This window comes from Moritella viscosa, from assembly GCF_900120065.1.
GTDB lineage: Bacteria > Pseudomonadota > Gammaproteobacteria > Enterobacterales > Moritellaceae > Moritella > Moritella viscosa.
The window spans coordinates 1-57,671 of the sequence record NZ_FPLG01000033.1 but is presented as its reverse complement, the minus strand read 5'-3'; the positions used below and the strand labels follow the sequence as shown (position 1 = coordinate 57,671).

Genomic DNA, 57,671 nt, shown 5'->3' with positions numbered 1-57,671 from the left:
TAACCCTAAAGCGATTAAATGCACAATCACTGCAACCGGACTTTGTAATGACGTCATCCACGCATTAAAAGCGACTTCACCTTGGCTTAATCTCAATAGGCCCCACGCAAGTATCAAACTATAAATAGTAATGAACACACTACTGCCTTCGCGGATCATGTATTTAGTATAGAAAAGTTGTTTCATCCACCAGTCAGTAGGCAGTTCTCTTGTATATGGTTTACGTTTACTCATTGCTACTCCTCACTATGTATTGCTCATTGCTGTACAGCTACAATTTACGACTTGCTACTCAGGTTTAAACATACCAATAAGATAGTCTTTACTGCTTTCAACTTTTAACAATTGAATTGCCCCCGCAGGATCAACCCCTTTTGGGCAAACCACGGAACAATAACCAACAAACGTACAACCCCAAACGCCCTCTTCTTGATTGACTATTTTCATGCGTTCAGCTGTGCCAGCATCGCGACTGTCGCGGTTATAACGCGCGAGTAATGCAAGAGCAGCAGGCCCGGTAAATTGAGTGTCTAACGCATATTGCGGACAAGCAGCGTAACAAAGCCCGCAATTGATACACATTGAGAACTTTTTATATTTTTCCATTTGCTCAGGCGTTTGCTTATAAGTTCCCTCGGATAAACATTTCTTTTCTTTAGACCCGTTTTTATCAGGAATAATGTAAGGTTTTATTTCTTCTAATTTTTGAATAAAGTCATCCATCACCACCACTAGATCACGCTCAATCGGAAAGTTAGCTAGTGGTTCCAAACTGATCGTTTTAGGATAATAATCACGTAGAAATACTTTACAGCCCAGTTTTGGTACACCATTAACCATAAGGCCACAACTCCCGCAAATAGCCATGCGACAAGACCAGCGGAAACTAAGCGTGCTATCAAGGTTATCCTTAATATATTGCAACGCTTCTAACACAGACATATCGGCTCTATAAGGCAGTTCAAACGTTTGGGTAAAAGGCTTATCATCCATCTCTGGGCGATAACGCATAATGTCTATTTTGATACTTTCCAAGCTCATTACTTTGCCTCCTGCGCTAATTGATCACCAGCTGCACCATAAGCACGGACTGCGGGCTGACTCTTGGTGATCTTTACACCGCTATAATCAATTTTAGGCGCTTTATCACCTTGATAATAAGCCAGAGAATGTTTCAAGAATTTCTCATCATCACGCTGCTCAAAACCATCAATACGTTGATGTGAACCACGAGACTCTTCACGTAAAATCGCACTGTGCGCCATGGCTTCAGCAGTATCGAGTAGATAACCCAGTTCAATTGTGTATAGGAAGTCAGTATTGAACACACTGGATTTGTCTTCGACCTTGACATTTTTGTAACGCTGTTTTAGCTCGGCTAATTTATCAATGGTCTTTTGCATCGATGTTTGAGTACGGTAAATACCAACCCCCTTTTCCATACAATCACCCATCTCTTGACGAATCACAGCCACCTTCTCGGTACCATCACTGTGCAACAGGTCATCCATACGTTTAATCACCACTTCCACTTGCACTTTAAGTGGCGCAATATCTTGATGTTGATTACTACTGGCATAATTAGCGGCCTCTTGACCAGCAAGCTGACCAAATACGGCTAGCTCTGTTAGCGAGTTAGAGCCTAAACGATTCGCGCCATGTAAACCGACCGAAGCACACTCACCAATGGCATATAAGCCTGCCAATGACGTTGCAGTTTTAGCATCAGTGGCAATCCCCCCCATGGTGTAATGTACGGTTGGGCGTACTGGAATTGGCTCATGCACAGGGTCAACACCGACATAGGCTTTTGCTAATTCGCGAATAAATGGTAAACGCTCATTAATTTTTTCTTCGCCGAGATGACGCAAGTCTAAATAAATATAATCGCCACGTTCGCCTTCGACCACCCTGCCTTTTTGCTGTTCTTGCCAAAAACATTGACTGAGTTTGTCACGAGGACCTAGCTCCATGTATTTATTTTTAGTTTGGCCTACCGGTACTTCAGGTCCTAAACCGTAATCTTGCAAATATCGGTAGCCATCTTTGTTCACTAAGATACCACCTTCACCACGGCAACCTTCGGTCATTAAAATACCGCTGCCCGGTAAGCCTGTTGGGTGATACTGTACAAATTCCATATCGCGCAGTGCAATACCATGACGATAAGCCAGTGACATACCATCACCAGTAACAATGCCACCGTTGGTATTATAGCTGTACACACGCCCTGCACCACCGGTAGCCATGATCACCGATTTTGCTTGGATAAGTTTGATTTCACCTTCAGCAATATCAAGAATAACAACACCTTGGATCTTGTTATCTTCAACAATTAGGTCTAAACAAAAATGCTCATCGAATCGAGTGATCTTAGGGTGCTGTATCGAAGTTTGAAACAGCGTATGTAAAATATGAAAGCCACTTTTATCGGCTGCAAACCAAGTGCGTTCAATTTTCATGCCGCCAAAGGCTCGAACATTAATTGAACCGTCTGGTTTACGACTCCACGGACAGCCCCAATGCTCTAATTGCGTGAGTTGTTTCGCAGCATTCTCGACGAAGTACTCGACCACATCTTGTTCACATAACCAATCACCACCGGAAACCGTATCGTTAAAATGGTTTTCTAAAGAATCATGATCTTGTGCTACACCTGCGGCACCGCCTTCTGCTGCAACTGTATGACTGCGCATCGGATAGACCTTGGAAATAAGTGCAATATCAAGCTCTGGATGATTTTCCGCAATTTCAATTGCGGCTCGTAAGCCCGAGCCCCCGGCACCAATAATGGCAACATCTGTTTTAATTATTTTAAATTTATGCATTTTCACTCACATCAAAAGTCAGCTTAAAACCAAGTAACCAATAAGGGGTATTTTAATATGAGTTGTAGCTGTGGAGCTTGATGTGAATCAATAACAATATCTAAATATTCGACTGGATATGTTGATAAAAAACAGGTCTATTTTAAAGATACATATCTACTAACAACGCGCATATGGCATGCATAAAATAGATCAAAGCAACCATTGTACAGCCCCAAAAACAGAAAGCACCAAAGCTGAAATTTCAGCTTTGGTGCTTTCAAGATAAAAAATAACGGACTGTCATCTCTCAACAAAATGACTTATCAAAGATTAGCGACGTGACTTTTCAATACTATTAACGTTAGTCACTTTAAGTGATGACCAATAATGACCTGATAACACCAGTAATCCAGCAAAAATACCGAGGTTTTTAATGAAGTTTTGCATTTCATGCGCCCCTTCAAGACCGGCTAAGTTCCAAAAATCATGCAAGTTAACATTAATAACTAACACAAGGCCTGCTAGCAGTAACGCAACGATAGCGGTATAACGATTAGCAATCAGTAAAAGCGCAGCAACAATCTGAAATATGCCTGCTGCAGCGAGTAATACAGGCACAAATGGCATGTTATGCTTTTCCATTAAACCAATGTGCATGTCCCAAGACACAAATTTCATGATACCTGGAATTAAGAAGTACAGCGCCAACATGATGCGGCCTACGGTAAGTAACACAGTATTCATTTTATGCTTGGCCCTTTACGCTAAGTTGAACATCTATATTGCCACGTACCGCGTTTGAGTAAGGGCAAACCTGATGTGCTGTAGCCACTAATGTCTCAGCTTCCGCCTGCGGTAATGCTAACTCAATAGCAAGGTTTACTGTTAACGCAAAGCCACCCGTCGCGTTAGGACCAATACCAACCTCTGCTGCTACAGGTGCAGCTGTTATTTTTATTTTCATTTCGCGTGCAACATGCAAGATGGCATTAGAAAAACAAGCAGCATAACCAGCAGCAAATAACTGCTCCGGATTAGTTGCAGCACCAGTCCCCCCCATTTCTTTTGGATAGCTTAATTCTAGCGATAACATGCCATCATCCGTCGCAACTTGACCGTTACGACCCGCTGATGCTGTTGCAGTTGTTGTATAAAGTGTTGTCATCATAAATTCCTTAATTAGCCCAAATAGCTGTTCAATAAATCATGCATTAGTGGTTGCTGCGCAGTTTTGCATAAATTACATTGCACACAACCTAACTACGTTCACTATATTCCCGAAAAGGATAAATTACAACTACATTGTGCGCAATCTATATTTAATTATTCATTAATACTGTCATACAGCTAGTTTATTCACGGTCTAATTTTAAAAATTAAGATGTTAGAAGTAGTATTAACGAACAACCATCAGTCGTAATAATAGCGGTTCGTAATAAATAGAAAAAAGCACCATCATGAGAAACATAACAGTGCTTATATAATCAGAAAGAAAGTAAAGGTTAGATACTTGCTAGATGAGCTAATAACTGCTGGTTATCGGCAACTGCATCTAAACGAGTTTTGTTATAGAAAGTCACATTATTACTTCTTTTCTTCGGCTGTAAATTGCCCTAACGCAAGACCGCTATTACTGTATAACGTTAAAGTATTATCAATTACTTTATAATTAGCCGTTTCTGACAATACCGCTAAAAATTGCGTTTCTAAATTCATTTGTTGAAAGCACAGCTTTCTGCTTGTTGATAATTGAGTCAGATTAACGCTATTAGCTAATATGTCATAATTACCACTAAAACGATTACAGCCTGCAAAGCCCAACACTTTTTTGTCGTCTTGATTGAATGTAATATAAGGGGTGTGCAGAGTAACATCAGCAGTAATTGCCTCTGTACCTAGCATAGATAACAGCCAGTGCGTTCCCGTTAAACGAACTTTCCCGACACCGTTAACTTCGGAGCGTACTTGCGATACCAAAATTTCGGTCGGTTTAGCACTCTGGTTACTAAATGCATCAACTTGCTCTGTATTGATAAATAATAACTGACCATCAAGCTCAATCTGCGCGCGTAATGCATAACGATGCTGCGGCTTTATTTTCGCAGCGTTATAGCGTAAATCAATTTTATAGGGTGGAAACCCGACAGCAGTGATCGTTTGCTGAGCTATAATTTCCGCAGCCACATCCATTTTCGAAATATCTTCCAATACCAAGCTCACTTGTGCACCCGGTGGTAAAGCAATGCGCTGTCGGTAAAACACATTCGCTGTAATACTGTGTTGCTGGGTAGTTACCGCCTGCTCAACTTTAGCACTCCCCTGCTCGGTAGTTGCACAGCCACTCAAGCCCATTAACAAGGTGCTGATAACGGCAGTGGTTAAAAGCATTTTACGATTTAGCAGACGTCTATTTTTTTGCATGTAAATAATTACCTTAAAATAATTTTTAGACTTATCACCGGCTTATAAACTTACTCTGCAGGCGTTAATTCAGGAGCCTGTACAGAATCACTTACAGTGTCAGGTTGCCGTGAAATAGGCTTAAGCACCAATTCAAATAACTGTCCCGACAACTTACCCAACGCTGGTAAATCTAGAGTAGCAGAGTACAGTAGCTTACCATTATTTTCGATTCTCGCGCTAACAACATACTGGCCATTATGATCAAATAATGCGGGATCGTATTCTAACGAAATATTATAAGGAGGAGGCGTATGGGCTTCGATGGTTTTTTGACCTAGTATTGAACTGCTAATATCAGTTTTAGAGATATCCTCCAACGTAATAGTAACGGTTGAAGACGGCGGTAAGCTCTGACGCTCTAAATAGATAACACGCGTTTCTAGATGCTTCATTTTTGGCACAGACACGACAGTATTGACCTGGTCTTCAAAAACGACACCCCACACAGGAATATCTTTAATCTGCATTGGCATTACTTTTAACGGATTTTGCTCAAGCAAAGTAAAGTTAGCCATTTTACCAACAACGATAGAACCAATGTTATCTTCTAGTCTTAACGTATGAGCTGCATTTATGGTAATAGCTTGCATCGCCTGATAGGCTGTAATACGTTCTTTTTGCGATACTTTGTTATGCTCCGATGTTTCTCGGTTAACCGCTGTCCAAGCAAGTGTTAACGGTTCCATAGGCGCCATAGAAAAATCAGAATGAAATGAAACGGGGATATTTTTCTTCATCAAACTATTAACACGCACCAGATTTTCGGCACGATCACTGCCTAACCCGACTTCCGAATATTTATCCGCTAAGGCCCATAAATAATACGGGTTCACAGATGCTTCAATGCTTAATTTAGCCATATGTTTTACTTGTTTTTTGGTGAAATAGCCCATGTGGTGCAAAGTAAATCGATGGTCCTTTCGCGCTAACCTGGCTTGATCAGCTTGATTAAAATCCAATACTTTCTGAATACCTAAATCACCATTAGCATGCACATGGATCTGATAGCCATTTTTCCAATAAAAACTGAGTTGTTGCTGGAATAGATCCAATGGCGTCATCCACTCGCCTTCATGATCGTCTAAATAACCATCTTGCATTTGCATCAGCTGAGAGTAAATCGCACCATCCGAAAACAGCTTAATTTGCTTAGGCAAAAATTTAATATTTTCAGTATTATATTTATCTTCTAAGGTTTCGATGAAATCTAATGCTTTCTGATTACTCTGCCCACTTGCATTATATAAATACGTACCATTCGGGATGAGAAATACATCATAAGGTGGTTTTTGATCCATTTCTGATTTTAATAATTGATACTCTAAATCAAAGTTAGAACTAGGGAAACCTGGTTCAGCTATCGTTGTAATACCATTTTTAAGCACTAATTTAGACATGATATTTAACCCTAATTTATAACTTTCAGGATTAATAAAATCAGCTGTAATCTTAGGTAATAATGCTAACCAGCCACCTTCATAAAAATGACCTTTTATCCAATCAACTTGCGGATTGTTAGCAAAGTCATCTTGCTTAAGACCAAATTTTTTAATCCCGGCATCGTTCAAAAATATTTCGTGGAAAGAACGGTGAATAATCGCAACAGGTTTATTTGGCGACAGTTCATTTAATATCTCACGTGTTAATTCGCCGTGCCAGAGTTGGTGATAACCCCACACAAAAAAGACACTATCTTTTTCGGCATTATCATCAATTGATTGCTTTAGCCGCTTAAGGTAAGCGAAATGACCAGAAACCCCTTTTTTAACTGCGTTAGGCAACACCCAATCATAAGGAGCAATGATCTCATTAGGCAACATAACAGCCGCAATTGAAGGGTGTACGTGCGGTTCGATAAAACCAGGTAGCATGGTTTTTCCACTAATATTAATTAGCTTGGTATTATCCCCACTGAATTGCATTGCTTCTATTTTAGAACCAACAAAAATTATTTTTTTATCTTTCGTTGCAACTGATTCAGTATAAGCTGGCTCAAGTCCTTCCATCGTCAAAATATCACCACCAAAATAAATGGTGTCAGCAATAATAGGTGTTTTCAAAGCAGCGTTGTCAGCAACATGCGCTATATCTACGGGCTGTGATTGTTTGTCTGTTAATTGAGTGGCTATCATTTCATCCGACACTGTAATCGCCGATGCCTCAACCGCATTAACTTGCATGCTGAACAGTAGGCCACACAATAATATAATTTGTATAAACCATTGCACAGAAAAAGAAAACAATCGGATAGGGCTAGCTAAGCCTTGAGTTGACATTCCGCCACTCCTTATATAAGTCAGTGAAATTGTGAATAAAATAACATAACAGACACTATAAAACCATAAAATCACATTGCCTTAACCGGATGGCTAACTTGCAATTGTTTCCAACTCATCATCACACTCTTGCACAAATTGACGGATTTCAGCGTACGCTTCATCGGCCTCTTCTAGATCAAACAAATGCCAAACATGCAACATATTAGACCATGTTTGCAAGCGCACATCGGAGCCTTCCGAACACGCTTTATTCACATAACGTCGAGAGTCATCCACCATCATTTCGGTATCACTTGCATGAATCAAAATTGGCGGTAAACCAGATAAATCACCAAATATTGGCGATACTCTCGGATCGCTAGGATTCATGCGAAAAAGAATGGTTACCCAGATAAGTAATATAAATTTAGGAAAATGGTGGAACTTCCCCATGAACGGACTTAGCAAGAAGTCAGTTTTAGCATTATAGCTCAAACTGTCATAACTGAAGGTACTATCAATACAAGGACATATTGCAATAGCAGCATCCACCTGACGAATTTCTTGAGACTTTAACCAGCCAATTAAGGATAATGTTAAATTACCACCTGCTGAATCTCCCGCCACATAAATACGATGACATGCCTGTTTATTATTTGGATTATTGGCGAGAAGCCATTGATACGCATAACGGCAATCATAGATTCCCTGCTCACGTTTACCATCAGGGATCATTGCATAATTCACAGCAAATACTGCAACACCAAGTTCACGTGCTAAACGTTCTGTCACCACCCGGTGACTCTTCGCACTACCCACCGCAAAACCACCACCATGAATATAAAGTAAGCGCTTATTTACATCACTTTTTTTATCCAGGATCCACTCGCCCATAATATTATGACCTTGAAAACGGGTCGAGACTGGGATGATCTTACAATCCAATTCAACATCACCTAAACGATCAATATTTTTTCGTAATGCATAAAGATATTTGCTCGGTTTAATAAAATCGATAGGCTCTTGAATACTTTCGATCAACTCTAATGCTTGTGGGTATTTATACGAAGGTGTTGGACGATAAAACGTCGCACTTAAATCCGTGCTATCGTATTGACGAAGATCTTCGCCATACAGACTACGAATAAAAAAAACTAAAACAGTAATAGAAACAATTAAAAACCACATAATGATAATATCCCGTGTTTGAACAACCACTAATCAAGTAATGAACTGGAATAAAAGCAATAGCAGTTTTATTTTAAAAAGTAATCAGGCCGCGCATAAAATATAACAATAATACAAGATTAACCTCAAAATATTAACGTTAACATAGCGCTATATCACAACCACTACATTAACTAGTTTAAAATCACCAAATCATCTATTTGAACATTAGCAGTAGGTTGTCTATCAACCGTCATCAAACTTGCTTGCTGATCATACAGTTTGGTTACTTCAACCTTGCTACTACTATTGGTCTCTTTTTTACGACTGATACCAAACTGATCAACATAACTACCAGTGTGTTTAATCATAAATTGATCACCTAATTTTAAGCCATTATTACGGCCAATATTAATGTTCACTTCATTACCATCAACAGCAATAACACGCGCTTCCACCAATTTACATTGCAAACTTGCATCTAAATCAAACAACACATCGTCAATAATTAACTGTAGAGATACCCCAAACTCAGAGCGCCAAAATTTTAACGTATCCGTATCCACAACTCGGTGTTTAGCAAACTCCCATTTTGTCACTTTACTGTAGTTACGATCAAATAATAAACTGCCATTAAAACCATCAAAAACCTGTATATTCAGCCGGAAATTACGATCCGGTAAATCACCGGAAAATATCTTCGCGATACCATTCACAACTGGTTTAAATGTCGATAAGTCGGTAATCGATCCCAAAATAATATATTGGCTATCTGCTGACTTACTGATTTGCTTAATTTCTTGTGCTGTTAAATTACCACGCAGCGGCAAAGAGCTGCCGCTAAAACCAATGTTTTGATTAATGAATTCACGCGCATCAAATGTTTGACTATTTTTACGTAAACTTTGGTACAACAAACGGCTGAAAGATTCGTTTATGTTATAGATACCACCATAACTGGCTTGTTCACGGTGCCTAATACCAAAACGCAGTAAAGACACAGATTTTTGATACCCTGCACTCAAGCATTTATTACGGTCTGCAACAATATCAGTGACAATTTGTACCGTGATTTTATCCAGTTTTACCGACTCGCTTTTTAGACGAATATCTCTCACTTCACCATCCATACGGATTTGGAAACGATCAGATAATATTTTACCGCCATTAAAGGATTGTAAGCTCGAAACCGATGCACCCGCATATAATAGTGCTTGTTTCAAGGCATTACGTACTGCTAGTTCTCGTGCAATATCTACATCACCGTCAATAATAATCGCCTCACCTTCAACTTCATACCATTCCGCATGTAGAGTGAAAGAACAACAAACCAATAGTAGTAGGAGAACTTTTTTCATTTTAAATCGCATATGAATTCTGAATATGTCTATTTTAAAAGCAAAATTTGTACCAGATCAATTTTTTATAAAAATAAAACAGTATCGAGGTTAATTAAATAGATAAAAACGCTATTATAATAAAAAATAATACCGAGCCTATTTTATTGGCAAGTAATTTGCTTGTATTTATCTATAATCACGCATAGCACAAATTTAGGAACAAGTATGAAGCGTTTTTTACTACCGTCATTAGCGGTTGTGTTGACTTCAGCATGCACCGTGATCGAAGAACCAGGACATGTTTTATTAACTGGCGCAAATACCAAAGTGCAACCAGTCGTTATTAAACAAGTGATTGTTCAACCTGTTTACCAGCCAAATGGCTATAATGCCAACATGGCACAAAGTGTGCTTACTAAAGAACAGTACAATAATATATTCAGAAGTCCTTATACCTACCCTTACCGCCGAGACATCTCGACTAGCGATAAATAACGGTTTAACGACAATAATTAAAGCACTTAAGGAAGTAATATGAAAAAGGCAGTCATAGCTATCAGCCTAATTACCTTACTCAACGGTTGCGCATTAAAGCAACCAGCAGGTACCCCTGAAGCGGAGAAAGAAACACCACCTCATTCAACTTGGGGTGGTAATTCTTATGAGCCAAAATACCCAAGAAGTTTGTTACCAGACCAACCGATAAACTATACCCAAGAGCTAAGTTTTATCGTCCGTGGTTTAGCGGATCAATTGATCGTCAATGATTTGTCTATTATTCCCAATAATGAACCAATTGCCGTCACTTCTTTCGTCAATCTTGACGATTTATCGACAACAAATTGGCTCGGCCAAACGCTATCGGAATCCTTTATTCACGAATTAACTATTCGTCGCATTCCAGTAATTGACTATAAAACCACAGGCACCATTAGCGTGACAGGTCAAGGGGATTTTGTTTTCACCCGTGATTGGAAAAAATTACGCGGCCAATTACCAGTATCACGCATCTTAACCGGCACTATGTCACGTAACAGTGAAGGCGTAATAGTTAATATGCGTGTCATTAATATGGAATCAGGGTTTGTTGAGTCAACAGCGCAAGGCATTATCCCTAACCATTTGGTTATTGGTGGTTCAAATAGTATGGGGCCACTCGAAGGCCGTGGTCGTTATATTTATCGTACTGGTTCAGCGCCTTCTGTTCGTATCACTAATTAAGGTTTATCAATGAAATATCTGCGTTTACTTATGCTTGCAACTCTGGTTAGTTTAACAGGCTGCTCACTATTAGAAAAAGACACGGTTTATGATGTCAAAGAACCGAAAAGCTTCCCAGTACTCAAAGCAGTTGGCTATGCTGCTTTAAGTTCTCAGCCAGGCAATAGTGAAAGTGAACGCATGCTTAATGCAATGCGCGCATCTAAATTGGATGCGTATCGAGAGTTAGCAGAGCAAGTCAGTGGCCAAGAAATCTATAGTGACACCAACTATAGATCAAGAACGCTACAAGGCGAATCAATAGAAGCTTCTGTATCCGGTATAATCCGGGGAGCACGTGTGGTGCAAACTTACCCGATTAATGAAGATGTATACGCAACAGAGTTAGAACTCGATTTTAAACGCGTTTTTGAATTATATGAGAATACATCGTCAATGCCAACTCGCGTGCGAAAGACACACTATTAAGCACATCCGTATTTGAAGATAACCTGAAATAGAAATACCGAGTTATACGACTCGGTATTTTTCACTCAATTGACTGCCCTTCTATTTTGTATTAACCAACAACCAAATTAGCCGAATACAATCCCCCCCACAATAATACCGCCATCGAGGTTTGCGCTAGCTGTAAGTTTAATTTTTTTCCACTACGTTGATAAATCGCGACACACAATGCAAGTTGCACGGGCAGTAGTAAAATCATAATAAGTACGGAGTAGCTGTCCACAATCATTAATAACGAAGGTAATAGCATAGTAATGCAATAAAGCTGCTTACTTGCCTTCACGCCCAAACGGGTTGCTAAAGTAAATTTTTGCGCGCGACGATCGGAAGCAATATCACGAATGTTATTCACCAACATGATTGCGACAACTAAGAATCCTATCTGACTAGCCGGAATAAAGACATCGATAGTCAGTACTTGTACTTGCAGATAATAACTTCCGACAACAGCTAGCCAACCAAAATAAAGGAAAACAGCCACTTCACCAAGTCCATGCGAAGCCAGTGGTCGAGGGCCACCACTATAAATATACACGCCAACTAATGATAACAGCCCTAACAAAACATAAACCCAGCCACCCACATAGATAAGATAGCAACCACTGACAATAGCCAAAATACACATAGTAATGATACCAACGCGCAAATGTTCAGCCGATATAAGTCCTTTTTGCAATGCACGATCAGGGCCCAACCTATCATCACCGTCAACACCATTTTTGCCATCAAAATAGTCATTAGAAAGGTTAACCGCAATTTGTAACGTCATGCAGCAGATCATGCAAAGAATGGCGATATAAAAACTGAAATTATGCGGGGAGTCGACCCAAGCTAGCGTTTGCCCAAGTAAAATAACCGCCAATGCGACCAGTAACGTTTTTGGACGTATGACAAGAAACCAAGAGGATAATGAATTCATAGTATTTAACGGCGTAAAAAAAGAATGAAATCAGCATAAAATACCCCTTTAGTAATGTCCACTTTTATTCGGGGGATAAAAAAGGTCATCCCAAATGAAATGACCTAACGCAATATTCAGTGTAATCGTCGACGATTGATCACTCGTAAACCGCTATTTTCTCAAAATATTATCATACGTTTCAAAACGTCGCTTAATCTCACGAATATAATGTACAGGCTCTTGTCCACGCACATACCCATAACGTGCTTTAGCTGCATATTTAGATTGAGACAGCAATAACATGGCCTTTTCTACATGACCAAACCAGACATCATCACGCCACCCTTTTTGTTTAGCTAAACGCATTGCATCTCGAACATGCCCAGCCCCTGCATTATATGACGCTAACGTGAACCAGATTAACTGATTATCTTTAACCTCATCTTTACGCATACGTTCACGCACCCAATTCATATACAAAACACCGGCTTTAATACCCTGCTTAGGAATATGCACATTACGGATCCCTAATTCTTTCGCTGTACGCGGCATTAATTGGAACAAACCTTTCGCGCCCGCCATTGATTTAGCGTTAGGATTGAAACGACTTTCTTGATGCATTTGTGATACTAACAAACGCCAATCAAAATCATATTGGCTCGCGTATTCTTTCACAATGTCATCATAAGGTGATAATACGCCAGAATTATTTTGACGAACGTAATCTTTATAATGGGTATCTAAACGTTTTTGATTCTTGAAGTATTTATTGTAAATAACGTTATAAAATAGCCCCTTGTAATGCTTCTTAATAAAGGCATTCGATTTTGCTAATAACGTATTATGTCCCGAGGCAATCGCCCAACTTTGAGATTTAGGTGCACCTAACGCCATTAATGACTGAATATCATCACGGAATGTCATTTCAATATCAACAATATGGCTATCTGCAATCGTCATTTCATATTCTTTATCCCCTACATTTTCAATGATTGATTCTGTTTCCTGACTTTCTGGCACGCCAATCAAATTAATATTCTTGACCGTTTTTTTCAATTCAACAACACTTTCCCAATACGAGCTCGATGGTCTAATATAAATATTACTATTAGCGAGTTCGACAGTAGAACTAATTTCTGGGTGATCTTTATGGGCAACCACTAATTCAGAAGCGTAATGATATGGGCGAGAGAAAGCGATCCCTTTATCACGTCGCTGTGCCGTCGGGGTTAAAAATCCCAACGCGATATCTGCTTTATCCTCAAGCAAATAATCAAGTAAAGCGACATTGTTCGGTGCAACAATAATTTCATAGCGAAGCTTATGCTCTTTAGCAAAGCGTTTTGCTAATTCATAATGGAAACCGAGTAACTCACCACGCCAAATATAATAAGAAGAAAGGTTATTGCGTAATACAAAGCGGACTGTTCTCGACTCTTGAATTTTCTGCCATTGGGTTTTATTACTATGTTTTGATTTTCGCTTAACGTTAGCAATCAAATTTTGTTCTTTTAAAAATTGATTTAGTTGTTTTAACAACTTCTTGTTACCTGGGGCAACCCCCCAACCAAGATGACGCGTCACACTTGCCTGCAAGCTCATTTTAATATCATCACGATAAGCACTTGCTGACTTAATTAAATTTTTATCTTGGATAGTAATATCATACTCTCCACTGGCTAGCTTATCGTATAAAGCTTCATGGCTAATCGCGCTATCAACTAAACGAACTTTAAGCTTAGGATATGCTTTTTGTAATCCTAATGCGGTCGATTCATAGCTTTTTCCCTTTTGAATAACAATTTCACGGCCATTCAAATCTTTAGCTGAGTTTAAATTTTTACTTTGACTGCCCATCACCAAATATTCTTTAGTAAGTAAATAAGGTTCTGTAAAACTAACCAATTTAGCTCGATCACGTGTCTTCGTTAGATTTGCAGCAATAAGATCGCCTTTGCCACTTAGCAGCATAGGAATAAGATCAACAAATTTTTTAACACGAATTTTTTCAATCTTTAAATTATTTTCGTCAGCAAATCGTTGCAGATACTCTAATTCAATATTTTGTGGGTGCCCATGACGAGGGAAAATGATTTCACCGCCCGCCCACGTTAACACTCGTAATACTTTCTGAATTGATACGGCGACTGGTGGAACGGGTACAATGGCGACATCAGGAATCACGTCATTAGCTGCCACTACAGAATAATCGTTAGTTGTAATAGACTGAATAGCAGACTCGATACTGATCGTAGGATTTGAGCTTGCCACTATATTTGGCTGTAAAGATACGATGAACGTACCAATAATCAGCATGGTAGCCAGCACAAAGTAAACTTTTTGGGCTGTCTTAGTTATTAAAAATTTATACATTACATTCCTTTATAATGTTTATAGTACCACTCGAGTATTTCGTAGTTATCTGATTATGTTATTATCGAGAACCTAACTCACACTCTATATAGGACTTTCTAATTATGCTTATTTCTTTCTTTGTTGGCGTTACCTTGGTTGTTTACATTAAACAAAAAGCACTCAAGCCACACTCAGAAGATACGATAGTTATGTTAATTACCGACGGCTATAAATCACTGATTACTGATGTTAAAAAGATAATGAAATAATTACACAGTAACAATGGAATCGTCAACAGTAACTCATTTTGGTTATACAAAGTTCACTTTATCAACAAGAAAACCAATAAAAACGCATGATATAGTGCATGTAACTAAGTATTACCCAAAAGAAAGCATGAATGGCTTTACATTTACAACATGACCGATAAACTGACCTCTCTCAACTGTGCTGAATGAAGTTAATTCACAGCAGGTTTATGCCACACATTACGATAAGAGAAAGTAGAGGACGTCAATTTTGAGTAATACTGAATCAGTAGGTACCCCGACTTTAAGCCAAAAACTATGGTTTAACTTACCCCTTTGGCAGAAAATTGTTATCGGTATGATCCTCGGTATTACCGTGGGTATTATCTTTGGTGAAGATGCAGCCATTCTAAAACCAATCGGGTCATTATTTGTTAACACCATTAAAATGTTAATTGTGCCACTGGTTTTCTGCTCAATCATTGTTGGTATCACCTCAATGCAAGATACCAGTAAAATGGGACGCATTGGTTTTAAAGCAGTGATGTTCTATCTTATCTCTACCGCAGTTGCTATCTCCATCGGCCTATTATTAGGTAATTTGTTACAGCCAGGTGCAGGTTTAGAACTCGTCGCTCAACAAGCTGAAGCGGTAAAAGAAACCGCGTCGTTAGCTGAGACGATTGTTGGGTTAGTACCAACTAACCCTGTAGGAGCTCTAGCTCAAGGTCATATTCTACAAATCATCGTATTTGCGGTGGCTCTTGGTGTATCACTGACCCTGATTGGTGAAAAAGGTAAACCAGCAATTTCGGTTTTCGAAAGCCTTGCAGAAGCAATGTACAAGCTAACGGATCTAGTGATGAAACTGGCACCCTACGGTGTATTTGCATTGATGGCATGGGTGGCAGGTAAATTTGGTTTAGCGCTACTATTACCACTTATGAAAGTCATTGGTGCGGTTTACCTTGGTAGTATCTTACATGTGTTAGGTGTTTATAGCGCACTGATTGTATTTATTGCAAAACTAAGTCCAGTACAATATTTCCGCGGTATTGTTGATGCGCAAGTTGTTGCTTTCACCACGACATCAAGTGCAGGAACATTACCAGTATCAATGAAATGTGCACGTGAGAACCTCGGTGTATCAAAAAGCGTATCAAGCTTTGTATTACCACTGGGTACCACTATCAACATGGATGGCACCGCACTTTATCAAGGTGTAACAACATTATTTGTTGCACAAGCATTTGGTATTGATTTAGGTATGCCTGAATACATCACAATTATCTTAACTGCGACATTAGCATCTATTGGAACTGCGGGTGTACCAGGTGCAGGTCTTATCATGCTAACGTTAGTACTTACTACTGTCGGTCTACCTGTTGAAGGTGTTGCACTGATTGCCGGTATCGACCGTATTCTGGATATGGCACGTACTACCGTGAATATTTCTGGTGATATTGCCGCATCAGTGATCATTGCCAAATCAGAAAAAGAATTAGATACCACGATTTATAACGCAAAATAGTGATAACGTGATATAGCGGTACAGTTATACCTAAACCGTACAAACAAAGAAGCCACTGATAAGTATCCTATTATTGGACAATATCAGTGGCTTTTTTATTGGTTTAAACTCGTGTTTACATAAATGCTAATTTAGCAACAAACACAGCCGTTAATACCCAAATACTAATTGATACTTCTTTTGCTTTACCTGAGCCTACTTTTAAGAAAGTATAAGCGATAAAACCAAGTGCAATACCATTCGCGATAGAGAACGTGAAGGCCATCATAATTGCCGTAATACAGGCTGGTACATAATCGGTAAACTCATCCCAGTTTACTTTACTCAGGCCACTCATCATCAAGAAAGAAACAAAAATAAGTGCACCCGCAGTCGCATAACTTGGAATAATTAACGCAACATCCGTAAAGAAGGTCGCCGCTAAAAATAACACACCAACCGTCACTGCAGTTAAACCCGTTCGGCCACCAGCCGCAACGCCAGATGCACTTTCAACATAAGATGTAACTGGCGGGCAACCGACACAAGCACCTAATACGCTTGATACAGAATCTGCTTTCAGTGATTTTTTCAGATTCTCAATTTCACCTTTTTCATTAATCAGATTCGCTTTATCCGCGACCCCCATTAATGTGCCCGCCGTATCAAACATGTTAACAAATAAAAACGAGATAATGATACTGATCATACCGACATTAAATAGCCCTTCAGCATTATAAAACAGGTGTTCAAAATCCATCGCCATGAATAATGGCGCAATGCTTGGTGGCGTAGAAATAATTGACGCAGGTGCAGAAACCAGACCGAGTGGAATACCAGCAAGCGTTGTCACTAACATACCGATTAATACCGCGCCAAATAGATTACGACGGAATAATGAACCAATGATGAGGAAAGTTAATGCGGCAAGTAATACACTCGGCTCTTTAAAATTACCTAATGTCGTCAGCGTCGGTTCAAAAGCAACAACGATCCCAGCATTTTTAAAACCAATGATGCCTAAGAACAGACCCACGCCAGCTGTCATTGCATAGCGTAAGCTCTGCGGAATACTGTCTAATATCCATTCTCGAATCTTATAAAAACTCATTAACGCAAAGAGTACACCCGAGACAAACACAGCCGCCATAGCGACCAGCCATGTGTAACCCATGTCAAATACGACTGTATAAGTAAAGAAAGCATTAAGCCCCATACCCGGCGCAAGTCCCACTGGCCAGTTCGCGTATAGTCCCATCAACATACAGCCAATTGCAGCACCAATACAAGTAGCAACAACCAGCGCATCCTTATCCATGCCAGTCTTTGCCATAATATCTGGGTTTACAAAAATAATGTAAGCCATAGTAACGAAGGTTGTTAAACCTGCCATAAGCTCAGTTTTCACCGTAGTACCATGCTCAGAGAGTTTAAATAACCTCTCTAATATGCCACCTTTAGCTGATCCCTGTAACTCAGATCCTTGTTGTGTTTTATCCATCATACTTCCCTTGTTGTATTCGGGTTTACCGATTTTACGTTTTTATAATATTAATTTTATTATTCGTTTCAACTAACTACCACGATAAGTCGAATAACTGAACGGGGATACCAACAGCGGTACATGGTAATGTGCTTGTGTATCGCTAATACCAAAACGGATAACAATGTCATCTAAAAAAGCAGTTTCTGGCACAATTGCTCCACGTGCCCGGAAATAATCTGCCGTATCAAATTGTAGTTGATACTTACCAACAAGCAGTTCATCACTGGTTAATAATAAAGAATCAGTTCGTCCATCACTGTTAGTGACGGCTGAAGCGACTAACTCTAATTGATCTGCTTCTACCTTATATAATTTAATACTGATACCAGCACCTGGAACACCATTGGCTGTATCAAGTACATGTGTACTAAGTCCACTCATAATCAAAAATACCTTACTGTCGCCATTAAATATCACAGCTTAAATATCGTCTAAACTACAAATTCAATACATAGATTAATACAATATGTTAAGTTTATGTTTCATATGATTGCAGAAAAATAGTCAAAAGTTAAATAATTAATCTATTTTTTATTTTAAAAATATAAAAAAACACCTTGTTAATTCCATAATAATCACTAATAAATAGAAAAAACCAAGAATATACCAACAACCAACCCCCTTTTAGGTACAAATCAAATCTTTACAGACTTGTTACATATTTATATGGATTTTGTATACAATAATTGCAATAATTGCAATAATTGTATAACAACGTGATTACTTATCTATAATTTAAAGAGTGATTAGCGAAATATACGCATAATAAGGAGTCATGATGACTGTTGCCTATCCCAGAGATCTTATTGGTTATGGCCAAAATGTGCCAAATGCCAACTGGCCTAACAAAGCACGCTTAGCTATCTCATTTGTTCTTAACTATGAAGAAGGTGGCGAACGTTGCGTATTACATGGTGATAGTGAATCAGAAGCTTTTCTATCCGAAATGCCCGGTGCAGTTCCTTTACAAGGTGTACGTAATCTCAGTATGGAGTCTTGCTATGAGTATGGCAGCCGTTCAGGTGTTTGGCGTTTGTTAAGTTTATTCGCTGACTATCAAATACCACTCACCGTATTTGCAGTTGCAATGGCCTTAGAAAGACACCCTGATGTAGCCAAAGCATTTGTTGCTGCAAACCACGAGATTTGTAGCCATGGTTATCGCTGGCTTGATTATCAATATACCGATGAATCCGAAGAGCGTGAACACTTACATAAAGCGATCGACATTATCAAAAGGCTAACAGGAAAACGTCCGACGGGTTGGTATACTGGCCGGTTGGGTCCTAACACCCGACGTTTGGTCGCTGAAGAAGGTGGTTTTCTATATGACTCAGACGCCTATGATGATGACCTACCGTATTGGGTTAAAGCCAACAATCAACCGCACTTGGTGATCCCTTATACCTTAGATGTGAATGATATGCGCTTTGCAACTCCACAGGGTTTTAATAGTGGCGAGCAATTCTTTCAATACTTAAAAGACAGCTTCGACACCCTTTATGCTGAAGGTGTTACATCACCAAAAATGATGTCAGTAGGGCTACATTGCCGCTTAATCGGCCGTCCAGGTCGCGTGGCATCATTAAAGCGCTTCTTAGATTACGTACAACAGCATGATGATGTGTGGCTATGTACTCGAGAACAAATAGCAAATCACTGGATCAAACATCACCCATATGAGGATGCGTAACATGACACATTTTAATACCTGCAAACCAAGTCAACTATCACAATCCGATTTTGTGGCTGTGTTTGCTGATATCTATGAACACAGCCCTTGGGTTGCAGAAGAAGCCTATCAACGACACCAACACCAAGGTATCGATATCGATATCGATGATATTGCCACATTACAGCAATGCATGGCGGACATTTTACTTGCGGCAGATCCTGAGCAACAACTTGCATTAATCAATGCCCACCCTGATTTAGCAGGTCGCGCAGCAGTTAATGGTGAACTTACCGCCGCATCAACCTCTGAACAAGCAGGTGCAGGAATAGATCAATGCACAGCTGAAGAGTTTACCCATTTCACACAACTCAATGATGCCTATAAAGCGAAATTTAATTTCCCTTTCATCAAAGCTGTGCGTGGTGCTAACCGTTTTTTAATCTTAGCGGACTTTAAACGTCGAATTCAAAATAATATCGACGCCGAGTTCAAACAAGCATTATTAGAAATAAACAAAATCGCCGCATTTCGTTTAAACGATTTATAACAAGGACGACTACAATGACTACTGAATTAAATTTTGACCGCCATATTAACCTTGCTGATGAAAAGCTCGGTGCGGAAGCTATTTTTGCAACGGATGATTTTTTTGCTGATAAGCAACGAATGCTAAAAACAGAAGCCGCCGTATTTGTACCCGATCTATATGATGAAAATGGTAAATGGATGGACGGTTGGGAATCTCGTCGTAAGCGCCATGAAGGTTATGATTACTGTATCGTTCGTTTAGGTTTACCTGGTTCAATTGAAGGTCTGAATATTGATACATCAAACTTTACTGGTAACTATGCGCCTTCAGCCTCTGTTGACGCCTGTTTTGTCGATGATGGTCAAGAACCAAAAGCAGAAACAGTATGGACAGAAATACTCGGTTCAGAATCATTACAAGGTGATAGTGAGCATTTATTTAGCCTAACAGGTGATGCTATTTATACCCATGTACGCCTTAACATTTATCCTGACGGTGGTGTTGCACGTTTACGCGTTTACGGTAAGCCAAGTATTAACTGGGATACTATCGGATCCGATCAAGAAATTGATTTAGCGGCAACAGTTAACGGTGGCCGTGCAATTGCTTGTAACGATGAACACTTTGGTGTGATGGGTAATTTATTGAACCCTGGTCGTGGTGTGAACATGGGTGATGGCTGGGAAACAGCACGCCGTCGTACACCGGGTAATGATTGGGTCATTATCGCATTAGGTAATAAGGGCAGTGTTGATCGTGTCGAAATCGATACAGCGCAATTTAAAGGTAATTTCCCAGATTCAGTCAATATCCAAGCCGCTTGTGTGGCTGGCGGTACCGAAGAGCAGATCCAAGCACAAAGCTTATTCTGGCGCGAACTGTTGCCAGCACAAAAACTATCTGCAGATAATATTCATAACTTTGAAAAACAAGTGAACTCGCTTGGTGATATTACTCACATTCGTGTAAATATTTATCCAGACGGTGGTATTAGCCGAGTACGTATGTTCGGTACTGTATCTAAATAATCACCACTATATTGTCAATATAAAGGACTTGCTGATGACTAATATTATTACACTTGAACCATTAACAGCAGAAGCGTTTAAACCTTACGGGGATGTGATCGCAACTACGGATCGTGATTATTTCATGATCAACAATGGGTCTACGCGTCGCTACCATCAGCTTGCCGATGTCGACACCGAAACAGAGGGTGGTCGTACGATCATTAGTATCTTTCAGGCAACACCATTAACTTATCCATTGTCGGTAAGCATGATGGAGCGCCACCCGTTAGGTTCACAGGCGTTTATTCCTTTATTTGGCAATGCGTATTTAATTTTAGTCGCCGCGCCAACCGGTGATCTAAAGCAAGAACGACTAGATAGTCAAACTATCCGTGGCTTTATCAGCGATGGGTCACAGGGTATTAATTATCACAAAGGTGTTTGGCACCACCCTATCCTCGCGTTAACAGATCAAGATCAATTCTTGATCGTCGATCGCGCAGGTCCGGGAAACAACTGTGAAGAAGTACATTTTACCGATGCTGAAACACGCATATTTGAAAAACAGTAAATGTATTTAAAGACACAATAATATTGTAATTCGCATTAACATATTTAATAAAGGCGTACTCGGTACGTAATTATAATAACAGGGAGTATTTATGGATCCGCATATTACGGAATGGCTGAATCTTGCGATTCGATGGATGCATATGATTTTTGGTATCGCTTGGATCGGTGCCTCATTCTATTTTGTATGGCTAGAAAACCATCTTAATCGCATCAACCCAAAAACGGGTTTAGCTGGTGACCTTTGGGCTATTCATGGCGGTGGTATTTACCACTTAGAAAAGTACAAACTTGCGCCAGCAAAAATGCCTGAAACACTACATTGGTTTAAATGGGAAGCGTACACAACTTTCCTTAGCGGTATCTCACTGTTAACCGTCGTATATTACTTTAATGCGCAATCGATGCTGATTTCACCCGAATCAGGCTTAACTGAATGGCAAGGTATTGCAATTGGTATCGCGACAATTGTGGTTGGCTGGATTGTTTATCATTTATTATGTGAGTCACCATTAGCTCAGAAACCCGCATTAATGGGCGCAGTGCTGATGTTAATGATCATTGCCGTAGCGTATGGCCTATCACTGGTATTCACAGGTCGTGCAGCCTATATCCATGTTGGCGCGATGATAGGCTCGATCATGGTCGGCAACGTGTTCTTTGTTATTATGCCGGGACAACGAAAAATGATTGCGGCAGTATCGAAAGGTGAACAACCCGACCCGAAAGATCCAGCAAAGGCACTATTACGTTCGCGTCATAATAACTACTTAACATTACCTGTGTTATTCATCATGATCAGTAATCACTTCCCAAGTACCTATGGGAGTGAATATAACTGGTTAATATTAGCGGCAGTATCAATTATCAGTGTGTTAGTGCGTCATTATTTCAATACGCGTCACCAACATCAGAAATACGCATGGACATTACCGTTCGCCGCTTTTGCCATGATCACGTTAGCGTTTGTGACGAAACCAACAGTCGATAACAGCGCACCACAAGTCGCATTTAGTGAAGTACAAAGTATTGTCGCAGAACGTTGCGCCGTATGCCATGCAACCGCAGGTGTTGCACCGATGGCTGGTGTACACCTTGATACAGCTGAAAATATTAAGCTAAATTCAGACCGAGTGTTGTCGGCAGTACGTAACCGCGTTATGCCCCAAGGCAATATCACTAAAATGACCGATGATGAACGTACCGTCGTGATAAACTGGATAAACCAAGGCGCAAAAATATAAGCGCTAACAAATAATACGATGAGGGTCCAATTCATGATGAATGAACTGAGCCCTCCTTTTATATCCGTTTTATACCCGTTCTAATACTGCCGACACGAGTTTAGTTGCACCAGCATAGATATCACTGATACTAGCATCAAGCATGTAACAAGGTGTTGTCACTAAATTGTTTTTTTCGTCTATTACGATTTCAGCGTGATTGGTTTTATGATGAGTTGCTCCCATAGTAACGACCGCATTCGCAACCCCTTCGTCCTGACCAATCGTGAGTTCAGCATTTGGTAGCAATTTAGCAAGTAAAACAGGCGCGATACAAAGCGCACCAATCACTTTATGCAGACTGTGCATACTCCGAATGGCTTGCTCGACATCCGCATTAATCACACAGTCTGGGCCATTGATGGCAAAATCAGATAAATTTAATGCTGCGCCAAAACCACCAGGAAGAATAATAGCGTCAAATTCTGATGCCTGAAACTCTGTGAGCGGCTTAATCTCACCACGTGCGATACGAGCAGATTCAACCAACACGTTACGTTGTTCATCCATTTCTTGCTGTTTGTAGTGATCTTGTACTTTGGTTTGAATTATATCAGGTGCAAAACAATGGTATTCCGCATCATTTAAATCTAATGCTAATAACGTTAATACCGACTCATTAATTTCACTACCATCTTGAAATCCACACCCAGATAATACTACCGCGACTTTTTTACTCGTTGCCATCATACACTCCTAGCCCTTGATAATTAATAGATTAGATTGAATAACTGATATCTTCATGTATCATAATGTATCACTAAGTAGATAAATGCAAAAAGGAATTGCAATGCGCAAATTAATTATCATATTCACGAGTATATTGGCCTTAAGTGGTTGTCAGTTATTATCAGATCCTAATGCTTTACTGCAAAATGGTAACACTTTAACTAACTCATCATTAGATATCGCAATCGAAGCAAACGAAGAATACACTTACCAAGGACAATATCATTATGAAGAATTTTATAAATTCGACAATGATGTAGGTGGAACCGTACATGTAGGTAATCTAGCGGTATATCAAAATGCGAATACACACACCTTCGTAATGGTACATAAAAAAACATGTAATCATCGCTGTACGTTCTCAACAACATCAAATGTTGAAGAAGATGAGTCACCATCTAGCTTTTGGGTTTCAGGTCGAAAAATATTTAAACGAAATGGGAAAATGAATCTATCAAAAAATTCCGATATTATTGAACTCCTGACATTTAAAGATAAAGAGTTTCACAATGAAAACATCTTTAATACAAGTGGTTACACTAGTGCTTTAGGTAACTCTTACTTTCAAGTCTTAGTTGCAACACCGATAGGGCAACCAATGGTGAAAGTAAAAGATGTTATAACACTATCTGAAATATAATAGTAAAATAAGCATCCATACAATATTTTATACTTAAACTGAACATTACTTCACAATAAAGGTCTTATCGTTGATATTCATTTAGATAAGACCTTTTCATGCAACAATTAAACAACTTACTCTTTTCTGCAATTAATCAATTTGCTGGCCAAAACCAACTCTTTGACTACTTTTTCATTTTCTTCGCAGAAGGCATGCCTTATGTCTTTATCGCATTGGTTATGATTTTATGGTTTCGCAGTAAAGAGCAATCGAAGCGTTATCTTATTGGTGCAACACTGACTTCTGTTGTTGGTATCGCGATTAATACACTTATTGCTCAGGTTTATTTCCACCCTCGCCCTTTTATGAACAATTTGGGTACAACACTTGTTGAACACGCTGCAAATTCATCATTCCCCTCTGATCACACCACATTTATGTTTTGTATTGCATTTAGTTTATTGCTTCATCAAGCAACAAGAAAATTGGCGTTTGGGTTAACGGTATTAGCTGTAATAGGTGGGTTATTTCGTGTGTATATTGGCGTGCATTTTCCTTTCGACATTGCCGCAGCATCCGTTGTAAGTGTATTCTCAGCCATAATGCTGCATGCAGTCAGACATAAATTAGTCGTCTATTATAACGTTATTATTTCCATTAATGACCGTTTAACAAGGCGAGTTCTATAAATAAGAATAAAAAGCTAATAATGAAACCAGCAGCACGTTTCGGTTGCTGGTAATTTCTGTAACACATTGTTATTAATGGTAGTGGTAAATGATTACGCTTCGCTGACTAAAAATCGCATTATTTCTTCCATATCTAAATCAAAATCATCCGCTCTCACCGACTCTGAAATTTCATCATCAGCCATAGATAAGTCAATCCGATTTGTTAGTTCAAAATCCTGTTTATCTAAGCTATAAAACGAATTCACTTTAGGTCTAATAGGATCTGCTTTGTTATAACCTTCGACAATTGCCAAACGATTGGAGTTTAGTTTTACCAGAGAACCAACTGGGTAGACACCCATACATTTAATAAAAGCATGCACTAAGTCCAAATCCAATTGTCCGTCTTGAGCCAGACTACGCAGAATACCGAATGATTTTAGCTGGGTTAACCCTTCTTTATAACAGCGGTTTGCAGTGAGTGCATCATAGATATCACAGATAGAAAGCATACGGCCAAATCGAGATATTTGTTGTCCTATCAGACCATATGGATAGCCTTCTCCATTTAACTTTTCATGGTGTATGGCCGCAACATCCGAGCTAATTTTAGAAATACCAGGAATAGATTTAATAATATCGATGGAATGATTCACATGTAGTTTCATAATTCCAAACTCATCGGATGTCAGTTTACCCGGTTTATTTAAAATGTGGTCTGGTGTACGTATCTTACCTATATCATGTAAAAATGCACCAATAGCCAGTTCTCTGATCACTGTTTTATCAATACCAAGATAACGAGAAAATAACGCCATTAACATAGAGACAGAAAATGAATGCTCTAACAAATATTCATCTTTGTTGCGAATATTAATCGCGCACATTAATGCATCAGAATCAGTAAATAAGGTATCGATTAATTCTGTGGTGAGCGTTTTAACTGAACAAAGATCAATTTCTAATCCTTCTTCAATATGCTTAAATATTTTCTTTTGTACGTCTTTAGAGGTCGAGATCAGCGCTTTGGCTTGCGTCATCTTCACCTTGAATTCATGTTTACGCTTAGTCTCAATTGAATTAAGGGTTACAGCATCCGCGGCCATTTGAGCGTCAAACTTTTCGGTATCAACTAATACCCGTTGAATTCCCAATTCAATAAGCTTATTAATCACTACTTCGTTTTTAACCCATTCAGATTGAGTAAGCCTGAAACTGCCTGTTTGAAGGGTTATTTTTTCGATGTAAGCACCAATAGTGATACAGGTAATATCTTGCTCTATAAGCATAATGTGTAACTCAAGAAAGGAAATTGTTTTAGCAAATTCTACTCTATCACCATATAACGTGTAAATATACCAAATAACAAACCACTTATTTATACAGTTACTAGTATCTGCGTTTTATGCACAAGATACATATCTTGTAATTTAGCTACCAAACATTTTATGTAACAGGCACTAACCCAAGTAACGACAGCTGTTGCAGCCCATAATTCAAATAAGGCAATCACGTGTAATTGAGTGATATAGTGCTCAGCAATACCGACACTTTTAAACCAATCACCTGTGCTATAAAGCGCTTTAGCACTGCTCACTAAAGGAAAAGTAAAAGCGGCAAAACCAGGACTAAACGTTAAACGCGATAGATGTAATAACGCCATATAAGTAACAACCGTCATCAATAAGGCAATCCCCAATAACACCGCCACAATAATCGGTGACGGTTTCGTCACAAAAGCCAAGTATCCAGTTAGACATAAACTAGCAGGGGCAGCTAATAACGCAATAGATGGTTTTGCGCCAGTCTGCACTTTTTCACCAAAAATAAGTCGGTTAAGCATGATAGGTAATAAAATTGCGTAATTGATAATACCAAAAACTAAAATAGCGTAGCAGATAGGTTCAAATTTCTCCGGCTGAGGACAAGTAAATACCGCAACAATCAAACCAATTGGTGGCACAAACCAACTCGGCACCATATGCTGTAATTGCATGTCTTGAAAACGGTGATAGAGAAACACCACCAAAAACACCAAATGAACAATGATAGCAGCCAACCATATGGTCGTAGATAGCGCTGGTGATGACGTAATTAACGAATTTGATACCACCATGGTCGCCATTGCAAATGTTGGTACAACACTACCAACAACGTGATGAGAAAGGTCATTCCATAACGTTTTTGGATGAATAATAAAACGCAATAATAAAGAGAACAGGATCCCAGCAGCAACACCCGCAGTCATGGTCTGGATATAACCATTAAAACCATACACCAACTCCCATAACCCCCCCAGTGACGAAATACCTAAAGCAAGACCTGCGGCTGGAGTTGGCAATAGTTTAAAGTTAATTCTAATTTGGTTTAACATAATGCACCTCTCTTGTTGATGCAGCCATTATAAACATAGCCATTCGTTAATAAAATATGTATATTTTAAACATAAAGTTAAGAAAAGTTGAACGTATATGAATTTATCATTAAAACAATTACGTGTATTTGTTGCTGTCAGCCAACATCAAAGCATCACCCACGCCGCAAAAAGTTTATTTCTAACCAAAGCGGCCGTGAGTATGGCATTAAGTGAACTTGAGAATCAATTAAGCCAGCAATTATTTGATCGTACCAATAACCGTTTACACCTCAACCCATATGGTCAACGTTTATTACCTATCGCCGATGAGTTACTGCACCGCGCAGCTAGTATTGATACCTTGTTCCAGCAATCAGGGCAGCTTATTGGCGATCTAGCCATTGGTGCAAGCGAGACGATTGGTAACCAGATATGTCCTTGGTTAATTGCACAATTTAGACAACAAACAGAGCATACTCAACAAACACTGCATATCAGTAACAGCGCCAACATTGCTAAAATGATATTAAGTTATCAATTAGATATAGGTCTTATCGAAGGTGATGTTAAGCACAATGACATTGAAAAAACGCCTTGGATAACAGATGAAATGTGTATCATTGCAGCATCAAATCACCCTCTACAAGAAAAAACAGCATTGCAGCTAACAGACTTAACCGACAATGCTTGGGTGTTACGCGAATCAGGCTCAGGCAGTCGCGCATTCTTTGATAATCATATTGCACCCGCAGTTCAACAATGGCAGCTCGCTTATCAGCTTAATTCAATTGAAGCACAACTCAACTTTGTCGCAGCGGGACTCGGACTAGCCTGCGTATCTAAATTCAGTGCGACCCATGCGTTAGCAAATAAACGAGTAAAAATATTACCACTCGATACAAAACTAGAACGACAATACAAAATCATTATGCATAAACAAAAATTCAAAAGTGAGTTAATTACAGCGTTTATCAGGTTCAGTCAACAATGGGATGGTAGTGAATTAATGAGCTAAAAAAAGGAGTAGCAATTGCTACTCCTGTCGTAATATTGAATTAAATTATTACGCCTGCTATATATCCAACCTAGCTGGAAACAACAGGATAAAGTATACTTACTTTTTTGATAAAAAATTCAAATAGCGATAGCTAGACAATCGGTAGAAAGGAATAAAATACCGTTGCCAAATAAGTAAACATTGTACTCAAAGCTTGAGTAATCGTGCCGAGACTATTAAACAAAAACCTGACCACGGGGTCAAGTTATTTTATGGCATTATTGTAAAATAATTTATAAGTAACTGCGAAGGGATTAATATAAGAATGTCTACCATACGGAAGAAAAACGAAGGAAAGATTTTAAAGGCTGCCAGTCAGGTGTTTGCCAATGAAGGTTATGCAGCAACAAAAACCATCGATATCGCGAAACTTGCCGGTGTGCCTAAGGCCAACGTCTATTATTATTTTGGTAATAAAGAGACGTTATACTCTGCAGTATTGGAAACGATCATCGAGCCATTACTCAGTGCAACCCTCCCTATCGAAACCATCAGTAATCCCGCTATCGCATTAACCGAATATATCAAAACAAAGCTTACTATTTCTCGAGATTACCCTTATGCTTCCAAAGTATTCGCCAATGAAATCATGCGTGGTTCGCCATTGCTTTCTCCTGAAATAAGACAGCGTTTAATGAATCAGAGTACTTTTTTGCTCGATAAATTTACGCTGTGGATTGAGGCTGGTCAGATGGACAACGTATCACCACACCATCTGCTATTCATGATCTGGTCTTCAACCCAAACTTATGCTGACTTTAGTTGGCAGATCAATGCGGTAATGGGGAAAACATCACTAACAGCAAGTGATTATGACGATGCTGCACACCTGATCAGCCAACTTGTACTAAAAGGCTGCAACGTGAAGCCTTGTGACGAAGTGACGGCCACTACAGCACCAACTAAATAACGCTAGACAATAGGGCTCAGAAGTAATTTTTTAATGTCTCCCAAGCCATTTTTTATGCGTCTAATTTGAGGGTTAAGCAAAAAAGCATAACCCTCATAACACAGCGCAGTGATGAATTTCTTTTGCGTACGATAATAGTCGGCGTACCCTTCTTTCAATTTTGCATCAGCCAATGCAAATGTATGCCGACTTAATCCAATATCACGTTGCTTATAGTCTGTAATAATATATTCAATACATTCAAGGTGTTGTAAACGTTTACTATCTGTTTGAGTAATAGAATCACTCCGCATAAGGTAACCTGTGTAACTTTTCGTTAATACCGCGACTTCAAAGTTCTCACATATTTTTAGCCACAATTGCCAATCTTCACAATAACTCATTCCAGTATTGAATAAACCGACAGTCTCAAATACAGAGGCTTTAACCATCACTGTCGATGTACCGACAACATTATGACCTAATACTTGCGCTAACGGTTGATTGATATGATAAGTCGGCGTACTGATGTCAGTAAATTGATTCCAATAACCGAAGCAATCAACAATGTATTGATATTGTTCATTAACGTGATCATAGTTGGTAAACGACATAGCAATGTTCGGGCTTGCTTCATGTAATGCTAGCTGCGCTAATAATTTATTTGGATACCAATAATCATCCGCATCTAAAAAAGCGATATACTCACCACTCGCTTCTTCTATAGCAAGATTACGCGCACCAGCGGCGCCCACACCATTCGCCGTAATCACATTAACGCAAGGCTCTCTCTGACTTAGCAAGGCTAGATATTCTGCGCTACCATCATTACTATTATCATTAATAATGATAATTTCAATATCAGTTCTATTTTGCTGAAAAATACTACTTATCGCTTTCGGCAAGTATTCCAAACAGTTATAGCTAGGAATAACCACAGAAACTGCATATATCATAACATCACTCCTTATGTTATCTGCCAACGCTTTATTTTCAGAACACCAAAGAAACCATTTATCCGTTCACTAAAGAAACAATCACATTTATATATACTATCATTCTGTATAGGCTTTACTTTGATGATGCAATTAAGAGTAGTTAAGAAATTAATTTTTGAATGAAAAACAACAGTATTACATTCATTGGAATAAAAGTAAGGGCGTTTAAATGCAACAGGTAAGGATATTAGAATGAAAAAAGTGGCATTTTTAGCCCCTTCATATCCAGTACTCACTGAAACATTTATTCGTACCGAAGTTGACTCAGTCAGTGCATATGGCCATGAAGTTTGTGTCATGACATTTACCAAATACCACGACTGTGGCGAGTTTGAATATGATATTCATGTTATCGGTGCAAAAGCTTATTTCTCACTAATCTCCACACTTAGTCCAATCGGTATAATGAGAGCCCTGCACTTTATTGCAAAGCAACGTGCAATGCCCAAATTATCCTTATTTCGATACAGCTTAAGACTCGCGCTCCAAATGCGTAAAGAAGGCGTCAGTCATGCTCATGCACACTTTGCTCAACACACCTGCGCCCACGCAATAGTGGCAGCAAAAATGATGGATATCACCTGTTCTTTTGTTGCCCATGGTCACGATATTTATGAAACACCTTATGATGTAAATTTAAAAATACACAACAGTAACTTTGTCGTTGCCGTTTGCAAAGACATGGAAGAAGATCTAAAAAAGGTCAACCATAATAAAATTAGACTATTACACTGCGGCGTCAAAACGAATGAATTTAAGCCCCCTTCCCCCCCCTCAGAAAAGCAACATGAACTTAGCCCATTACGATTGATTTTTTTAGGCCGACTAGTCGAGCAAAAAGGCATTAATTACCTTATTCAAAGCCTGCACGAGCTACATCATCATTACTCAGTCACATTGGATATTGTTGGGGATGGAGATCAATTATCAAATTTAAAACAGCAGGTAGAACACTTAGGTTTATCAAAACTTGTACATTTCCTTGGTGCGAAATCACCGCGCTGGGTTAGTCATAATCTCTCTAGGTTTGACTGTTTAGTTGCGCCATTCTGTATTTCACGATCTGGCTGTGTCGATACAGGACCTCTCGTGCTCAAAGAAGCTATGGCGGTTGGCATTCCAGTAATAACAACAGACCTAATGGGCTGTAAAGAGATTGTAGCGCCAGGAACAGGACTGATAGTAAAACAAAAAAATACCCAAGCGCTGAGCCAAGCGATTACCGAGTTTATCAACTACCCAGCAGAAAAACGTCAAGATATGGGACGCTTGGCACGATTAAATATAGAAAATAATTTTGATGCATTGAATCAAGCAAAAAGCCTGTCACATTGGATTGAGAACTGTGCAAGATAACCTGAAGATAAGATAAAAACGCACACCTTCCAGTATACGTTTGCATCTTAATTTAACACATTCACGCTTAGCGATTAAAGACTGCTATAACGATTTTCACCATACACGTAGGTTTCGCATACAACACGATCATCACCCATCAACATTAACGCAAATAGGGTTTCTTCTAATGACGTTGAATTGTCCATACGGAACTTCAGTAACGGTGTCGCGGCTAAATCAAGTACCACGAAATCAGCTTCTTTACCGACTGCTAGGTTACCAATTTGGTCTTCTAAACGTAATGCCTTCGCACCGCCTAATGTCGCTAAATATAATGATTTAAACGGGCTTAACGCCTTGCCCTGCAGCTGTAATACCTTATACGCTTCATTCATGGTTGATAATAATGAGAAACACGTACCCGCGCCTACATCCGTACCCATGCCCACATTAATACCAAACGCTTCTAGACGTGGTAAATCCAATAGACCAGAACCTAAGAATAAGTTTGACGTTGGACAGAATGCAACCGCAGATCCTGTATCAGCTAAGCGCTGACATTCGCTGTCACACAAGTGAATACTGTGGGCAAATACCGAGCGTTCACTTAACAGACCATGATGGTCGTAAACGTCTAAATAATTGGCTCGTTCTGGAAATAACTCTTTAACCCACTCAATCTCTTTTAAGTTTTCTGATAAATGCGTGTGCATATACAGATCAGGATATTCACTTAACAAACGCGCAGCAACATCAAGCTGCTCAGGCGTACTTGTCGGGGCAAAACGAGGCGTAACCGCATAATGTAAACGCCCTTTTTGATGCCAGCGCTCGATTAGCTCTTTACTGTCTTCATAGCAACTTTCAAGAGTATCAGTTAAGAAATCAGGTGCATTACGATCCATCATCACTTTACCGCAGATGATACGTAAGTTACGCAACTCTGCTTGGGTGAAGAAGCTATCAACCGATTGTTTGTGTACAGTACCGAATACTAACGCGGTCGTTGTACCGTTACTCATTAACTCTTGTAAGAAGATTTCAGCAACTTTAGTCGCATGCTCGGGGTCACCAAACTTACTCTCTGCTGGAAAAGTATAATTATTTAACCAATCCAGTAATTGTTCACCATACGACGCGATCATGCCCGTTTGTGGGTAATGCACATGGGTATCGATGAAGCCCGATGTGATGATCTTATTTTCATACACTTTAACATCGATATCGCTATTTTCATTCGCTAGAATTTCATCTGCGTTACCGATTGCTTGTACGACACCATCTTCAATAATCATGGCACCGTCAGCAAAATATTCGTACGAATTTTCCATACCGATTTTATCAGGATCGCCAATACTATGTAATATTGCTGACCGGTATGCTGTTCGAATTGTACTCATTTAAAAATTTCCTTCATTATGCTTCTGCATTATATCTCACGCTATCCTAATACTCTGATGATAGCGTGTCTATAATATACTGTATATATTAGGCTAACTTAGCAATTTCACTGTTGACTTGCACTAGATTAGGTTTTTGTTTGTTTTCTAACGCTCTGCCTTGATAGGTTGCAATTAATTCACCGGCAACCGAAATCGCGATCTCAGCAGGATGTTTACCCACCACCGCACTAATCCCAATCGGACAGATCATTTGATTTATTTGGGTATCAGTAAAATCACGTGCCCGTAGTCGATATTGGAAACGTTTTTTCTTTGTTTGCGAACCAATCATGCCAAAATATTTCGCATCACCACGCTTCAAAATTGCCTTGGCTAAGTCAAAATCAAGTTGATGATTATGCGTCATCACTAGATAGTAACTGCCTTTTGCCATATCGAGAACATCGCCTGCAGGATCATCACTGACTAACTTCGTGACATTATCAGGTAACAGCGCCGGAAATTGTTCTTCGCGTTGGTCGATCCAAGTGACCCTAAATGGCAGTGTCGCGACAACATGCAGCAAGGCTTTAGCCACATGTCCAGCACCAAACACCACTAAATGATGTAGTGACTGCCCAATCGGTTCAAACATCAAGGTCGCACTACCACCACAGCATTGCCCTAAGCGAGCACCTAAATCAAAACGCTCCACGACCAGTGCATCTTTACCTTCAGCTAGCATCTCACGCGCCATTTTAGTCGCGAGATGCTCTAAATGACCACCGCCAATGGTGGCATACTGTTGGTCCTGCGTGATCAGCATTTTCGTACCTGAATCACGGGGGGTTGAACCGTGATGTTCAAGTACTGTGATCATGATACACACTTCACCACGCTGCTTTAATTCTGCAAGTGGATCAATCCAATTGTCTTTAAACATCACCAATCTCCTTGTTAAACAGTACTCTTGCATGATTAACAGGCTACACAGTTACACTTACTACTTCAGACTCAACAACCTGAGTGCGCTTAGCCTCGTCAAACTTATAATGCTCTGCATCCTGCACAGCCCATAACACTCGCTCTGGTGTTGCAGGCGTATCGAGATGCGGTACATATTGATGGTCAGCCACACTCGCAACCGCATCACGCAATGCGCTCCACACTGACATGCTTAACATAAACGGCGGTTCACCCACTGCTTTTGAGTTATAAACGGTCTGTTCTGGGTTGCTGCGGTTTTCAACCAAGTGCGTTCTAAAATCAATTGGCGTATCTGCAATAGCAGGAATTTTGTAACCCATAGGGCCATTGGTCGCTAACTTACCTTTGTCATTCCATACTAATTCTTCAGTGGTTAACCACCCCATGCCTTGAATAAAACCACCTTCAATTTGGCCGATATCAATATCAGGATTCAGTGACGCACCAACATCATGTAGGATATCTACACGCAGCGTTTTATATTCACCCGTTAAGGTATCCACCAACACTTCTGAACACGATGCACCATAGGCGAAGTAATAAAATGGGCGCCCTTTCGCTGTCGCGTGATCATAATAGATTTTAGGCGTTTTATAGAAGCCAGTACTAGATAGCGAAATCTGGTTAAAATAAGCGAGTTGGATTAAGTCAGAAAATGTCATGACCTGTTCACGGATCGTCACCGTATTATTACTAAAGATAATCTCTTCGTCTGTCACACTAAAGTGCGCTACACAAAAATCAATCAAACGTTGCTTAATAGTGCGTGCTGCATTTTGTGCAGCTTTACCATTTAAGTCGGTGCCTGATGATGCAGCAGTCGGTGAAGTATTAGGTACTTTGCTGGTATTCGCCGAGGTAATTTGAATGTGCTCAATATCTACTTGGAATTCTTGCGCGACAATTTGCGCCACTTTAGTATTAAGCCCTTGGCCCATTTCGGTCCCACCGTGACTTAGCTGCATACTGCCATCAGTATAAACATGCAGTAATGCACCCGCTTGGTTCAAGAAGGTAGCCGTAAACGAAATACCAAATTTAACAGGTGTTAACGAGATACCTTTTTTCAAAATGGGACTATTTTTATTGTATTCATCAATCGCTTTACGACGCGCTGCATACTCACTTGTTGCTTCAAGCTCTGCAACCAAGTCATGAATAAAGTTATCTTCTACTTTTTGGTAGTAATGCGTAACGTTTCTGTCTTCGATGCCATAAAAGTTTACTTTACGTACATCTAATGGATCTTTACCTAATTTGCCGGCAATTTCATCCATAATATGTTCAATAGTCATCATACCTTGAGGACCACCAAAACCACGGAATGCGGTATTTGATGCAGTATTAGTTTTGCAACGGTGACCAGTGATTGTCGCATCACCTAAATAGTAGGCATTATCTGAGTGGAACATCGCACGGTCAGTGATCGAACTTGATAGATCCGGTGAATAACCACAGTTACTGGCCACGATGATTTCAATACCATTTATTTGGCCATCATCATTAAAACCAACTTTGTATTGATTAAAGAAAGGATGACGTTTACCTGTCATCATCATATCTTCAACACGTGGTAAGCGGATCTTAGTTGGCCGCCCCGTTAACTTAGCAAATACCGCGCATAAACATGCAGGTCCCGCGGCTTGGGTTTCTTTACCACCAAAACCACCTCCCATACGGCGCATATCAATCACGACTTTATGCATAGGTACGCCAATCACTTCGGCAACCAGTTTCTGTACTTCAGTGGGATTTTGCGTTGATGCATACACGATCATGCCACCATCTTCCGTTGGCATCACTGATGCAGCTTGCGTTTCTAAATAGAAATGCTCTTGGCCACCAATATGAATACTACCTTCTAAAATATGCTTAGCTGCTGACAATGCTGCAGCCGAATAACCGCGTTTCTGTTCATGCGATTCAGTCACAAAGCTCTTTTTGGCTAATGCTTCTTCCACATCTAAAATCGCAGGTAGCTCTTCGTATTCAATAATTGCCGCTTGTGCCGCTTGACGTGCAATCTCCATCGAATTTGCCGCGACAGCAATCACGGCCTGACCCAGATACTCTACTTTACCATCGGCTAATAATGGGTCGCCCGGTAAAATTGCACCAATATCTAACTCGCCAGGAACATCTTTGGCTTCAATAGCTAATTCCACACCATCAAATTCATAACACGGTATTAAATCAATTTTCGTAATATTAGCATGTGCCACATCACTCATGCGTACATACACATGTAACTGATTAGGATATTCAAGACGATCGTCGACATAAACCGCTTCGCCCGTCACCTGAATACCTGCACTGTCGTGTTTTACATTTTGGCCCACACCAGTCTTGATTGAACGATTCGCTTGCGCTAACAATTGCAGCTGTGATAATTGCACTTTATTGTGATTAGACATAAGACGTTACCCGCGTTTCAATTGTTGTATTTTGCTGTTCTAAATAAAATTTCTTCAGTAAATTCTTAGCTGCTAGTGAACGATATTCTTTACTTGCACGAAAATCGGATAAGGGTGAAAAATCTTTATCTAACGCTTGCATCGCCGTATAAATACTGCCGTATTCCCACGCAGCACCCAGTAATATCTTCTCAGCATGTTGCGCACGCATCGGCGTCGCAGCCATCCCCCCAAATGCTAAACGCACATCCGTAATAACATTATTTTTCAGGGTTATATTAAATGCAGCTAACACAGCTGAAATGTCATCATCAATACGTTTTGATAGTTTGTAAATACCGAATACTTGTTCTGACATCGGTAATGGAATGATAATTTTGGTAATAAATTCAGCTGCTTTCTGTGCTGTTATCTTATAACCAATAAAGTAGTCTTCTATATCCATTAAGCGCACATCATCGCCGCAACGTAATTCAACTTGTGCATTCAACGCGATTAACGCTGGCGGCGTATCACCAATTGGCGATGCGTTACCTATATTGCCACCAATCGTGCCTTGGTTACGGACTTGCAGCGAAGCAAAGCGGTGTAGTAATTCACCAAAATCAGGGAAGTATAATGCTAAGGTGCTGTAACTATCCGTTAAGCTGCGTGCTGCACCAATTTCGATATGGGTATCAGTCACACTGATGTCTTTCATTTCAGCCACGTTGCCAACCGAAATCAAGGTATTAATAGGACGATGGAATTGGGTTACTTCCAAAGCTAAATCTGTACCACCAGCAACAATACGAGCATCAGGGTATTTAACTAATAACGCCGCTAAATCAGCCACATTATCAGGCAAGTAAGATGATTGACCGTTACCCGTTAATTCTTGTGTCCCGCTGCGATCAATAGTATTAAGTTTCGCAACAGTTTCACTTTCTAGGCGTTCAAACGCATCAACAATATGGTCTTGCTCTGCCAACGCCATTGCAGAATCAATAATAGAGCGATAACCAGTACAACGACATAGGTTACCTGCTAATGCTTCAAAAATAGCATGCTTGTCGGCTGACGGGGTATTCTTGCTTAATGCAAACATCGACATGACAAACCCAGGGGTACAATAACCACATTGGGTACCGTTAAAATCAACAAGTGCTTGTTGCACCTGATGTAAGGCACCGTCTTTTGATTTTAGATCTTCGACCGTGATCAATTGCTTACCATGCAATGCGGATATAAACGTAATACACGCATTTACTGATGTATAGCGGATCTGCCCATCGACAACATCACCAAGTACAACGGTACATGCACCGCAGTCTCCTGATGCACAACCTTCTTTAGTACCTTTCTTCGCTTCTTCCTGGCGTAAAAAATTAAGCACCGTGGTGTTGGGTGAAAGGTCAGATACCTGACACATCTTTTGGTTAAGTAGAAACTTAATCAAGTCGTACCTCCTGCGTTATTCCGTAACATTGACATTGACATTAATTGCTATTATTTTTTATTATTAGCTGTGTTTTGACTGACTAATCGAGCCCGCCAGACTAAAAACCTGACTCGAGAGTCAACTTACTGTTACATAAAAATAACAATTGAGACACAATTTAATGAAATAATTTAAAGGTTATATATACAATTATAGTGAAGATTAGATAAGGCAATAGGAATAGTAGGCAGAAAAAGCAATGCCAAGTTACATCGCACTTGGCATCGTTTGTATACAATATTATAAAAATTAACGTTATTTTATTTTTTATTTAACACATTAGAAAAGACAACATGCAGATCGCTGGAAACGGTCTCACCATCTAAATTCAGTTTAGACTCAATATGTTTTAAATGTTCACGCATTAATAAGCAGGCTTTTTCAGCATCTTTTTCTTCAATCGCATCGAGTAACTCACTGTGCTCATCCAATACACAATGCGTACTGGTCGCGACTTCGTATTGCGCAATAATTAACGAGCTTAACGATACCAAGCTACGCTGGAAATTAAATAAAGGCACATTACCGGACATCTCAGCCAGCTTTAGATGAAATTCACCCGATAAACGGATCGCTTTTCCTAAATCACCTTGTTTGGTGGCTTCATTTTCTTCCACGATTAATTGACGTAAATGTGTAATCTGCTTATTTGATGCATTCTCAACAGCAAGCTTAGTAATAGCATCTTCAAGTGTATGCCGAGCAATAAAAACTTGTTTTGCTTCTTCGACAGAAGGCGATGCAACAATAGCCCCCCGGTTAGGACGGATCACCACCACTTGTTCGTGTGACAAGCGTAGTAATGCACGACGTATGATAGTACGACTTACACTAAAAATATCACCCAATGCTTCTTCATTTAATTTTGTTCCAGGCGGAAGACGACGTTCAAGAATGGCATCAAAGATATGCGCATAGACGATATCGTCTTGAGCCATTGAGCCTGACTTGCCTTCTGTTTCTACAGAACTACTTAGCTCAGACATTATTTTCACCGCTGTTATGGTTATATCAATACGATTACGTATTCATATAACCTGATCTTTATTAATATAAAGTCATAGTATGTTAACGCTGTGTAACAATCTAGCCTTATATTGTGTACTTTACCAAAAACATTTAAAACAATCTTTAGCTATATTCTCTAATTTTTAATGGTTTATCAGCATCATAACTATTTAATACATCTAATAAACTTGCCATACTCGATTGGTTTTCCAGTGGCAATGCGGTATTTTGAGGGGATGTGGAAGATTGTTCAGCTTGAGCACGCTCGTCCGCTGTAGGTTTAATTAACGAACCGTGCGCTAACTTTTGTTGTAATAAGTGAGAACTGTTCTGTAGTACAGATTCTGCAACATATTTAGCGTCTCCCACTCCCACACCAACTTCGGGTGAAAAACAGATCTCTAAACGCATAGCGGCCATATTATTGTTTGCTGCATACTTATTTAGCCTTGCCATTCGCGCAGCATCATACGCTGACGTATCAACGGCAGAGTGCTTAATTTCGATTTGTTTCTGATCTGAAATATCAGATGACAACATACTTAATAGCAGAGAAAATTTCGCTCTATCACCATTTAAAGTACATTTATTTAATTGTTGGCCAAGTTGCAGCTCATCAATTAAGGCATGTTGTCGTATCGATTGAACGTAAATAAGTTACCTCTTGAACAATATTGCGCGCAGAACAACCAAATTTTGCCGCGAAATAATCAACTAGTAAGTTATCGACCTGTTTTTATAAATATTTAGCTATTTATTCGAATTTTTTATTCACATACAGAAATTTTCTGATACTATCCGTTTCGTACTTGTGGAGGGGTTCCCGAGTGGCCAAAGGGATCAGACTGTAAATCTGACGGCTCAGCCTTCGAAGGTTCGAATCCTTCTCCCTCCACCATCATTTAGCTTTGCTGATTGTTTGAAATAAGAAGTGCATTGTGGCCAATGTTCTATGCCTTAAATAGGTCTTATAAGTAATCTGCAATGTGAAGACAACATCTACCATTGCGAGTAGATGAAAAAGCATTACTTGTGGAGGGGTTCCCGAGTGGCCAAAGGGATCAGACTGTAAATCTGACGGCTCAGCCTTCGAAGGTTCGAATCCTTCTCCCTCCACCATCATTTAGCTTTGCTGATTATTTGAAATAAGAAGTGCATTGTGGCCAATGTTCTATGCCTTAAATAGGTCTTATAAGTAATCTGCAACGTGAAGACAACATCTACCATTGCGAGTAGATGAAAAAAGCATTACTTGTGGAGGGGTTCCCGAGTGGCCAAAGGGATCAGACTGTAAATCTGACGGCTCAGCCTTCGAAGGTTCGAATCCTTCTCCCTCCACCATCATTCTACCTTGTTGAATTTACATTGTGGCCAATGTAGAAATAGTCATCAAGGTAAAATATCCATCTAGCAATAGATGAAAAAATAGAGAAAATGTGGAGGGGTTCCCGAGTGGCCAAAGGGATCAGACTGTAAATCTGACGGCTCAGCCTTCGAAGGTTCGAATCCTTCTCCCTCCACCACTCTCTAATATTACTTATCCCCCCCAACGTTACTATCTTATCTTTTAAGACATTATCTAAATATCAATAAACCACTATATAAACAATAAATTTTCTCCATTCTATTTACCTAATAAAACAATTTTAAATATAGTTTTGTTACAATTTATTCGCACAAAAAACACCCAGTTAACAGTTCTGACTAACAAAATGGTGTTCCTCTCAAGACAGTATTATGCATACCTGTTATTGTGGTAAATGCTAATCATTCACGTCTAAATTTACCCATAACCCTTGAGCTTTAAATAAACATGAATCAGAATTTTGACTATCGAAACAAACGCGTACTCATTGTTGATGACCAACGTGCTTTTCAGATCATGCTCAAAACCATGTTGCTTAACTTTGGGGCGAAAGATGTCACGCATGTGGGTAGTGCCGAAGACGCATTAAAGTTGTGTCGCCACAATACCTATGATTTATTGTTAGTTGATTACAATCTTGGCTCTGGCCTTAATGGACGTCAGTTATTTGAAGCATTAAAAGTGAATAACTTGTTACCTATCCATACCGTGTTTTTCTTAGTCACAGGTGATAATTCGAAAGCAATTGTATTAAGTGCAATTAAAATGACACCCGATGATTATTTGATGAAACCGTTTTCACAAAACGAACTGAATTTACGTATTCAAAAAGCATTCAATAAAAAAGATGCCCTGCTACCAATTTATCAAGCGATTAAGGATGACGACTTTGCTCAGATAATAGAAGAATGTGATAACGTGATAATCTATTCTTCACGCTACCGTAATTTCTGTCGTTTATTTAAAGCAGAGCTATTAATTGAAAAAGAAAAGTACGCCGAAGCGCGTACTATCTTAGAAGAATTTATAGAGGATCACCCACATACCCAAGCACAGCTGCTATTAGGTCGAGTGTATTATCTAGAACAAAACTACCAACAAGCAATACCACTGTTATCAGATATCATTAAATACAATCCGATGCTACTAGATGGTTATGATTGGTTAGCACAATGCTTCAGGGATGGTGGCGACAGTGAAAAAGCATTGCAAATTGTGCAACGCGCGATCAAACAATCTCACTTATCATTAGACCGTCAAGGACTACTCGCAGAATTGGCACTTGATACAAATATGAATGCAATAGCCAAAGAAGCTTTTTTCGCTATTCTAATGCAGACCAAAAACACCATACATCAAGATCCTCAACACCTGATTAATTATGTTCAAGCCATTATTCTTGTCGCTAAAAATGAAGAAGACAAATTTAAACAAGGCCGCTTGTTACAAGAGATTAGTGGTTTATTTCACCGTTCTTCGCAACAACATCCCTATGTTGAAGAAGATGAGTTATTGGCATTGGAAGGTTATAGCTTAGCGTCTATTCATAATGTGAAAGGCAACCAAGTTAAAGCGAAACACGCCCTGCTAAAAAGTAATGAAGCATATTTAATGGAACCAAAAGGCACACCAGAATGGTTAGGGCCACAACTGGTTAATCTGCTTGTCGAGTTAGAAGAATTTGAATTTGCTGAAAATCTGCAGCCTTATATTCAACACTCTAATGTACACAGCGAAAAATTACTTGCAAGTATCAGTGGTGAAGAAGACGGTAAAGAGGTTCAATTTCAGCAGCACAACAAACTGGGTATTGAAGCATTTACTGAAGGCAAACTTGACGTCGCATTACAACATTTTGAAACTGCACTTTCTATCGCGCCACTCAATACTGGTGCAGCACTGAATAAAGTACAAGTGTGTATCGCGCTACTCGTCAAAGTCGAACGACCATGGCCAGAAGTAACCAAGAAAATAGCTGATACCTTTACCGAACTAGAAAATTTCCCACTATCTGAACAGCAAGCAGAGCGTAAAGCTGAATTGAAAAAAGAGTTCAATATTCAGCGTATGCATGAGAAAAAAAGAGCGAGTAAAATCTAAGCCTATTACCAGATGCCAACCTTTATCGTCGATGAGCACTTGAAATCAAACACACTTATTTCAATCATGGACGAATATAGTCTCCCAAAGCATGCAATATATGCAATTTATCCCGAGAGAAAACACCTGTCTGAAAAGTAAGAGTATTCATCAAGTTCATCCACAATAAATTAGGCGAGGGTTCAGGTTATTGGGATAAGTGAGAAGGGAGTGCAACTCGGATAGTAAAAACCAAGGCATTATTCGTTCTAATAAGTTCGAGAAACCATTCTGCCTTACTGTGCTATAAGCAATAATGTCAGATACACCTATCATAGCCCCTCCCCCACATAAAATACATAGCGACACATATGTTCATGTATTAATTTAGAAAGAACTCCTTGCCACTACCTATCGTTTTTAAAGCAGCCGTACATAGTAAAACTCTATCCTTTTGTAGTTATAAGAACCACACTACGTGACCCACCTCACCTAACATATTCCACGCCTGTTAAGAGTGTCCAACTATTTGATTTTTAGTTAATTTTAATTGACATACTAATTGCGGTTTTAACATAGGTAGGTATGTTTGCAAGGTACTTATTCTTAGTTAACATATTTACCAATAATTAAACGTGACAAAAAACTTTTAAGTTCCTGCATACGTTTAACCACAATATAATATGAGAAACACCAATATGAAAAAAATAATACTTGCCGCATTATTGCTTTTGCCCGTTACTGCTTTTGCATCGAGCAATGAACTGGTTAAAAGCATAACTGCTGAAAAAATTCAGCATGTTCAATCCTCTGAGACTTATACCTATGTTAGATGCTGGTATCGCCCTCATTATAACCATGATGATCCAGCTACAGATTGGAAATGGGCACTAAATGAAAATGGCAGCTATTACACCATCCGTGGTTACTGGTATTCATCAACTTCATTTATGAATATGTTCTATACCACATCACCTCAAGAACAAATTATGGCTAAATGTGCAGAAACTTTAGATGTTACTCACGACACCGCTGATATTACATATTTCGCTGCTGATAATAAATACTCTTATAATCACTCAATTTGGATAAATGACAACAGCGAACAACCAGATGCGATCAATAAAATCATCAGCTTTGGTGATAGTATCTCAGATACAGGGAATTTCTTTAATGGTGCACAATGGCAAGCTCCAAATAAAAACTCATGGTTCTTAGGCCACTTTACTAACGGTTTTGTATGGACTGAGTACCTTGCAAAAGAAAAGGCGCTACCTTTATACACATGGGCTGTTGGTGGGTCTGCAGGAAATACACAACACGAAGTGCTGTCAGGTATCCATGATCAAGTAGACTCATACATTAACTATATTGCGATGGCAAAAAACTACCGTCCGAAGAATAGCCTATTTACACTTGAGTTCGGGCTTAATGATTTTGTAAACTATGACCGCTCTGTCATCGATGTAAGTAATGATTTTAGTTACGCACTAGAGAGACTAACAGACAATGGCGCACAAAATATTCTTATTCTCAATTTACCAGACGCGACAAAAGCTCCTCAGTTTAAATACAGTACTGAGGAACATGCAAAAATAGTAAAACAAAAGATCAAAGCTTTTAACCTATTTATTAAAAAATCAATTAATGAATATCAAAATAAAGGTATAAATATAGCCCTATTTGATACAAATACATTAATTAAAAACATAATTAATACACCTGAAAAGTATGGATTTAGTAATGCTAAAGATGCTTGCTTAAACATCAACAGGTCATCTACTGTCGATTATTTTATAAGTCATGCATTAACGAGTGAGTGCGCTTCAGGTGGCTCTGATGATTATGTTTTCTGGGGGGTTACTCACCCGACAACACAAACTCATAAGGTCATTGCCGAGCAAATATCGGGGTCTAAACTGAATCAATTTAAGTTCCAATAGGTGACAGCTAACATGAGCTACAGTGCTTATTAAGGATAATAAATTTAGACAAGCGCCAAAACAGTTATATAGCGCTTGTCTCTATTTTACGAGTTATCAGAAGAGCATTTTAAATTGCTCTCCCAACACGCTCCACCTTTTAACTCACATTTCTCCAATGCCTTACCTTTAGCCTCAGCTTCTGTACGGCCTGTACCATATACAGCTCCGGCAGTAATATCCTTGATATAACATCCCCATACATCTTTCTTCGTAGGAGTAGGTACACTGTCATCTTCATCGTCATCAATTTTATCTGATAACCTTATAATTAACGTTTCTAATCTTCGAATGTCTTTTCTCAGCATCCGCACTTCTTTTTTTAGATCCTTAAATGCAGTAGCATCGGAAACTTCGCTTGCACTTACCTTCCCGAAAGACAATAAAACCATAATAGCTAAAACTAAACTTTTCATTCTGATATACCATAAATTAAAGTAAACACGATTTAAGTCTATTGTATTCATCAACGAACCTAAATATCAGACTGATTCTATGGTTCTGTACATTAAACGCAAGGAAATAGGTACTAAAACCTGTTTTAAGTCGTCCTACATCATATTCTAGGGCGCCTACAACCATGCTTATTGACATACTAGCGTCACTTTTAGCCTAAATCAGGAATCGTTAAATGAAGTTACCTATCGTCCTTAGTGTTTTATTTCTATGTATTAGTAAGCTAGCCTTCGCAGAGTCTGTTGGATTTCAACAGTTTCAGTTAGCTAGTGATACGAGCCGCCCATTAAAAGTCAGCCTCTGGTATCCCACCTCTCAAAATACACCCTCAGAATCAGTTGCCGAAAATATAGCTTTTGTTGGAACAGAAGTAGTCAAAAATGCTTCGGTTTTACCCACAAAGCATCCTCTTGTATTACTCTCTCATGGATATCGCGGAAACTGGAGAAACCAAAGCTGGCTTGCAAATTCGTTGGCACTAAAAGGTTATGTGGTCGCAGCTCTCAACCATCCTGGAACCACTACATTTAATCATTCTAGATTACAGGCATCACAGTGGTGGCAACGACCTCACGATTTGGTGCGTGTATTAGATTACTTACTCGAAGATACGATTTGGCGCGCCTCGATTGATGCAGAAAACATATCTGCTATCGGTCACTCTTTAGGAGGCTGGAGTGTAATGCAATTAGTCGGCGCACAACTTGACCGCGACGCATTTCAAACGCAGTGCCAGCTGTACCCAAATCCCAGAACCTGTGGCCTAGCTGACGAACTGGGACTCTCATCATCCCAACCGAGAGAACCTACATCCTTTGACTTCTATGATCCTAGAATCAAAAAAGCGGTGATTTTAGATCTAGGTGGTGCACGTAGCTTCTCTTTAAAAAGTATGGAGAAAGTGGAGACACCCGTGCTGATATTAGGTGCAGGGATCGATATTGGAGACTTGCCTCAAGCAATGGAATCCGGTTATCTGGCCGAACACCTGCCATTATTTAATCGTCATTATAAAGTGTATGAACAAGCAATGCATTTCAGTTTTTTACAAGTGTGTAAGCCAGGCGCTATCGCTCTTTTAGAGGAAGAAGTACCCGGGGATGGTATATATGTAAGGATGGTTCTGGTACAAGTCGACTCATGCTCCATCAGCAAATGTTTAAGGATATTTTTAACTTCCTCACTCGTGCATAGTAAAGTAGTCTAATATACAGGGCACTCTCTTACCTGCTAGTGCCCTGCGTTGACCTTATACTGTTATTTTTCGCAAAGCACTAGAGCGTCATTTCTATATGTGCTGGGTGTTTGGCCTGTGATGCGCGTAAACTCACGGTTAAAGTTAGACTTGGTCTGAAAGCCAGCGCTAAGATAGATATCAGTGATACTATCTTCACTGTCTACAAGCCGCTTTTTCGCATAAGTAATTCGGTATTCATTCAGTACTTTCGAAATATTCATTCCGCATATCTGATTTACAGCCATAGAAACTTGCCGCGTAGGAATGCCGACTTTTCGCGACAAACGACCCAAGGTTAAATTCATATCGCGGAACGCTTCTTTATCCTTCATCAAGGTATCAATTTTACTCACGATGTCCTTAGCATCCTGTTCAGATAATCGAACACTTTTCGAGGGGGACTCAATACTAGCATCAGGCAACGACTTTTCATCTACACCTGACAACGTCTCAGACTTTATACTTAATGTGCTAAAACCAACAATAATAACGGCAACAACAACGACCGGAATAATAATTAGATAGCTGAGGGATAAAATGTATAGTGCATGCTCTCCTCCATACACTATAAAATCAAAAGACAGTACGCCATCAATGCAGGCAGACACAAGCAGCATGATACCGGCAATGCGCTGCGCAAGAAGTACCCGCTCAACATGAGAAAGCCGAACGTCGTCCGGCATCACGAATGAGAAACGAATGAGAAACGAATGAGTAAAGTACCGTAGCTAAGATAAAGCATAGTCAAAATAACATCGATCGCGTTAAGCCAGAATGTAAACCACCACGAACATACAATAATCACAAGAGGACCAGACAAATGTAACCACGAAAAGCGCCCTGCATTGTATGTTTTAGAAAAACAATACCAAGCCATTACAGGTAAAAATGATGCAAAGATCGGCTGTAAAAACCTGAAAATAGCGATATCAAAGGTCCAGCGAAGCCCAACCACCGCCGTACTTATCGCGCATAAAGTGATAAATAAAGAAGGTACTTTACCCTCAATTGGCTTCTTCAGGAGTAGAGTAATTGCGATGATCACTAGTAGCAGTGACATGATAAAAGGCAGTGGAATAGCAATCATTAAAATTCCGTTTAGATATGAAAGTCTGCGATATTATGCCCCATATCCATTCATTTTTTAAGCCCATCTCAATATCTAAAATATAAATAAATCATAAAACCGGGAAGTTAACAAAGTCATCAATTATTAAATAAGGCTGTTTGATCGCTCTGTTGGTTTATTCCAGATTTCTCTATAAAGTGAAGTGGAGTAAATCCTGTTTTTTGACGAAAAAAACTAATAAAAGCACTATCGCTCGAAAAACCGAGACGATAAGCAATATCAGTAACACGTAACTGCTTGGATAATAATTCTATCGCCGCTAGCACCCGCCATTGTTGACGCCAACTTTGATAGGGCATCCCTGTCTCTTTTGTAAAAATACGCGTGATCGTCTTAGTACTGGCCCCCACCTCTGTGCTTGGCTGTGTCAACGTAGGGGCAAGGAAGTCGTCGTTATTCACCTTAAGTAGCCAATCTTTTAATCGATAGTCATAGGGTAAGGGTAAATTCAAATGTGTATCTTTAGCGGCGTTCAACTCTACAATAAATAGGTTCAGAGAATTAATCATTTCATCTTCTGATTTATCAAATGACCACATTGCCATTCTATCAATCAAGGCTAGAAATAACGGATTAACATCCAATATCCTCATTTTACGTGATAACTTTGATTGTAACGATTCATTAAAAAACAGTGGCTTACGTTCGTCATTTGAGCACTATGCTCAATACCGGCAGGGATCCAAGCTGCACGCATCGGGGGAAGAACGCACTTCATTCCTGCCATTGTTATCACCATGCAACCGCGCTGAGAAAACAGCAATTGATCTTTTGTATGTGTATGTCGTCCCGAGTCATGAACACCCAAAATAGATGCAACCCCAACGACTAAACCTGAATGTTCATCTACGTTGAAGTCAGATTCTTTCGAAATAAAAGCCATTTCTCCACCCTACCCTGTCCTTAAATCGATATTTATAGTCCCAATGTTAACATTAACCCCCTTCTATGTACTATATACTTCTCATTATCGTAACTGATGTGATTTATTACGCACTAAATAGTGCAATAGGAAATAGGAAATAGGAAAAAATAATGAATACTGAAGTAAAAAAGATTTCAATTCCTTTAGCGGTCATATTACTGATGTTTCCGCAAATTATCGAAACCATGTACAGTCCAGCACTGACATCTATTAAAAATCATTTTGGTGTATCGGCTGCCGCAGCCGCCCAAGCATTATCAATCTTTTTTATTGCTTTTGCTGTCGGAGTTGTTGTTTGGGGTCGTATGTGTGATGTCATTGGTCGACGTACCTCAACATTAACTGGCTTAATCGTATTCATTATATCTGCCACATTTACCTTGATGGCGCCAACTTTTGATATGATATTAACAGGTTTCGCTTGTTGCGCTTTTGGTGCAGCGGTAGGTTCAATTTGTATTCAAACCATTATTCGTGATGGCTACCATGGTATGGAACTTTCACACGTGTTCTCAATCGTGGGAACTTCTATTGGCTTGAGTCCTGTAATAGGTATGCTAACAGGTAGCTGGCTGACCGCACACGGTGGATACACTTGGGTCTTTTCCGCTATGGTAATATTTGTCGCTGCGCTCTTAGTATGGGCATTTATTCATCTGCCTGAAACTAAGCCAGCGAACAACCGCCGTGATAGCTTATTAGCTGTTGGTCTTAAAATGCTAAAAGATGACCATATTTGGTATATCTCGCTTATGGTCGCGATTTTTAATATTTCGCTATTTTCATACTACAGTATTGCGCCATTTATGTTTGAAAAGCTTGGTGTCAGTGTTGAATACTTTGGTTATACAGGTTTTTTACTTGCTGCAGGCTCTATTATAGGGTCAATGATCAACATGCGATTAATCCGCCGCCACTTAAGCCATGATCATATAGTTAGTCTTGCGACAGCCTTACTTTTACTCAGTGGTATTTGTGTCTATCTTCTACAAGACTCAGTATGGTTTTTCATCCCAATGATGTTGGTTTATTTGTCTTTTGGACTCGCTTTACCCAACCTACTAAGTGGCGCATTAACGGATTACCGCGATCACTTAGGCAGCGCAGGGGCATTACTTGGTTTGTTCTACTACCTTATGATTGGTTTTGGTTTACATGCCGCCAGTGACTTTGGCAGCCTCGCTATCACTTTACTTATATGTGGACTAGTCGCTAGTATACTTGTAGGGCTTAAATTGACACGCAATGTAATAAGCAGTGACCTTAGTCAACGAACAAGATCTTAAACACTACACCATAAAATCCCTGTTCACTTTAGATAAAATCTTGTTAGTTACTGATTCTAGCAAGGTTTTCAATGAAACTTAGGTGGTGTCAGGCATCAATTTACGAGTCAAAGTGCGAGCATCAGCATCATGGATAGCCAAGCGTTCCCTGAAAACAGCGAAAAGATGCTCTCCCCCCTGAGTCGTCACTACATTATACAGAAGTTGCGCGACTAATAGCCTTAAACAATGTTCCTTCAGGACATCAACAATAATATCTTCAATGCACTTCTCACGGGCATCTGAAAAAGTTGAAATACGTTCAAAAATTGCATTTCCAAGCACCGACGTAACAGGAAAGTATTCCGGTGACAACACTCGTTCGCCAACTAAGCGTTTTGTTTCTACGATCACTCCAAGCCGATGATAAAACGCTTCATCCTGCAACGTCAGAACGAGATTAGTCTCTTGCTGAATATCAAGTTCAAGGCGTGTCCGTAGCCCCTTGCGCACCATGATATCGTCGATGTCTTTGCTCTCATCACATGATTGACCCTTCGCCATTTGAGGAGCAACCCTGTCAGATTCAAAGGGAGCAACATTGTTAGCAGCTCGCGTAGACACTTCTTTCCAACCAGCAACAGCAACCGATATCCCCTTACCAAAGACCGGTTCATAATTAAATGGCTTGAATAGGCTTTCACCGAGTGTTCCTTGAAAGATATAAGGTTTGGAACTGGCATCGCCGATGCGATTAACAACCAGGGTTTGATGTAAATAATTCACGTCATGCTCAACAAAATTCACAGTAATTCCCTTCATAGCTATGTAACCACGAAGGTTCTTAAACGTATGAGGTCCCCCATCAAACAACGTGTCTTTCTCAAGGTTTTTTGGTGCAAAGCGTTCGATTACTAGCTCCCAACGCAATACCATATCTTGGGTCTGGTTGTAATAAGCTAACAGCTCTTTCCAAGGTGACGACAGATCTTTATAAGCTGCGAGTGCTGCAACCAAGGCTCCGACAGTAATTTCTCCTTTGATCGCTAAATACCCACCAACAGAATAGAAAAAAAATGGTGTTAATTGATTGATGAAGTTGTTCAGAAATTTCATAAAGAATTTTTTTTGATAAATCTTAAAACGAATGCTAAACAAGTTACCCAAACGATTAGAAAACAATGACAATCTATGACGTGTCCCGCCGTTCATACGAATATCACTGACACGTGCAGCAGTTTCACCAATATCAGCAGCAAATTTTCTAACCTCTTTTATCCTCTCTTTATTCAACACATTAATCTGGCGCTGTAATTTAGGAATAATCCATGCTTGTAATGGAATAAGCGCTATGGACGCAACCCCAAACCAGAAACTCTGGGCAAATAGGAACACAAGGATTGTCAGCATCTGCCCAGCCTGAAAGACTGGTTGCGATAGCATGTTCCCCATAAACGACCCCATGGGTTCCGCTTCAGATGTCACCATCGAGACCAACTCACCTTGACTTGTGGTGCGAAAATATGAGCGTGGAAATTTCAACATCCGAGCAACAAGTTGAAAGCGAAATCGCCGTAATAATCGTTCCGATAACACACCTTTCATGGTGTTTAAGTGCATCTTCAACAACCCATTGGCTAATACTGATAATAGAAAACCGATGCAAAGAAGCATCAAAAACTGGGTCTGACTTAGTTTCATGCTCAGCAAAAAAACATCTTCCCCTGTTCCACCAATTGCATCGTTAATAATGCGCTTAGGTAATTCTAGCGAAGCGTACAGAATAGGGAAAGTCAGGAGCGTAATAGCAGTGAGAGTCAACTGATTTCTTTTTGAATACTTCCAGATAAATTGAAAAATGCTCTTTTCCATTTTTAGAGCTCCTCGTGCAGGATTAGTAGATATGCCACACATTTACGGCTATTTAATGTTTTAAGTAGATAACATTAATATTTATGAATCTGGCACGTTATAACTCTAGTCCATTTGAAATCGTGCTTTAAATGATTTGTAAATTATGCGACATGAGAAGCAGCAAGGTAGAACTCAGTGGTGCAGCCATCACTATGAGTACCAAAACATTGATAATTAACTTATTTTTTACACACTTATCATAAATATAGGCTATTGGCATATGATGAGTATCACTTGTTGATATAGCATGTTTAAGTGTAATTTCGATCAGATGGTGGTTAACTCCACCATCTGAGTGATATATTTAAGAATAATCAATGGCTTTTATAACTTACTTAAGCAGTTTTAGATTGTTTGGTGTATTCGCTAATTTATATTTTTCAGGCACTAAGGATTACTACACGCATGTAAACTTAACCTTATTTATCATGACAATAGGATGTATTGGTAAATAACTTTCAAAAAACTAATACAAATTAGATACGTACCTTGGTGATTTACTCAGCACTAGGTAGTTAGTTCCGTTCAAGAAGAAACGGAACTAATATCAAGTTGTAATTTATTAGATGGTGTAATTTAATAACGCTTAAGGACATCATTAACTAGTTTCATGAGTTTTTTATTGTCCGAATATTCAGTTCGACAACGTTCCATTTCCTCATATAAGGCATAAAGGTCTACATTCTCTCTAGATAGCAGTCGTCCCCACACATAAGGTACAAAAATACAACGCTGAGGAGAATAATGTTTATTTCCGGGTATTTTTATATCTCTACTGACATAAAAACGATCTAATTTATTCGCGTCATACCATGCTTTATATTTAGAGAAATAGAACCATTCTTTACAAATTGTAAGCCCCCCAACGCGGCGGTTTTTTATATCGACTCCGTAGGCCTGGCGAAGCATCGAGCGCCATGTTCGATATTGACTTATATATCGACCATTCTCTTTTAGTTCGATATTTGTGTCGTTAATACCGACGCCACAAATAAGACGTTGTTTTTCATTATCCATAAACATTTTCCAAAAAAGCCTGTACTAGACAGGCTATATTTACTTAGAAATAATATTGAGCTGATAGTATATAATTGCGGCCTTGACCTATAGTCATTCCACTATAACTACCACTCCCCTCATACTTAGTATTCATTATGTTGTTAACCTTGAATCGGAATGTGAGTTCATTCATCGCGCAGCGCCAACGAAATATCCAATGCCTAATAAAGTAATCAACAACAACTGAAATCACCACATAGACAGTAGTGAGCTTAAAAAAGTCGATTATTATGTCTTTGAAATCATGAATAGAGACGGCATTAGGTGAAACAAGCGCAGACTGTAAAAGATCGTAAAATTCACCATCCCAATAGTTTAACTCCACATCCACGCCGACTCGAAGCCAATTGATCAATACAACAGCTGTCGTCCCGTATACCGACCAGAGAAACCATTTTTTATTCAAAAAGAAACAACGAAACATACACAAACCAAATCATTAACAACTGTGTAGCGAGAATGATTATCATTCTCGTAGATTGTTTTGCATGCTAACTTATAAGCAACGTTATTACTATGTTTTTTTGATAAATCAAAGTGAAATCAACTTTACAGTTATGAAAAATTACCATCTACTGGTTCGCTGGATATAAATAATTTTTGAATAATTAAACGGTCTCATTCCGGTCATATACATCGCCAAATATTTTGCACACAACCAAAGCTAGCTACATACTAGACAAGTCTGAAGAAACAAAACCCGTATAGGCCGTTATTTATTGGATATTATGGCGCTAGGCGTGTTATAAAGCCGATGAATACAGAATAGAATAATAAAATAGAAGAGTTCTAATATATCAAATGGATACGAGGTATTATCATGCAACATCATTCGCGTTAACTCTGATAATTCTATCTATCCCCCTTGGAGTTCACAATGTCACAATTAGATGGTGAAATCATCGCCCCATTGGAGCGACTCAGCATACTGACTGGCAAAGAGCTCTTCCGAAATACCAAGTACATTACAATGATTATTGACTTGTTCCCAGTCGGCGTTCTCATAGGCTTTTACTGCATTAAGCAAGTGCCCAAGCTCTCCTTTACCTTCGTTCAATGCTAATTTAAGTTCCTCACTGAGGGGTAAATTAGTTAAAAGCTGAGACAAAGGTTTATCCAATAAAGCATCTAGTAAAGAAAACATCCCCATTAAAAAGGCTTGATTTGGCTCTACTTTAAATGATCCTTTAGTCACGAGTTGTTCACAAATTCGCGCCCGTTGGATAGATAGAACATATAGAGACTGAGGTTTATGCTGATTGGCATGAGCGGCTGTCATTAAAGAAATAAACCGGCGCAGCTTATCCTGTCCTAGATAAATCAGAGCATGTTTAAATGAGGTGATGGCTTTGCTAATGACAGATGATGCATTTACATATTTAAGAAGTTTATAAGACAAGGTAACATCGCTGGCTATCAATTTTTCTATCGCATCATAATCCAGTTCTGGAGTAGATATTTCAGAGCACAATTGCAATGTGACCAGTTCTGATGGCTCAATAACCCGTTGTTGTAACATCTCTGGTTTACTAAAGAAATAACCTTGGAAGTAATCAAATCCAATTTGTTTTGCCTGTTGAAATTCTTCGTAAGTCTCTACTTTTTCAGCTAAAAATTTAATCTTATGGTGGAGATTATTATGAATAAAAGACTTTGCCTCAGAAAGTGGGAAAAGTTGAATATCAAACTTAATAAAATCGATGTAAGGTAGGAATCTATTCCAGCGAGAGTCTGGAATAAAATCATCAAGAGCCATCTTGTAGCCCTTTTGATGAAAAATAATGACCGCTTGGAACAGTTCATCCGTTGGTTCGCAATCTTCCAGAATCTCAATAATGAGTTTATCTTTGGAAAGTAAAGTCGGTATTAAACTGATTAAACTGCTGTATGGAAAATTGATAAAAGCAAGTTTATTCCCTGTCGTATTGTAACATGAATTCATAAACTGATCTGATAGCAACCGACTGGTTGCCTGCTCTGCATCTATATCCGGAAACGAATTTTTTGGACCATCCCGAAATAGCAGCTCATACCCAATGGTATTTTTATCAGTATCTAAGATCGGTTGTCTGGCTACGTACGAATACATGCGTTATTACCTTTTTATACAAAACCCTACAATATTGTGAGCATTGTATCGTTATTATCAAAAATAAGCTAAATCTTACTTGATATTACTATCAAAATACCTATTTGTAGTGTAAGCGTCTTGGTAAATAATCAATATGTGGTCTATTCTGCCGACATTTTTAATCAGAAACGATAATTATATATCATATTATTTTTATTTCTCAGTTGCGTCACAACTTTTCAAAAAATAGTATTGCTTTTCTTGCTGTAAACAAAAATAATAATAGAATCAATTATATGTTTTCTTTATTGATAATTAACAGGGATGGATCCTAATGTCTAAATATAAATTATCGTTTGGTGAAATAATTATATTGAAGCCAAATTTAGCTGAAGTGATAGTCGACAATGATATTGAGATGGATTTAGAAATGGTTGGAGAATACCATGAATTTTTACTCTCCAAACTTGAACACCCTTTTAATCTGTTAATCAATAAAGTCCATCAATACACCTATATCTTTGAAGCTCAGCAACATTTAGCCACACTAGTTCAAATAGGTTCAATGGCCGTAGTTGCTTATAGCTCTGTCACAAAAAAATGTACAGAAAGTCTTGTGGATGTTCCTAGGCCAATGCCCTGGAATATAAAAATATTCAGTGACCGTCGTTTAGCATTGGATTGGCTTGCTAATGCGTAGTCTAATAAATAATTATACATACTAGGCGTTAACCTACTGTAATTCATAACCTTAAAAGTAGCGTTTATTCCATTCAGCGACTATAAATTATTTATGAACAATTAAGTCGTATCGAATGCTTTACCTCTATGATTTCCTGTTTCTTTCATTTTTAATAATGATCTTCCATGATCATCATCACTCCAAAAGTAATACTTAAAATCAATTTCAGATTATTTATAGATTTTATAGCTATTATTTTTACCTATCGTCACTAATTCATTCTCATTTAGAAAAGATGCCAGTGCAGTATATTCCCCGGCAGATGTGCAATTTTTCATTGTAAAATATATTTTATATATATTTATTTTTGGATCTGGTATTTCGACATCACCAGTATAATCACAACCATCTTGACTGTGCCCTTTGATTGTTCCTAAAGCACTTATCTCCAAATCAATGCTTTGATTTACAGTAGTATATTTACCTTTTATTTGTTCTAAACTTGCCCCTTTATTAGTTATATCCGACCACATCCTAAATTTAATATTTTCCGGTAAAATTTTATTATCAATAAAGTGTAGATCTAACATAGACCCATTATTTTCATTATTAAAACTACCAGTTACCTTTAAACTTCCACGCTTACCATTAATAAAAGAATGTCCTGACCCTGTGATACTTTGTTTTGATGTATTTATTGATATTTCTAAAATACCGTCTTGACCCTTAATTTTAATTTCATTTTTTGATACGAGTCCCAAATAGCTCCCACCACTTGTTGCCTTATAAAGGCCCGATTTCAATATCGACTTATGGTTAATACTAGTAGTATCAGTGCCACTACTAGCTGTAGTTGTACTCGAATCACTACCACATGCAACGAGCAAACTAAAGAGAATAGAGATTGGAATACTTCTGATGATCTGTTTCATATAACCTCGTAGTGAATTTTACAACACGAATTAATATTTTTAATTCAAAATTTATCGAAAATGGTAGAAAACGCCCCAACCACCAAGAAAAGAAGTTAGCGCTAATAACCACACCAATAGCAGAGTGATAACAAAATAAAAAACACAAAAACCAGTCGATACCGCCAATATAAGCTCATTATTTGACACACATCAAATATGATAAAAATTACCATTCGCATATTTCAGTGGGGATGATATACGCTAATTCCACTACACATTGACGTGTGCCGGAATGACATCGTTAAATAGGTAGAATGAACAATCAATTAGGGAAATAGCTGAATCTAAAACCGTTATACTTAAACTAGATCAACCTATGCTTTTCATTAACACTAGTTAATCATACTTTAAGCACCTGATAATACTAATCTTTATTTTCATCACTTACTGTGATTAGACATTAAATTAACTCTTATCATTTCAATAAATAGTTTTATTAGAATCAGTAAGATTAATTGGAAAAGCCTTAATTAGCATGAATTCAAAGGAATGAAATCGATGAAAAATGTAATTTTAAAATCTGTAATCACAATCGCACTGTCAATTGGTGCAGCTCTACCTGCATCAGCAAATGATAATGTTGATCCTTGGAAAGTTTGTATTAATGGAATGTCTAAGATCTTTTTTGATGTTTATCGTGACATTTTTGAAGAAATTCCTGGTGAGTACAATCATGGTCATTTGCAGCAATCACGTGAAATGCATATTGCAGAAATGTTAATGGATAAGTCTAAGAATACTGATGTATATGATAGAGCTGGGGCAATGGATTTCGTAGCGACCACTACTGAGGCAATTAAAAATAAAAACAGAAACCAATGGGGTTTTGTAGGAATGACAACTTATGAAATACATAGCGTTATTATACCTGTGGTGAGTTCATGTATGCCAGCGCTTTATATGGACGTACTTGATTGATTATTTGGTAGCATCAGATCTTGCCCTTGAAATAAGTGGGGATTGCCGAGCAAGGACAGCACTAACTTAAAACATACCGAATAAAAGGCTGGATTCGTTCAGTCTTTTTTCAGTGTAACCGCTGGTGATTGCGCAACATGCTTTTGTTATGTTGCTCTTAAACTTCATCACCAAGGCGATTTTAATATTCTCGTTGCCAACTTTAGTCAGCTGAAAAAGTAGATTGATTCTCTGTTCAGGTTTGTAAACCTTTTGATAGAAACTCATAACAGACCCTGTCCCGAAATCTG

General features: G+C 39.0%; 55 protein-coding genes and 4 tRNA genes (1 of these 59 running past the window's edge). 25 read left to right on the top strand and 34 right to left on the bottom strand.

Annotation, left to right across the window (positions count from 1 at the left end; translation table 11 throughout):
- The 9 genes from BT797_RS04735 to BT797_RS04695 all read right to left on the bottom strand — a co-directional run.
- Positions 1-234, bottom strand: the 5' portion of a protein-coding gene (locus tag BT797_RS04735; RefSeq protein WP_045109675.1) for a fumarate reductase subunit C. It extends 156 nt beyond the left edge of the window; 234 of the gene's 390 nt are visible here — the first part of the coding sequence; it begins with the start codon at positions 232-234; its stop codon lies off the left edge, out of view.
- Between the two features lie 54 nt (positions 235-288).
- Positions 289-1,041 (bottom strand): succinate dehydrogenase/fumarate reductase iron-sulfur subunit, encoded by a 753-nt coding sequence (locus BT797_RS04730; protein WP_045109674.1) that lies wholly within the window; start codon positions 1,039-1,041, stop codon positions 289-291.
- Positions 1,041-2,828 carry a fumarate reductase (quinol) flavoprotein subunit gene (frdA, locus tag BT797_RS04725; protein WP_045109673.1) on the bottom strand — a complete coding sequence of 596 codons (1,788 nt, stop codon included), beginning with the start codon at positions 2,826-2,828 and terminating at the stop codon, positions 1,041-1,043. The genes BT797_RS04730 and frdA overlap by 1 nt, the downstream gene beginning before the upstream one ends.
- Before the next feature lie 312 nt (positions 2,829-3,140).
- Positions 3,141-3,554 (bottom strand): DoxX family protein, encoded by a 414-nt coding sequence (locus tag BT797_RS04720; RefSeq protein WP_045109672.1) that lies wholly within the window; start codon positions 3,552-3,554, stop codon positions 3,141-3,143.
- Position 3,555: 1 nt separating this feature from the next.
- The gene (gene ohr, locus BT797_RS04715) at positions 3,556-3,975 is read right to left on the bottom strand and encodes an organic hydroperoxide reductase Ohr (RefSeq protein WP_045109671.1); all 420 of its coding nucleotides are present in this window, start codon (positions 3,973-3,975) and stop codon (positions 3,556-3,558) included.
- Between the two features lie 419 nt (positions 3,976-4,394).
- Entirely contained in the window at positions 4,395-5,231 is an 837-nt protein-coding gene (locus BT797_RS04710; protein WP_075471213.1) for a YbaY family lipoprotein, read from the bottom strand.
- A 50-nt stretch (positions 5,232-5,281) separates the two neighbouring features.
- Positions 5,282-7,549, bottom strand: a complete 2,268-nt coding sequence (locus tag BT797_RS04705) for an amidohydrolase family protein (RefSeq protein ID WP_075471212.1) — start codon at positions 7,547-7,549, stop codon at positions 5,282-5,284.
- Between the two features lie 93 nt (positions 7,550-7,642).
- Positions 7,643-8,719 (bottom strand): alpha/beta hydrolase, encoded by a 1,077-nt coding sequence (locus BT797_RS04700; protein ID WP_075471211.1) that lies wholly within the window; start codon positions 8,717-8,719, stop codon positions 7,643-7,645.
- Between the two features lie 173 nt (positions 8,720-8,892).
- The gene (locus BT797_RS04695; RefSeq protein WP_045109667.1) at positions 8,893-10,056 is read right to left on the bottom strand and encodes a flagella assembly protein FlgT; all 1,164 of its coding nucleotides are present in this window, start codon (positions 10,054-10,056) and stop codon (positions 8,893-8,895) included.
- A gap of 207 nt (positions 10,057-10,263) precedes the next feature.
- On the opposite strand from BT797_RS04695, the gene BT797_RS04690 reads away from it, so the two are divergent.
- The 3 genes from BT797_RS04690 to BT797_RS04680 are packed head-to-tail and all read left to right on the top strand — an operon-like array spanning position 10,264 to position 11,727.
- The gene (locus BT797_RS04690) at positions 10,264-10,533 is read left to right on the top strand and encodes a hypothetical protein (RefSeq protein ID WP_045109666.1); all 270 of its coding nucleotides are present in this window, start codon (positions 10,264-10,266) and stop codon (positions 10,531-10,533) included.
- 39 nt (positions 10,534-10,572) lie between these two features.
- Entirely contained in the window at positions 10,573-11,259 is a 687-nt protein-coding gene (locus tag BT797_RS04685) for a FlgO family outer membrane protein (protein ID WP_045109665.1), read from the top strand.
- Between the two features lie 9 nt (positions 11,260-11,268).
- Positions 11,269-11,727, top strand: a complete 459-nt coding sequence (locus BT797_RS04680; protein WP_045109664.1) for an LPP20 family lipoprotein — start codon at positions 11,269-11,271, stop codon at positions 11,725-11,727.
- A gap of 91 nt (positions 11,728-11,818) precedes the next feature.
- On the opposite strand, the gene menA is transcribed toward BT797_RS04680, so the two are convergent.
- Together menA and BT797_RS04670 are read right to left on the bottom strand one after the other, a co-directional pair.
- A complete protein-coding gene (gene menA, locus BT797_RS04675; RefSeq protein WP_045109663.1) occupies positions 11,819-12,685 on the bottom strand; it encodes a 1,4-dihydroxy-2-naphthoate octaprenyltransferase in 867 nt (288 codons plus the stop codon).
- Between the two features lie 153 nt (positions 12,686-12,838).
- On the bottom strand, positions 12,839-15,040 hold the full coding sequence (locus BT797_RS04670; RefSeq protein ID WP_075471210.1) for an MltF family protein: 2,202 nt from the start codon (positions 15,038-15,040) through the stop codon (positions 12,839-12,841).
- A 104-nt stretch (positions 15,041-15,144) separates the two neighbouring features.
- On the opposite strand from BT797_RS04670, the gene BT797_RS23780 reads away from it, so the two are divergent.
- A complete protein-coding gene (locus tag BT797_RS23780) occupies positions 15,145-15,291 on the top strand; it encodes a hypothetical protein (protein WP_170860717.1) in 147 nt (48 codons plus the stop codon).
- A 250-nt stretch (positions 15,292-15,541) separates the two neighbouring features.
- Positions 15,542-16,801 (top strand): dicarboxylate/amino acid:cation symporter, encoded by a 1,260-nt coding sequence (locus BT797_RS04665; protein WP_045109662.1) that lies wholly within the window; start codon positions 15,542-15,544, stop codon positions 16,799-16,801.
- Positions 16,802-16,916: 115 nt separating this feature from the next.
- Here the strand turns inward: BT797_RS04665 and BT797_RS04660 are convergent, their stop codons facing one another.
- Positions 16,917-18,281: an NCS2 family permease gene (locus BT797_RS04660; protein WP_075471209.1), complete on the bottom strand. Its 1,365-nt coding sequence runs from the start codon at positions 18,279-18,281 to the stop codon at positions 16,917-16,919.
- 72 nt (positions 18,282-18,353) lie between these two features.
- On the bottom strand, positions 18,354-18,707 hold the full coding sequence (gene uraH / locus BT797_RS04655) for a hydroxyisourate hydrolase (RefSeq protein ID WP_075471208.1): 354 nt from the start codon (positions 18,705-18,707) through the stop codon (positions 18,354-18,356).
- A 397-nt stretch (positions 18,708-19,104) separates the two neighbouring features.
- On the opposite strand from uraH, the gene puuE reads away from it, so the two are divergent.
- From puuE to BT797_RS04630, 5 genes are all read left to right on the top strand, one after another.
- On the top strand, positions 19,105-20,019 hold the full coding sequence (puuE, locus tag BT797_RS04650) for an allantoinase PuuE (RefSeq protein ID WP_075471207.1): 915 nt from the start codon (positions 19,105-19,107) through the stop codon (positions 20,017-20,019).
- A gap of 1 nt (position 20,020) precedes the next feature.
- Entirely contained in the window at positions 20,021-20,548 is a 528-nt protein-coding gene (gene uraD / locus BT797_RS04645) for a 2-oxo-4-hydroxy-4-carboxy-5-ureidoimidazoline decarboxylase (protein WP_075471206.1), read from the top strand.
- Between the two features lie 14 nt (positions 20,549-20,562).
- Positions 20,563-21,558 carry an allantoicase gene (gene alc / locus BT797_RS04640; protein ID WP_075471205.1) on the top strand — a complete coding sequence of 332 codons (996 nt, stop codon included), beginning with the start codon at positions 20,563-20,565 and terminating at the stop codon, positions 21,556-21,558.
- Between the two features lie 34 nt (positions 21,559-21,592).
- Positions 21,593-22,111 carry an ureidoglycolate lyase gene (locus BT797_RS04635; RefSeq protein ID WP_075471204.1) on the top strand — a complete coding sequence of 173 codons (519 nt, stop codon included), beginning with the start codon at positions 21,593-21,595 and terminating at the stop codon, positions 22,109-22,111.
- 91 nt (positions 22,112-22,202) lie between these two features.
- The gene (locus BT797_RS04630) at positions 22,203-23,354 is read left to right on the top strand and encodes a urate hydroxylase PuuD (protein WP_075471203.1); all 1,152 of its coding nucleotides are present in this window, start codon (positions 22,203-22,205) and stop codon (positions 23,352-23,354) included.
- 69 nt (positions 23,355-23,423) lie between these two features.
- On the opposite strand, the gene elbB is transcribed toward BT797_RS04630, so the two are convergent.
- On the bottom strand, positions 23,424-24,083 hold the full coding sequence (elbB, locus tag BT797_RS04625; RefSeq protein ID WP_244534135.1) for an isoprenoid biosynthesis glyoxalase ElbB: 660 nt from the start codon (positions 24,081-24,083) through the stop codon (positions 23,424-23,426).
- 100 nt (positions 24,084-24,183) lie between these two features.
- Between elbB and BT797_RS04620 the strand changes: the two genes are divergently transcribed.
- Both BT797_RS04620 and BT797_RS04615 read left to right on the top strand, forming a co-directional pair.
- Entirely contained in the window at positions 24,184-24,762 is a 579-nt protein-coding gene (locus BT797_RS04620) for a membrane lipoprotein lipid attachment site-containing protein (protein ID WP_075471202.1), read from the top strand.
- Positions 24,763-24,860: 98 nt separating this feature from the next.
- Positions 24,861-25,433: an undecaprenyl-diphosphatase gene (locus BT797_RS04615; RefSeq protein WP_075471201.1), complete on the top strand. Its 573-nt coding sequence runs from the start codon at positions 24,861-24,863 to the stop codon at positions 25,431-25,433.
- Positions 25,434-25,525: 92 nt separating this feature from the next.
- On the opposite strand, the gene BT797_RS04610 is transcribed toward BT797_RS04615, so the two are convergent.
- Positions 25,526-26,704 (bottom strand): HD-GYP domain-containing protein, encoded by a 1,179-nt coding sequence (locus tag BT797_RS04610; protein WP_045109651.1) that lies wholly within the window; start codon positions 26,702-26,704, stop codon positions 25,526-25,528.
- An 89-nt stretch (positions 26,705-26,793) separates the two neighbouring features.
- Positions 26,794-27,789: a TDT family transporter gene (locus BT797_RS04605; protein WP_075471200.1), complete on the bottom strand. Its 996-nt coding sequence runs from the start codon at positions 27,787-27,789 to the stop codon at positions 26,794-26,796.
- A gap of 97 nt (positions 27,790-27,886) precedes the next feature.
- On the opposite strand from BT797_RS04605, the gene BT797_RS04600 reads away from it, so the two are divergent.
- Both BT797_RS04600 and BT797_RS04595 read left to right on the top strand, forming a co-directional pair.
- Positions 27,887-28,786: a LysR substrate-binding domain-containing protein gene (locus BT797_RS04600; protein ID WP_045109649.1), complete on the top strand. Its 900-nt coding sequence runs from the start codon at positions 27,887-27,889 to the stop codon at positions 28,784-28,786.
- 307 nt (positions 28,787-29,093) lie between these two features.
- Positions 29,094-29,738 carry a TetR/AcrR family transcriptional regulator gene (locus tag BT797_RS04595; RefSeq protein ID WP_045109648.1) on the top strand — a complete coding sequence of 215 codons (645 nt, stop codon included), beginning with the start codon at positions 29,094-29,096 and terminating at the stop codon, positions 29,736-29,738.
- 2 nt (positions 29,739-29,740) lie between these two features.
- Here BT797_RS04595 and BT797_RS04590 read toward each other — a convergent pair whose 3' ends face one another.
- Positions 29,741-30,673: a glycosyltransferase family 2 protein gene (locus BT797_RS04590; protein ID WP_045109647.1), complete on the bottom strand. Its 933-nt coding sequence runs from the start codon at positions 30,671-30,673 to the stop codon at positions 29,741-29,743.
- A 234-nt stretch (positions 30,674-30,907) separates the two neighbouring features.
- Between BT797_RS04590 and BT797_RS04585 the strand changes: the two genes are divergently transcribed.
- Positions 30,908-32,071: a glycosyltransferase gene (locus BT797_RS04585; protein WP_045109646.1), complete on the top strand. Its 1,164-nt coding sequence runs from the start codon at positions 30,908-30,910 to the stop codon at positions 32,069-32,071.
- Positions 32,072-32,145: 74 nt separating this feature from the next.
- Here the strand turns inward: BT797_RS04585 and guaD are convergent, their stop codons facing one another.
- From guaD to BT797_RS04555, 6 genes are all read right to left on the bottom strand, one after another.
- On the bottom strand, positions 32,146-33,453 hold the full coding sequence (gene guaD, locus BT797_RS04580; protein WP_075471199.1) for a guanine deaminase: 1,308 nt from the start codon (positions 33,451-33,453) through the stop codon (positions 32,146-32,148).
- Between the two features lie 88 nt (positions 33,454-33,541).
- The gene (gene xdhC, locus BT797_RS04575) at positions 33,542-34,378 is read right to left on the bottom strand and encodes a xanthine dehydrogenase accessory protein XdhC (protein ID WP_045109644.1); all 837 of its coding nucleotides are present in this window, start codon (positions 34,376-34,378) and stop codon (positions 33,542-33,544) included.
- A gap of 43 nt (positions 34,379-34,421) precedes the next feature.
- Positions 34,422-36,836: a xanthine dehydrogenase molybdopterin binding subunit gene (gene xdhB, locus BT797_RS04570; RefSeq protein WP_075471198.1), complete on the bottom strand. Its 2,415-nt coding sequence runs from the start codon at positions 36,834-36,836 to the stop codon at positions 34,422-34,424.
- Entirely contained in the window at positions 36,829-38,274 is a 1,446-nt protein-coding gene (xdhA, locus tag BT797_RS04565) for a xanthine dehydrogenase small subunit (protein WP_075471197.1), read from the bottom strand. Before xdhA ends, xdhB begins: the two co-directional genes overlap by 8 nt.
- Positions 38,275-38,576: 302 nt before the next feature.
- Positions 38,577-39,302: a GntR family transcriptional regulator gene (locus BT797_RS04560; RefSeq protein ID WP_045109641.1), complete on the bottom strand. Its 726-nt coding sequence runs from the start codon at positions 39,300-39,302 to the stop codon at positions 38,577-38,579.
- Positions 39,303-39,447: 145 nt separating this feature from the next.
- On the bottom strand, positions 39,448-39,945 hold the full coding sequence (locus BT797_RS04555; RefSeq protein WP_075471196.1) for a VC2046/SO_2500 family protein: 498 nt from the start codon (positions 39,943-39,945) through the stop codon (positions 39,448-39,450).
- A gap of 192 nt (positions 39,946-40,137) precedes the next feature.
- Here BT797_RS04555 and BT797_RS04550 point away from each other — a divergent pair.
- From BT797_RS04550 to BT797_RS04520, 6 genes are all read left to right on the top strand, one after another.
- Positions 40,138-40,222 (top strand) — tRNA-Tyr (locus BT797_RS04550).
- Positions 40,223-40,358: 136 nt separating this feature from the next.
- A tRNA-Tyr gene (locus BT797_RS04545) sits at positions 40,359-40,443 on the top strand.
- A 137-nt stretch (positions 40,444-40,580) separates the two neighbouring features.
- Positions 40,581-40,665 (top strand) — tRNA-Tyr (locus tag BT797_RS04540).
- Between the two features lie 97 nt (positions 40,666-40,762).
- Positions 40,763-40,847 (top strand) — tRNA-Tyr (locus tag BT797_RS04535).
- A 290-nt stretch (positions 40,848-41,137) separates the two neighbouring features.
- On the top strand, positions 41,138-42,790 hold the full coding sequence (locus tag BT797_RS04530; protein WP_045109639.1) for a response regulator: 1,653 nt from the start codon (positions 41,138-41,140) through the stop codon (positions 42,788-42,790).
- Positions 42,791-43,467: 677 nt separating this feature from the next.
- Positions 43,468-44,712 (top strand): SGNH/GDSL hydrolase family protein, encoded by a 1,245-nt coding sequence (locus tag BT797_RS04520; RefSeq protein ID WP_045109638.1) that lies wholly within the window; start codon positions 43,468-43,470, stop codon positions 44,710-44,712.
- A gap of 86 nt (positions 44,713-44,798) precedes the next feature.
- Here the strand turns inward: BT797_RS04520 and BT797_RS04515 are convergent, their stop codons facing one another.
- On the bottom strand, positions 44,799-45,218 hold the full coding sequence (locus tag BT797_RS04515) for a hypothetical protein (protein ID WP_045109637.1): 420 nt from the start codon (positions 45,216-45,218) through the stop codon (positions 44,799-44,801).
- A 164-nt stretch (positions 45,219-45,382) separates the two neighbouring features.
- Between BT797_RS04515 and BT797_RS04510 the strand changes: the two genes are divergently transcribed.
- A complete protein-coding gene (locus BT797_RS04510; RefSeq protein ID WP_244534134.1) occupies positions 45,383-46,414 on the top strand; it encodes an alpha/beta hydrolase family protein in 1,032 nt (343 codons plus the stop codon).
- 50 nt (positions 46,415-46,464) lie between these two features.
- On the opposite strand, the gene BT797_RS24205 is transcribed toward BT797_RS04510, so the two are convergent.
- From BT797_RS24205 to BT797_RS24190, 4 genes are all read right to left on the bottom strand, one after another.
- The gene (locus BT797_RS24205; protein ID WP_244534133.1) at positions 46,465-47,127 is read right to left on the bottom strand and encodes a helix-turn-helix domain-containing protein; all 663 of its coding nucleotides are present in this window, start codon (positions 47,125-47,127) and stop codon (positions 46,465-46,467) included.
- On the bottom strand, positions 47,127-47,531 hold the full coding sequence (locus tag BT797_RS24200; protein WP_244534132.1) for a hypothetical protein: 405 nt from the start codon (positions 47,529-47,531) through the stop codon (positions 47,127-47,129). Before BT797_RS24200 ends, BT797_RS24205 begins: the two co-directional genes overlap by 1 nt.
- A 119-nt stretch (positions 47,532-47,650) precedes the next feature.
- Entirely contained in the window at positions 47,651-48,157 is a 507-nt protein-coding gene (locus tag BT797_RS24195) for a helix-turn-helix domain-containing protein (RefSeq protein ID WP_244534131.1), read from the bottom strand.
- A 5-nt stretch (positions 48,158-48,162) separates the two neighbouring features.
- Positions 48,163-48,456 carry a cupin domain-containing protein gene (locus tag BT797_RS24190; RefSeq protein ID WP_244534130.1) on the bottom strand — a complete coding sequence of 98 codons (294 nt, stop codon included), beginning with the start codon at positions 48,454-48,456 and terminating at the stop codon, positions 48,163-48,165.
- A 152-nt stretch (positions 48,457-48,608) separates the two neighbouring features.
- Here BT797_RS24190 and BT797_RS04495 point away from each other — a divergent pair, with 152 nt between their 5' ends.
- Positions 48,609-49,784, top strand: coding sequence for an MFS transporter (locus BT797_RS04495; RefSeq protein WP_075471195.1), 1,176 nt, complete (start codon positions 48,609-48,611; stop codon positions 49,782-49,784).
- 78 nt (positions 49,785-49,862) lie between these two features.
- On the opposite strand, the gene BT797_RS04490 is transcribed toward BT797_RS04495, so the two are convergent.
- The 4 genes from BT797_RS04490 to BT797_RS04475 all read right to left on the bottom strand — a co-directional run bounded on the left by BT797_RS04490 (position 49,863) and on the right by BT797_RS04475 (position 54,825).
- On the bottom strand, positions 49,863-51,635 hold the full coding sequence (locus BT797_RS04490) for an ABC transporter transmembrane domain-containing protein (RefSeq protein ID WP_075471194.1): 1,773 nt from the start codon (positions 51,633-51,635) through the stop codon (positions 49,863-49,865).
- A gap of 618 nt (positions 51,636-52,253) precedes the next feature.
- A complete protein-coding gene (locus BT797_RS04485) occupies positions 52,254-52,694 on the bottom strand; it encodes a hypothetical protein (protein WP_075471193.1) in 441 nt (146 codons plus the stop codon).
- Between the two features lie 43 nt (positions 52,695-52,737).
- A complete protein-coding gene (locus tag BT797_RS04480; protein ID WP_082293755.1) occupies positions 52,738-53,160 on the bottom strand; it encodes an SbmA/BacA-like family transporter in 423 nt (140 codons plus the stop codon).
- A 462-nt stretch (positions 53,161-53,622) separates the two neighbouring features.
- Positions 53,623-54,825: an EAL and HDOD domain-containing protein gene (locus BT797_RS04475; RefSeq protein ID WP_170860716.1), complete on the bottom strand. Its 1,203-nt coding sequence runs from the start codon at positions 54,823-54,825 to the stop codon at positions 53,623-53,625.
- A 316-nt stretch (positions 54,826-55,141) separates the two neighbouring features.
- Here BT797_RS04475 and BT797_RS04470 point away from each other — a divergent pair, with 316 nt between their 5' ends.
- Positions 55,142-55,507, top strand: coding sequence for a hypothetical protein (locus BT797_RS04470; RefSeq protein WP_075471192.1), 366 nt, complete (start codon positions 55,142-55,144; stop codon positions 55,505-55,507).
- Between the two features lie 212 nt (positions 55,508-55,719).
- On the opposite strand, the gene BT797_RS04465 is transcribed toward BT797_RS04470, so the two are convergent.
- Positions 55,720-56,421, bottom strand: coding sequence for a hypothetical protein (locus BT797_RS04465; RefSeq protein WP_075471191.1), 702 nt, complete (start codon positions 56,419-56,421; stop codon positions 55,720-55,722).
- Positions 56,422-56,961: 540 nt separating this feature from the next.
- Between BT797_RS04465 and BT797_RS04460 the strand changes: the two genes are divergently transcribed.
- Positions 56,962-57,381: a hypothetical protein gene (locus BT797_RS04460; RefSeq protein ID WP_045109631.1), complete on the top strand. Its 420-nt coding sequence runs from the start codon at positions 56,962-56,964 to the stop codon at positions 57,379-57,381.
- Positions 57,382-57,447: 66 nt separating this feature from the next.
- On the opposite strand, the gene BT797_RS24060 is transcribed toward BT797_RS04460, so the two are convergent.
- On the bottom strand, positions 57,448-57,671 hold a 224-nt coding region (locus tag BT797_RS24060; protein WP_075471190.1), incomplete at its 5' end, for a hypothetical protein.

Bases quoted from the DNA above. Each gene is read 5' to 3' on its own strand.
- BT797_RS04730 (WP_045109674.1), bottom strand. From the start codon at position 1,041: ATGAGCTTGGAAAGTATCAAAATAGACATTATGCGTTATCGCCCAGAG.
- frdA (WP_045109673.1), bottom strand. From the start codon at position 2,828: ATGCATAAATTTAAAATAATTAAAACAGATGTTGCCATTATTGGTGCC.
- BT797_RS04720 (WP_045109672.1), bottom strand. From the start codon at position 3,554: ATGAATACTGTGTTACTTACCGTAGGCCGCATCATGTTGGCGCTGTAC.
- ohr (WP_045109671.1), bottom strand. From the start codon at position 3,975: ATGACAACACTTTATACAACAACTGCAACAGCATCAGCGGGTCGTAAC.
- BT797_RS04710 (WP_075471213.1), bottom strand. From the start codon at position 5,231: ATGCAAAAAAATAGACGTCTGCTAAATCGTAAAATGCTTTTAACCACT.
- BT797_RS04705 (WP_075471212.1), bottom strand. From the start codon at position 7,549: ATGTCAACTCAAGGCTTAGCTAGCCCTATCCGATTGTTTTCTTTTTCT.
- BT797_RS04700 (WP_075471211.1), bottom strand. From the start codon at position 8,719: ATGTGGTTTTTAATTGTTTCTATTACTGTTTTAGTTTTTTTTATTCGT.
- BT797_RS04695 (WP_045109667.1), bottom strand. From the start codon at position 10,056: ATGAAAAAAGTTCTCCTACTACTATTGGTTTGTTGTTCTTTCACTCTA.
- BT797_RS04690 (WP_045109666.1), top strand. From the start codon at position 10,264: ATGAAGCGTTTTTTACTACCGTCATTAGCGGTTGTGTTGACTTCAGCA.
- BT797_RS04685 (WP_045109665.1), top strand. From the start codon at position 10,573: ATGAAAAAGGCAGTCATAGCTATCAGCCTAATTACCTTACTCAACGGT.
- BT797_RS04680 (WP_045109664.1), top strand. From the start codon at position 11,269: ATGAAATATCTGCGTTTACTTATGCTTGCAACTCTGGTTAGTTTAACA.
- menA (WP_045109663.1), bottom strand. From the start codon at position 12,685: ATGAATTCATTATCCTCTTGGTTTCTTGTCATACGTCCAAAAACGTTA.
- BT797_RS04670 (WP_075471210.1), bottom strand. From the start codon at position 15,040: ATGTATAAATTTTTAATAACTAAGACAGCCCAAAAAGTTTACTTTGTG.
- BT797_RS23780 (WP_170860717.1), top strand. From the start codon at position 15,145: ATGCTTATTTCTTTCTTTGTTGGCGTTACCTTGGTTGTTTACATTAAA.
- BT797_RS04660 (WP_075471209.1), bottom strand. From the start codon at position 18,281: ATGGATAAAACACAACAAGGATCTGAGTTACAGGGATCAGCTAAAGGT.
- uraH (WP_075471208.1), bottom strand. From the start codon at position 18,707: ATGAGTGGACTTAGTACACATGTACTTGATACAGCCAATGGTGTTCCA.
- puuE (WP_075471207.1), top strand. From the start codon at position 19,105: ATGACTGTTGCCTATCCCAGAGATCTTATTGGTTATGGCCAAAATGTG.
- uraD (WP_075471206.1), top strand. From the start codon at position 20,021: ATGACACATTTTAATACCTGCAAACCAAGTCAACTATCACAATCCGAT.
- alc (WP_075471205.1), top strand. From the start codon at position 20,563: ATGACTACTGAATTAAATTTTGACCGCCATATTAACCTTGCTGATGAA.
- BT797_RS04635 (WP_075471204.1), top strand. From the start codon at position 21,593: ATGACTAATATTATTACACTTGAACCATTAACAGCAGAAGCGTTTAAA.
- BT797_RS04630 (WP_075471203.1), top strand. From the start codon at position 22,203: ATGGATCCGCATATTACGGAATGGCTGAATCTTGCGATTCGATGGATG.
- elbB (WP_244534135.1), bottom strand. From the start codon at position 24,083: ATGATGGCAACGAGTAAAAAAGTCGCGGTAGTATTATCTGGGTGTGGA.
- BT797_RS04620 (WP_075471202.1), top strand. From the start codon at position 24,184: ATGCGCAAATTAATTATCATATTCACGAGTATATTGGCCTTAAGTGGT.
- BT797_RS04615 (WP_075471201.1), top strand. From the start codon at position 24,861: ATGCAACAATTAAACAACTTACTCTTTTCTGCAATTAATCAATTTGCT.
- BT797_RS04610 (WP_045109651.1), bottom strand. From the start codon at position 26,704: ATGCTTATAGAGCAAGATATTACCTGTATCACTATTGGTGCTTACATC.
- BT797_RS04605 (WP_075471200.1), bottom strand. From the start codon at position 27,789: ATGTTAAACCAAATTAGAATTAACTTTAAACTATTGCCAACTCCAGCC.
- BT797_RS04600 (WP_045109649.1), top strand. From the start codon at position 27,887: ATGAATTTATCATTAAAACAATTACGTGTATTTGTTGCTGTCAGCCAA.
- BT797_RS04595 (WP_045109648.1), top strand. From the start codon at position 29,094: ATGTCTACCATACGGAAGAAAAACGAAGGAAAGATTTTAAAGGCTGCC.
- BT797_RS04590 (WP_045109647.1), bottom strand. From the start codon at position 30,673: ATGATATATGCAGTTTCTGTGGTTATTCCTAGCTATAACTGTTTGGAA.
- BT797_RS04585 (WP_045109646.1), top strand. From the start codon at position 30,908: ATGAAAAAAGTGGCATTTTTAGCCCCTTCATATCCAGTACTCACTGAA.
- guaD (WP_075471199.1), bottom strand. From the start codon at position 33,453: ATGAGTACAATTCGAACAGCATACCGGTCAGCAATATTACATAGTATT.
- xdhC (WP_045109644.1), bottom strand. From the start codon at position 34,378: ATGTTTAAAGACAATTGGATTGATCCACTTGCAGAATTAAAGCAGCGT.
- xdhB (WP_075471198.1), bottom strand. From the start codon at position 36,836: ATGTCTAATCACAATAAAGTGCAATTATCACAGCTGCAATTGTTAGCG.
- BT797_RS04560 (WP_045109641.1), bottom strand. From the start codon at position 39,302: ATGTCTGAGCTAAGTAGTTCTGTAGAAACAGAAGGCAAGTCAGGCTCA.
- BT797_RS04530 (WP_045109639.1), top strand. From the start codon at position 41,138: ATGAATCAGAATTTTGACTATCGAAACAAACGCGTACTCATTGTTGAT.
- BT797_RS04520 (WP_045109638.1), top strand. From the start codon at position 43,468: ATGAAAAAAATAATACTTGCCGCATTATTGCTTTTGCCCGTTACTGCT.
- BT797_RS04515 (WP_045109637.1), bottom strand. From the start codon at position 45,218: ATGAATACAATAGACTTAAATCGTGTTTACTTTAATTTATGGTATATC.
- BT797_RS04510 (WP_244534134.1), top strand. From the start codon at position 45,383: ATGAAGTTACCTATCGTCCTTAGTGTTTTATTTCTATGTATTAGTAAG.
- BT797_RS24205 (WP_244534133.1), bottom strand. From the start codon at position 47,127: ATGCCGGACGACGTTCGGCTTTCTCATGTTGAGCGGGTACTTCTTGCG.
- BT797_RS24200 (WP_244534132.1), bottom strand. From the start codon at position 47,531: ATGATTGCTATTCCACTGCCTTTTATCATGTCACTGCTACTAGTGATC.
- BT797_RS24190 (WP_244534130.1), bottom strand. From the start codon at position 48,456: ATGGCTTTTATTTCGAAAGAATCTGACTTCAACGTAGATGAACATTCA.
- BT797_RS04495 (WP_075471195.1), top strand. From the start codon at position 48,609: ATGAATACTGAAGTAAAAAAGATTTCAATTCCTTTAGCGGTCATATTA.
- BT797_RS04490 (WP_075471194.1), bottom strand. From the start codon at position 51,635: ATGGAAAAGAGCATTTTTCAATTTATCTGGAAGTATTCAAAAAGAAAT.
- BT797_RS04485 (WP_075471193.1), bottom strand. From the start codon at position 52,694: ATGGATAATGAAAAACAACGTCTTATTTGTGGCGTCGGTATTAACGAC.
- BT797_RS04480 (WP_082293755.1), bottom strand. From the start codon at position 53,160: ATGTTTCGTTGTTTCTTTTTGAATAAAAAATGGTTTCTCTGGTCGGTA.
- BT797_RS04475 (WP_170860716.1), bottom strand. From the start codon at position 54,825: ATGTATTCGTACGTAGCCAGACAACCGATCTTAGATACTGATAAAAAT.
- BT797_RS04470 (WP_075471192.1), top strand. From the start codon at position 55,142: ATGTCTAAATATAAATTATCGTTTGGTGAAATAATTATATTGAAGCCA.
- BT797_RS04465 (WP_075471191.1), bottom strand. From the start codon at position 56,421: ATGAAACAGATCATCAGAAGTATTCCAATCTCTATTCTCTTTAGTTTG.
- BT797_RS04460 (WP_045109631.1), top strand. From the start codon at position 56,962: ATGAAAAATGTAATTTTAAAATCTGTAATCACAATCGCACTGTCAATT.